Raw genomic sequence first — 57,219 nt, forward strand, 5'->3', positions numbered from 1 at the left:
CCGCGCCCCTGAAATGCATGCCCTTCGGGCGCATTTCCCCGATAGAGGCTGAGCGGCGAAGCCGCTCGCCTCTAGGGGCGCGGGGAACTGCGCGACCAGCCACGACGGACCCGCACCCGGCGACGAAAGGGGTCACGCCCCTTCGGAAGCCGCCAGGCACGGCTCCGGCAGGATCAGGCGGAGGTCAGGCGGGCTACGGCTTCCTCGACCGAGAGTTCCTCGCGCTCACCGGTGCGGCGGTCCTTGAGCTCGACGATGCCGTCGGCGCTGCGGCGGCCCGCGACCAGGATCTGCGGGACGCCGATGAGCTCGGAGTCGGTGAACTTGACGCCGGGCGAGATGCCGGGGCGGTCGTCGACCAGGACGCGGACACCGGCGGCGGCCAGCTTGTCGGAGACCTCGAGGGCCAGCTCGGTCTGGAGCGCCTTGCCGGCGGCGACGACGTGGACGTCGGCCGGGGCGATCTCGGCGGGCCAGACGAGACCCTTGTCGTCGGCGTGCTGCTCGGCGAGCGCGGCGACGGCGCGGGAGACGCCGATGCCGTAGGAGCCCATCGTGACGCGGACCGGCTTGCCGTTCTGGCCGAGGACGTCGAGCTGGAAGGCGTCGGCGTACTTGCGGCCCAGCTGGAAGATGTGGCCGATCTCGATGGCGCGGTCCAGCTTCAGGCCGGTGCCGCAGTTGGGGCAGGGGTCGCCTTCCTGGACGACCACGACGTCGACGTAGGCGTCGACCTCGAAGTCACGGCCCGCGACGACGTTCTTCGCGTGCACGCCGTCCTTGTTGGCACCGGTGATCCAGGAGGTGCCGGGGGCGACGCGGGGGTCGGCGAGGTACTGGACCTTCTCCAGGCCCTGCGGGCCGACGTAGCCGCGCACGAGGTCGGGGCGGTCGGTGAAGTCCTCGGCGGTGACGAGCTCGACGGCGGCCGGGGCGAAGTGGGCCTCGACCTTGTCCATGTCGACCTCGCGGTCGCCGGGGACGCCGACGGCGACGATCTCGCCGTCGACCTTCACTAGCAGGTTCTTGAGGGTGGCGGAGGCCTCGACACCGAGGTGCGCGGCGAGCGTCTCGATGGTGGGGGTGTCCGGGGTGGGGATCTCCTCGAGGGCGGGCACGCCGGCCGCGTCCACGGCCTTCAGCTCGAAGGAGACGGCCTCGGTGTTCGCCGCGTACTCACAGTTCGGGCAGTCGGCGAAGGTGTCCTCGCCGGCCGCGGCCGGGGCGAGGAACTCCTCGGACTTGGAGCCGCCCATGGCGCCGGCGGTGGCGGCGCAGATGCGGTAGTCGAGGCCGAGGCGCTCGAAGATGCGCTGGTAGGCGGCGCGGTGCAGCGCGTAGGACTGGGCGAGGCCCTCGTCCTCCAGGTCGAAGGAGTAGGAGTCCTTCATCTGGAACTCGCGACCGCGCAGGATACCGGCGCGGGGGCGGGCCTCGTCGCGGTACTTGGTCTGGATCTGGTAGAGGATCACGGGCAGGTCCTTGTAGGACGTGCACTGGTCCTTGACCAGCTGGGTGAAGATCTCCTCGTGGGTCGGGCCGAGGAGGTAGTCGCCGCCCTTGCGGTCGTTGAGGCGGAACAGCTCGGCGCCGTACTCCTCCCAGCGGCCGGTCGCCTCGTAGGGCTCCTTGGGCAGCAGGGCGGGGAGCAGGACCTCCTGGGCGCCGATGGCGTCCATCTCCTCGCGGACGACGCGCTCGACGTTGGCGTAGACCTTGCGGCCGAGCGGCAGCCAGGACCAGACGCCGGCGGCGGTGCGGCGCACGTAACCGGCGCGGACGAGGAGCTTGTGGCTCAGCACCTCGGCGTCCGCCGGGTCGTCGCGCAGGGTCTTCACCATCAACCGGGACATGCGCTGGACCTGGACCTTGGCCATGATTTGTGACTCCTGCTGCGAAAGGGTGGTCCCTGGAGGTTAGCCGGGCGCCCGCCGCCGCCGGAAATCGGTTATGCGTTCCGCCGCAGCGGCAGGGGGGCGCCCATCACCGCGTACGGCTTCGGAGCGCTCGGGAAGACGACCTGGCGGGCCAGGTCCTCGTAGCCGAGGGAGCGGTACAGGCCGCGGGCCGGGCTCTCGTGGTCGATCGCGGAGAGGATCGAGCGGGGCTGCAGGGCGGTGTCGGTGATCGTGGTGATGAGGGTGCGGCCGATGCCGCGGTTCTGGTAGCCGGGGTGGACGTGCAGCTCGGTGATGACGAAGGAGTCGTCGAGCCAGTCCTCGGTGCCGCGGGCGCGCAGATACGGCTCGACGACCGTGGACCACCAGTGCAGGCGGTCGTTGGGCATGCCGTAGACGAAGCCGACGAGACGGCCGCTCTCGGTGGTCGCGCCGAGCGCGCGGGCGCCCGGGTACGTCATGTGCCGCAGCACGATCTGCCGGCGTACGGCGATCTCGTCGTCGCTGAGCCCGAAGGCGTGGGCCTGGACGGCGAGGGCCTCGTCGACGCGGCTGCTCAGGTCGAGGTGGCCGATGGTGACGGTGTCGTCCGTGCGGTTCCGGTGCGGCATGCCCGGAGCGTACCCGGGGGGCCGTGCTCCTAGAACAGGACGCTCATGAACGCTCCGACCTCCTGGAATCCCACGCGGCGGTACGCGGCGCGGGCCGGGGTGTTGAAGTCGTTCACGTAGAGGCTGACGACGGGGGCGACGTCGGCCAGCGCGTAGCGCAGGACGGCTGCCATGCCGGGGGCGGCGAGGCCGCGACCGCGGTACTCGGGGGCGACCCAGACGCCCTGGATCTGGCAGGCGTCGGCGGTCGCGGCGCCGATCTCGGCCTTGAAGACGACGTTGCCGTGCTCGTCGAGGCGGGCGAAGGAGCGGCCGGAGCCGACCAGTTCGGCGACCCGGGCCTGGTAGAGCAGCCCGCCGTCGCCGGCCAGCGGGGAGACGCCGACCTCCTCGGTGAACATCGCCACGCACGCCGGCATGATCGTGTCCATCTCGTCCTTGCGGATGCGGCGGACGTACGGGTCCGGGGCGAGGTCGGCGGGCATCCGGTCGGTGACCATGAGCGGCTGGTGGGCGCGGACGTCGCGGGCCGGGCCCCAGCTGGGTTCGAGCAGCTGCCACAGGCGGGCGGTGGGTTCCGCGGGGCCCACGATGGAGGAGCAGCGGCGGCCGGCCCGGCGGGCGCGGTCGGCGAAGCCCCGTACGGCGCGGTCGGTGGCGCAGATCGGGACGAGGTTGGCGCCCGCGTAGCACAGGGACTGGAGCATGCCGTCCTCGTACCAGCCCCACATCTCGCCGCCGAGCCGCCAGGGGTCGAGGCCGGCGATGCGGACGCGGGCCGTCACGAAGGCGTTCGCGACGGGGTCGCGGTCGAGCACGGCGAGGGCGGCGTCCAGGTCACTCGGTTCGAGGACCCGGGTGGTGGTCTGGGTCAGCACGGGGCCTCATCTTGCTGGGGGCGCGGAGCGTCTCCGACTGTACCTCTGCGTTCGGCTCGGCGGGATCCGCCTGCTCGTCTGCCGGGTGCCCTTGTGTGGCGGGTGCGGGCGGGTGGGGGCTGGTCGCGCAGTTCCCCGCGCCCCTTAAATGCAGACGCTTCGCGTCGCATTTCCCCGATGGGAAGCGCCCCTGAGATGGCGCACGGAGTGCGCATCTCAGGGGCGCGGGGAACTGCGCGAGCCGGGTCAGCCCGCGATGGCCACCGTCGGCTCGCCGGAGGCCACGCCGTCCTTCTCCATCTGCTCCGCGATCTTGAGGGCTTCCTCGATGAGGGTCTCCACGATCTTGGACTCGGGGACGGTCTTGATGACCTCGCCCTTGACGAAGATCTGGCCCTTGCCGTTGCCGGAGGCGACGCCGAGGTCGGCCTCGCGGGCCTCGCCCGGGCCGTTCACGACGCAGCCCATGACGGCGACGCGGAGCGGGACCTCCATGCCGTCGAGGCCGGCCGTGACCTCCTCGGCGAGCTTGTAGACGTCGACCTGGGCGCGGCCGCAGGACGGGCAGGAGACGATCTCCAGGCGGCGGGGCTTCAGGTTCAGCGACTCCAGGATCTGGTTGCCCACCTTGATCTCCTCGACCGGCGGGGCCGACAGGGAGACGCGGATGGTGTCGCCGATGCCCTCGGAGAGCAGCGCGCCGAACGCGACGGCGGACTTGATCGTGCCCTGGAAGGCGGGACCGGCCTCGGTGACGCCCAGGTGGAGGGGGTAGTCGCACTTCTCGGCGAGCAGCCGGTACGCGTTGACCATGACCACCGGGTCGTTGTGCTTGACCGAGATCTTGATGTCGCGGAAGCCGTGCTCCTCGAAGAGGGACGCCTCCCAGAGGGCGGACTCGACGAGCGCCTCGGGGGTGGCCTTGCCGTACTTCTGGAGCAGGCGGCGGTCGAGGGAGCCCGCGTTCACGCCGATGCGGATCGGGGTGCCGTGGTCGTTCGCCGCCTGGGCGATCTCCTTGACCTTGTCGTCGAACTGCTTGATGTTGCCCGGGTTGACCCGGACCGCGGCGCAGCCGGCCTCGATGGCCGCGAAGACGTACTTCGGCTGGAAGTGGATGTCGGCGATCACGGGGATCTGCGACTTCTGGGCGATGATCGGCAGCGCGTCGGCGTCGTCCTGCGTGGGGCAGGCCACGCGGACGATCTGGCAGCCGGACGCGGTGAGCTCGGCGATCTGCTGGAGGGTCGCGCCGATGTCCGACGTACGCGTCGTCGTCATCGACTGGACGGAGACCGGGGCGTCGCCGCCGACGGCCACGGTGCCGACCTGGATCTGCCGGCTCTTGCGCCGCTCGGCGAGCTTGGTCGGTACGTCCGGCATGCCGAGTGAAATCGCAGTCATCTGCTGTGCAACCCCAAGGTGTGGATCGAGTCCCAGGATTCCGAGATTACGTCACCGGCCGGGCCCCCAGCACATCGCGCCCCTTCACACCACCCAAAGGGGGACGCCCGGGCCCACAGGGGACCCGGGCGTCATGAAGCGTGCGTGATCAGGAGATTTTCACGGGATTAACGACGTCGGCGATGAGCACCAGGATGGTGAAGCAGACGAAGATCCCGGCCACCACGTAGGCCACGGGCATGAGCTTCGCTACATCGAACGGGCCCGGGTCGGGTCGCCGGAAGACCCGCGCCACATTCCGCCGCAGGGCCTCCCACAGGGCTCCCGCGATGTGCCCGCCGTCGAGCGGGAGCAGCGGCAGCATGTTGAAGAGGAACAGCGACAGGTTGAAGCCCGCGACCAGCATCAGCGACATGGCCAGCTTCTGGGTGGCGGGGATGTCGAGGGCGGCGATGTCGCCTCCGACGCGGGCCGCGCCGACCACGCCCATCGGGGAGTCCTGCTCGCGCGGGCCGTCGCCGAACGCGGCGTCCCACAGGGCCGGGATCTTCGCCGGGAGGGCGACGATGGAGTCGGCGGCGTCGCCGACCCGGTCGCCCATCCAGCTCACGGAGTCGCCGAAGTCCTGGTGGACGACGCCGGTGGCGGCGGTGAAGCCGAGGAAGCCGGCCTTCACGTAGCCGTCGACGATCTGGCCGCTGGAGTCCTTCTTCGCCACCAGGTTCGTGGCGATCTTCGCGGTGAGCGTCTTCTGCTGTCCGTCGCGCTCGACGACGATCGGGACGGTCTTGCCGGCGCTCTTGCGGATCTCGTCGGACAGGGTGTTCCACTTGTCCGTCGTGACCCCGTTGAAGGACACGATCTTGTCCTTCGCCTGGAGACCCGCGGCCTTGGCCGGGGAGGCCGCGTCGGACTTCTTGCAGGTGTCGCGCTCGGCGCTGGCCTTGATGACGCAGGGCGAGACGGACTCGACCACGTTCGTCTGCTGGGTGATGCCGAAGCCCATCAGCACGACGAAGAACAGGGCGACCGCGAGGATCAGGTTCATGAACGGTCCGGCGAACATGACGATCACGCGCTTCCACGGCTTGCGCGTGTAGAAGAGCCGGGTCTCGTCGCCGGGCTGGACCTCCTCGAAGGCCGCCGCGCGGGCGTCCTCGACCATCGAGCGGAACGGGGAGGTCGAGCGGGCCTCGATCCGGCCGTCCTCGCCGGGCGGGAACATGCCGATCATGCGGATGTAGCCGCCGAGCGGGATGGCCTTGATGCCGTACTCGGTCTCGCCCTTCTTGCGCGACCAGATGGTGGGGCCGAAGCCGACCATGTACTGGGGCACACGGATGCCGAAGAGCTTGGCCGTCGACAGGTGGCCCAGCTCGTGCCAGGCGATGGAGATGAGCAGGCCCACCACGAAGACGACAATGCCGAGGATCATCATCAAGGTCGTCATGCACGAGCCTCCGCGGCTGCCTGGTCCTGCTTCGTCAGTTCACGGGCCCGGGCGCGTGCCCAGGTCTCCGCTTCGAGGACGTCCGCGACGGTCAGGGAAGTTCCCGTTCCGGGTGTGCCGTGTTCGTGCACGACCTCGGTGACGGTCTCCATGATCCCGTTGAACGGCAGGGCGCCCTTCAGGAAGGCGTCCACGCACTCCTCGTTGGCGGCATTGAACACTGCCGGGGCCGTGCCCGCGAGCTCCCCCACGTGCCGGGCGAGCCCGACGGAGGGGAAGGCGTCGGTGTCGAGCGGGTAGAACTCCCAGCTCGACGCCTTGGTCCAGTCGAACGCGGGGGCCGCGTCGGGGATGCGCTCGGGCCAGCCGAGGCCGATGGCGATGGGGCCGCGCATGTCGGGCGGGGTGGCCTGGAGGAGCGAGGAGCCGTCGACGAACTCGACCATGGAGTGGACGTAGGACTGGGGGTGGACGACGACCTCGATGCGGTCGAAGGGGATGTCGTAGAGGAGGTGCGCCTCGATGACCTCCAGTCCCTTGTTGACCAGCGTCGCCGAGTTGATCGTGATGACCGGGCCCATCGCCCAGGTGGGGTGCGCGAGGGCGTCCTCGACCGTGACGTGCGCGAGGTCGGCCTTGGTGCGGCCTCGGAAGGGGCCGCCGGAGGCGGTGACGACGAGCTTGCGGACGTCGGCGCGGGTGCCGGCGGCGAGGGCCTGGAAGAGGGCGGCGTGCTCGGAGTCGACCGGGATGATCTGGCCGGGCTTGGCGATCCGCTTGACGATCGGGCCGCCGACGATCAGCGACTCCTTGTTGGCGAGGGCGAGGGTGCGGCCCGCCTCCAGGGCGGCGAGGGTCGGCGCGAGGCCGATGGAGCCGGTGATGCCGTTGAGGACGGTGTGGCAGTCGCCGCGGCCCGCGATCTCGGTGGCGGCGTCCGGCCCGGCCAGGATCTCCGGCAGCGGCTCCCCGGGCCCGTACTGCGCGGCGAGCGCCTCGCGCAGCGCGGGCACGACGTCCTCGCGGGCCACGGCGACCGTGCGGACGCGCAGCCGGTGGGCCTGCTCGGCGAGCAGGGCGACGCGGCCGCCCGCGGCGCTGAGCGCGGTGACCCGGAACCGGTCCGGGTTGCGCAGCACGAGGTCGATCGCCTGCGTGCCGATCGACCCCGTCGAACCCAGGACGACGATGTCGCGGGGTCCTTCGGCGGGTGCGGGGTCGAAGACGAGGTGAGGGTCCGCGAGGGGCGAGGGGCTTTCGGTCATTCCCCCATTCTTGCGCGCGCCGCCGGTGAGTCCGACAGGGCGCCCCGTCTTGTCGGACGGTCGGCTAGGTGATGCGCCGGTGGACGTTCTCCCGCTTGCTCGGTCCGGGTGTGGCGTCGGCGATCCAGGGTCCGTCGCCGCTCGGGTCGATGACGCCCTCCTCCAGCCAGGTGTAGGCGCCGTCCAGCGTGGCCCTGACGACCTTTCGGTCGTGGTCGTCGGTGTTGGTCCACAGGCGGGCGAAGAGTTCGTCGACGCGGATACGGGCCTGGCGGCAGAAGGCGTCGGCGAGCTGGTGGGCCTCGCGGCCGTGCGGGCCCGTGGTGCGCAGGTGTTCGGCGCGGACGCAGGCGGCGCTCATGGCGAAGAGTTCGGCGCCGATGTCGACGATCCGGCCGAGGAAGCCCTGTTTGGTCTCCATGCGGCCCTGCCAGCGGGACATGGCGTAGAAGGTGGAGCGGGCGAGCTTGCGCGCGGACCGTTCCACGTAGCGCAGATGGGTCGCGAGCTCGCCGAACTCGGTGTAGGAGCTGGGGAGTTGTCCTGGTCCGGCGACGAGTTTGGGCAGCCAGCGGGCGTAGAAGCCGCCGGCCCTGGCGCCCGCCTTCGCCTTGTCGGTGAGGGAGGTGTCGGGGTCGATGAGGTCGCCGGCGACGGTGAGGTGGGCGTCGACGGCCTCGCGGGCGATGAGCAGGTGCATGATCTCGGTGGAGCCCTCGAAGATGCGGTTGATGCGCAGGTCGCGCAGGAGCTGCTCGGCGGGGACGGCGCGTTCGCCGCGGGCGGCGAGGGACTCGGCGGTCTCGAAGCCGCGGCCACCGCGGATCTGGACGAGTTCGTCGGCCATCCGCCAGGCGGCCTCGGAGCCGTAGAGCTTGGCGAGGGCGGCCTCGATGCGGATGTCGTTGCGGTTCTCGTCGGCCATCTGGGAGGAGAGGTCGAGGACGGCTTCGAGGGCGAAGGTCGTGGCGGCGATGTAGCTGATCTTCGCGCCGACGGCCTCGTGGAGCGCGACGGGCCGGCCCCACTGCTCGCGGACCGCGGACCATTCGCGGGCGATCTTCAGGCACCACTTGCCGGCGCCGACGCACATGGCGGGCAGGGAGAGGCGGCCCGTGTTGAGCGTGGTGAGGGCGATCTTGAGGCCGGCGCCCTCGGGGCCGATGCGCTGGTCGGCGGGGACGCGGACCTGATGGAAGCGGGTGACGCCGTTCTCGATGCCGCGCAGGCCCATGAAGGCGTTGCGGTTCTCGACGGTGATGCCCTCGGAGCCGGCCTCGACGACGAACGCGGTGATGCCGCCCTTGTGGCCCTCGGAGGCGGGGACGCGGGCCATGACGACGAGGAGGTCGGCGACGACGCCGTTCGTGGTCCACAGCTTCACGCCGTCGAGGACGTAGTCGTCGCCGTCGGGCACGGCGCTGGTGGCGAGCCGGGCCGGGTCCGAGCCGACGTCGGGCTCGGTGAGCAGGAAGGCGCTGATGTCGGTGCGGGCGCAGCGCGGCAGGTAGCGCTCCTTCTGCTCCTGGGTGCCGAAGGTCTTCACCGGCTGGGGTACGCCGATGGACTGGTGCGCGGAGAGCAGGGCGCCGATCGCGGGGGACACGGAGCCGACGAGGGCGAGTGCCTTGTTGTAGTGGACCTGGGTGAGGCCGAGGCCGCCGTACTCGGGGTCGATCTTCATGCCGAGCGCGCCGAGCCGCTTGAGCCCCTCGATGGTCTCGTCGGGGATGCGGGCCTCGCGTTCGATGCGCGCCGAGTCGACCTCGGTCTCGCAGAAGGCGCGCAGTTCGGCGAGGAACGCCTCGCCGCGCCGCACGTCCTCGTCGGCGGGCACCGGGTGCGGGTGGATGAGGTCGAGGCGGAACCGGCCGAGGAACAGCTCCTTGGCGAAGCTGGGTTTGCGCCAGCCCTGCTCGCGGGCGGCCTCGGCGACCTGCCGGGCCTCGCGCTCGGAGACCTTGGGCCGGTCGGTGGATGCGGTCATGCGGAGCTCACCTCGCCGCTCGTCGGGGGCTTGTGGCTACTCGACCGTAGTACCCGATTTCCGGTGGTTCGGAAAGACGGCGGGACGGGTGCGGGCCCCCGTCGGCGGGGTGGGCGCGGCTCCTCAGGACGCCTCGGTACGCCCTACTTCCACTCGTAGAGCTTGGCGGTGGCCTTGCCGTCGGCCTCCACACGGAACTCGAAGACGCCGGCGACGGTGTTGAGCCGTTCGAACTTCGCGGCGGCGGTCTCGAAGAAGATCGCACCACGCCATTCGACCGCGCCACCGTCGACGAAGCGGCCCACACCGGAGCCGTGCCAGGTGACCGTCTCGCCGTCCTTGGTCAGGTTGAAGCCCTGTCCTTCGCCCCAGAGGGTGCCGTCGGGGCGCAGGACCGACTCGTACGTGCCGGTGTCCTGGATCTCGACCCCGAGCAGGGTGCCGCTCGCCTGGAAGGACGCCTCGGTGACGGGGTGGCCGCCGTCCGTGGACAGCACCCGCATCCCTGTCGTCATCCCCTGTTCCTCGCCTATCGTCTCGCCGAGCATGACGGGACTCCTCTCCGACTCCGCGGATGGTTCCCCCTGTTCCCGGCCTACGCCGGACGGGGGACGCCGTCAAACGGAGCGGTCGGCGGCCCGGGGAACCTTCCGCGGCACGCCCGCGTTCTCTTCGGCGTCCACGCTCCGTACCGCAGGTCAGGGGAACACCGTGCCCGAAACCGAAGCCGAAGCCGAAGCCGCAGACACCGCCACGACCGCGACCGCTCTCCCGCCGCTCACCGTCCAGGCCGAGCGTCTGATCGCACTCGGCGTGCACGAGCTCGCGGGGATCCCCGCGGAGGAACTGCGCGCCTTCGCCGGGCGTGCGCCCGCGGACCCCGGGGGCGACGCGCTGCTCGCCGTCCATCCGGACCGCGTGCCCGCCTCGGCCCTCGCCCCGCTGCTGCGCCGCGAGGGCAGGCCGGGCTTCGTCGTCGTCGACATGGCGGACGTCGACGACTTCGCGCCGGGCGAGGCCGCCGGTCTGCCCGACGCCCCGCTGTACGTGGTCGGCGGCGTCGACCGCGGCGACCGGATGGCCAACTGGAGCCCGGAGGCACTTCCCGCCCTCGCGGCGCAGGACCGTACGCCGCTGGTGCTCAGCGAGGGCATCCACTGGGTGCTCCAGCAGCCGGAGATCCTGGAGCGCAACCACTGCTTCATGACCATCGGCTCCCGGCTGCGCAAGCCGAACGGCGCCCTGGACGCCCGTACGCCGGCGATCTGGATCAGCAACGGCACGGGCCGGGACGGGCGGGAGCGGCGCGGCGCTCCGAAGGTCGGCTGGTGCTGGTGGGGCAACCGGCACACGTGGCTCGGCTTCGGCTCGGCCACGGGCCGGCGGTAGCCGCGCGGGTCCCCCGGGAACGCGAGGACGGCCGAAGCCCCCGCACAGTGGGTGCGCATTACCGGCTCTGACCTGCGATCTTTCATTGACCAGCAGAGACGCGGAACGCATCTCCACGCATCAACCCGCATCCCCCCGTTTCACAGCGGTTCTCCCCCCGCTGCTGTTCCCATGGGAACACGCTGAGAACACGGGCGGACACGTCGAGTCCGACAGCCTGGCTGGTGGGCCTGGTGGCACCAGGCCCACCAGCCGTCGACTGGGCCCTCCCCCGGGCGGCGCAAGCGCGGGTCCTGGAAACTGGCCGAATCTGGAACAGCCGCAGCAATGCGATCCAGCACTCCCCGCGCCCTGGCCGTCAGATGTCGTACCTGGTCACCACACCGAGCGCGGTGACTCCCTCCGTCGCACAGATCCGGTTGGCCGCCCTGTCGACCTCCGTCTGAAGCAGCTGGTAGTCGGCGCCGGCTTGATGCCCCCAGTGCATCGCGTGCCGCCACAAGGCCCTGCCGAGTCCTCGGTCCTGAGCGTCGGGCACGACGGCGAGGTACTGCGGGAGCAGGCGCGACCGACCCGCCACGTCAGTCATCGTCTCCATCGGACCGATCGCGCCGACGACCTCGCTCCCCTGCCAGGCCGTGAAGACGGTGCCCGCGTTGCCGGTGCGCATCCGCTCGTGCAGGAACCCGAAGCCGTGCTCACGCGTCCGGCGGGCGAACGCCCGGAACCCCGCGTCATCCTCACCGTGGACGTACTGACGTACCGGCACCAGCGGCGGCGCGCCGGGACCATCGCCGAATGTCTTGAGGTACACGCGTACGGCCTTCGCACGCCACGGTGGCCGCTCGCCGGGGCGGAGGAACGAGATGACCCGCGCGTGGGCGCCGTGCCGGGACGCGAGGGAGCGCGCGAGGTCGACGCCCGCGTTGAGCGCTTCCCGGCCGCCGTAGACGTGGACCTTCACCATGAACCGGCCGCGCTCGAGAAGGGTGGGGACGAGTAACTGGTCCTGGTCGTGCTCAATGTCCTCGACGAGGACGTGCTCGTCCTTCTCCTCGCCCCAACGGCTGTCTTTGTCGTACGGCAGGCAGCGGCCGCTGCTCGCGTTGCAGAGGACGGCTTCGAAGAGGTCGGCGATCGGGTCCTCGGGGTGGACGGGGCCGAGCGTCGGCACGTACGGGACCGGCATGACGCGGTCAAGCCAGCCGGCCTGGAAGGTGTGGCGGATCAAGGTGTGTCCTTACGTTGTGGCTGGTGACGGCAGCGGCCCTGCACGCCAGAAGGCGCGCCGGGCCGCGGTCGGTGTGTGGCGAACTGGGTCAGCGGGCAGCCGAAGGATCGACGCCGGGGCGCACCAGCCGGTCCGCCAGGAGGAGAGCGAGGGGCCCCGCGGGCAGGAGGAAGCGCCCCTGCTCGGCCGCGGTGATGGCCTCGCGAAGCGGCCACCAGGACAGCTTGAAATCCTCTTCTGTGTCGTTGAGTTCCTGTGGGCCGAGGGTGAGACCTTCAGCGAGGTACAGGGAGACACGGGCATCGCTGCCGAGGGTGATGGCGTAGGTGCCGAGGTGGCGCCACGTACGGGCGCGCACGCCGGCCTCCTCCTTGAGTTCGCGTCGGGCGCACTGCTCGGCGTCCTCGCCCGGGTCTCGCCGTCCGCCGGGAAGGAACATCTCCCCGTGTTCGGCGCTGCGGGAGCTGAGGACAGCTACGCGTCCCTCGTCGTCCAGAGCGACGACGACGGATGCGTCCTGAAGGTTCGGAGTGCCGGTCATGTGCTCGATTCCATGAGGTGATCGGTGATGGTGTCGGCGAGTTCGCCGGGGCTGAGGTCGTCGGTGTCGAGGACGACGGCGGTCGGGTCGTCGGCGGCGACCTTGTCGAAGTTCTCGCGGAGCCTGGCCAGCCGTCCCGGAACATTCATCATGTCGCTGTCGTCCTGGTTGAAGTCCCTTTTGCGGGACATCCGGTGTCGGAGTGTCTGGTCCGTGCACCGGAGGTAGAACGTGCGGTCGGGGGCCAGTAAGTAGGGACGGAACGGGGTGAGGAGTTCGGCGACCTGACCCATGTCAAGTTCGTGCACGGCGGAGTGGTAGGCGAGCACGGAGGAGATGTAGCGGTCGGAGACGACCGGGCCGGTGGCCAGTTCGTGCCGGATGATGTCTGAGGCGTGCAGGACGCCAGAGAGATAGAACGCGAACTGTGGGAGCGCCCGCGTGCGGGCGTTCATGACGGGAGCCCACGGCATGTAGAAGTCGGGCACGGTGTGGAGCGTGCCGGCGTTGAGGCGCGCGGTGAGCTCGCGCGCGAGGGTGGACTTCCCGATGCCGGAGATGCCTTCGAGGATGATGAACGGCCCGTTCCTGGTGGGGGCTCCCGGCGTGTAGGAGCCGTACAGGGGGCTCACAGGGTGCCCTCGGTGAACGCGGACAGGTGGCGGGCGATGGCGGGCGCGACCTGGTCCGAGCCGGCGAGGTGCGGGCGGATATCCAGGCGCAGGTCTTCGCGGAGGAGGCAGGGCTGGATGCCTCCTGCGTGGTCCATGCGCAAGGACCAGAGCCCTTCAACGCACCGGGGCTTGAGGGGGCAGCCTCCGCACTGGCCAACGTGGTGGCGGCCCAGCGTGCGCTGGATGATGTCGACCTCCACGCCGTCGATACGAAAGACGCGGCGCCCTTGCCCGACCCCCGCGATCTCGGTCCGCTCGTCGCTGGTGAGGGTCCGCAGGTGCTCGATGAGCGGTTCCGACGGCACGGCCGAGTCCCTGTGCGCCTCGTTGTGCTCGGTGTCCACCAGCTCGATGAACTGGACCGGCAGGCGGTGCTCAAGGGCGTAGTCGAGGATCGGCAGAATCTCGTGCTCGTTCTCGCGTTGCAGAAGCGTGTTCAGCTCGACGCGTTCGAACATGTCCCGAGCCGCGTCGATGCCGTCGAGAATTTTCCCGATCCCGAACCGGACGCCCGCGATCTCGAAGAGGCTCTCGTCGGAGAAGTAGTGCAGGCTCACTTTCACCTTGTCGAGCGGCGTAGTCGCCAGCCATGGGGCGTTACGTCGGATGAGGCTGCCGTTCGTGATGAGCGTGTACGAGCCGTCCGCCCCGACATCGGGCAGGTTGGTCAGGACGGGGCGGGCGAGCGCGGACAGGAGCGGTTCCCCGCCGGTGAAGTACACGCGCTTGAGCCCGGCGTCGATCACCTCCCGCAGCACACGCGTGTAGTCGTCGGCGGTCAGCTCACCGGGCCGGGGGCGCACCTGCCGGTTCGCGCGGGTAAGCGGTGGGGGGACGTCTCCCTCGTTGTGGCAGAACCAGCAGGTCTCGTTGCACAACGGGGTGAGCGAGACGCGGAACTGCCCGCGCAGCGCGGCGAAGTTCCGCAGGGCAGTCCAGTCGGTCTCGGTCGGGGACACGGACGACAACACGGGGATGGTCACGGCGACCTCCGGTCGATCGAGTCGGGTGAGACCCGCCCCGCCCTGCGACGGGGGTGCACACGGGCGGGGCGGGGGTCAGCGGGAGACGGGAGCCGGTCGGCCCTTGTCCAGGAAGTGGTCTCGGGCCTTCGCGGTGAGGCGTCGGATACACGGCTCGCAGGCGTGGAGCGGTGCGGCGGGCCCGTCCCAGTGCACGGGCCCGATCCACATGACCGGCACGCTGGTCCGCTCGCAGTAGAGCCAGCAATCGCCGGTGATCCATTCGGCCTTCACGCCGAGGGCTCCTTCCGTCTCGTCGTGTCGGCTCCGGCCGCCACCGTGGCTGGGCACACGGGGATGGCGGCGGCCAGAGCCATCCCCAGGAACAAGGCGCGGAGCCCCGGGGAGACTTGGGGGTGGTCAGGCACTGGCATGGTTCGGGGCGTCGCCGAGCGGACACAGGTGGTGACTCTCACGGCACGGGCCGCAGGCGAGGAGGCCGCGTCCCCCGCCGCTGCTGGACTGGATGACCCGCACAAGGCGGGCGTCCTCGGTGAAGGTCCGGCACCAGGCGCACGGCTTGCGCCCGTCGCGGATGTCGACGAGCAGATTGCACAGCAGTCGGCAGCAGGTGGTCAGGTTCTCCAGATGCCAGGTGGCCGCGTGAAGGCTTTCACCGCACCCCTTCGTCACGGTTCGGACGGTCCAGTCGACGATCCGCTGGATCGCCGTGTACCTCCCCGCCTCGACCGTCGTGAGGAGCTGGCGGACCTCGGGCAGGAGCCGGTCGGCGTATGCCTCCAAGCGGGCGGTCTCCGTCCTCGCCTGGTCGACGGTGGCGACGACCGGCGGCTCCTGGACGTGTCCGAGGATCTCCAGGACGTCGGCCTCCGCGTCGCTCGTCATCCCGTGGCCTCGCCGCGGTTGTACAGGCCCACCTGGATGAGGTGCCCGACCGCGTCCACGTCGCACAGGACGCCCGCGCTCTTCATCGGCACGACCCAGCAACAGCGCTGCACCTCAGGGTCGTTGTGGGCCGGGTTCGGGACGCCGAGGAACGACGCCGGCCCCAGGCACTCGGCATCAGGCGCGACCTTCGCCCAGCCCGGAAGCCGGTAGGCGCTCCGGGGCACGAGCGCGTAGTAGAGCCGGGACGACTGGTCCACGAACACCGGTCCGTCGACGACGTCCTTGAGGAACGTCTGCACGCTGTCCCAGTCGTCGGTGCCGGCCGCTGCGTGCACGAGGCCAGCGTCGATGCGTACAGCGCTGAAGGTGAGGCCACAGCGCAGGACCGTGATGCCCTGCTCCCGCCACTCCTCGGCCGCCACTGTCGAGTCGGGCGCCGTCGACAGGAGCCAGTGCGCGGCGGCGAGCAGCCGTGCCGCTCGTGCCGGAATGGCTGCCCCCGCGGGCGCTCTCGCAACGGTCACCGGAACAACCTCCGCACTGGAGCGGGAGCACCGGCCTGCCTGGGTCGCCAGGACGGGAAGGTGAAGAACAGCGCCCATCGGATGCGGCCTCCCTCTACGCTCGAATCGGACGCATACGACGTTAGAAAGCCGCGACCACCTGCTGAAGTGACTGGCAGTACGGGTGCGTTGCCGCATGAAGCGGGGAATGGAGCCCCCTATGGGGACGACCGCAAGTAGAACCCTGACCGGTGGTCAGGGAAGGGGCTCACGCCCACGTTCGGGCATCATCTCGGGGTACGTCTTCCGGGTCATACGGGAGCAGCTGGGGCACACGCAGGACGGTGCGGCTGACCTCCTGAAGGTGTCGGCCGACACGATCGCCGGATGGGAGAGCGGACGCCGCCCGCTCACCGCGGTGCCGGTCGGGCAGATGCTCGGCTACCGTCACCGGCTGATGCAGATGGGCACCGCGCCCGCGCTTCTCCAGGCCCTGGAGCGGGCCCTCGAGGCGGACGTTCTCCTGGCGAGCGCGCTCGACGAGGACACACCAGTGGAGGAGAGTCCACTGGGCACGATGGTGATGCAGCGCGATCTCGGCGAGGTCCTCGCCTGGCCGCTCAGCGGCATCGCCCCACAATCGGTGCGCACGCTGCCGCCCCCGCCCCGCCCACGCCGTGGCCCTTCGCCGGCCGGGCCTGAACTCGCCGCCCCCGACCGGGACCGCTTCTTCGCGACCATGCGTCGCACGGCGGAGATGGCGCGCGGCGAGGACCAGTTCCTGCTGCGCCGCCAGGCCCTGTACCTCGCGGGCTACGACAAGCAGCCGGACACGAGCGACTGGCTCGCGCACCAGCAGAGCACGGAACGGCCGAGCGACTGGCTCACTCTCTGGCTCAACTCCCGCAGCGTCGCGTCCGTCGCCGCCCGGCAGGGTGACCGCGACCGGATGGCCTACTTCATCGACACGGCCCTCGCCGACGATGCCGGCGAGGCCGCGAACCTCAACTACTGGGCGTACTGGCTCGGCGAGATGCCGCACGTCGAGTTGTCCGACGACTTCATCGCCTCGCCGAACCCCGGCGCCTGGCCCGGCGACCAACTCCTAGGACACCTCGCACGCGGTCTTGACACCCGCCACGGATACATCGATCTCAACATCCACAGCGTGTGGGCGCTGTTGCGGATCCGGCCGAACCTGATCCGAAGCGGTGCGGCCGCCCGCGCCCTACGCGAGCGGCTGACCGTGATGTTGGATAGCGGGGAGCTGTCGTCGCGCGGGCGGCGGGAGCTGGAGAGCATCGAGTACGCGATCCGCCTCGCTGAGGCGTGAAAGGGGAGCCCGACCGTGGCCGAAGACCTCACCGCAGTAGCGCGGTTCGTGTTCGAGGCGGGGACGCTCAAGCAGACGAAGCGCTCCGGATGGTGGATGGCCGGCGTGCGCGACCCCGAGTCTGTCGCCGAGCACTCCTGGCGCACATCCCTGCTCGCATCGGTCATCGCCAAGCTCGAAGGCGCCGACCCTGCCCAGGCCGCCTTCCTTGCCGTCTGGCACGACACCGGCGAGACCCGCACCGGCGACGTCAACCACCTCGGGAAGAAGTACGCGAGCGGCGAGGCTGACCCGCGCGACATCGCCGCTGACCAAGTTGCCGGTATGCCCGAGATCCTCGCCGACACCGTGCGCGCCCTCATTGGCGAGTACGAGGCTAAGGAGTCCGCGGAGGCCATCTGCGCCCGCGACGCCGACAAACTGGAGTGCATGATCCAGGGCATCGAGTACAAGGCCCAGGGCTACGCGAACGCGCAGCGGTGGATCGACAACAGCCGCAGCCGTCTCACCACCAAGTCGGCCAATGAACTCGCCGACGCGATCCTCGCCACTGACACCCTCGACTGGCTGCGTGCCGCGCTAGGCGAGGAGAAGCGGGCCTGACGGGCGAAGGTGAGCGGCCTGCCTGGGTTCCACGCGAGGCAGCACCGCTACACCCCTGCAAGCGCCGCAACATGGGCTATCAGGACGAGCCCCACAGTATCGGCCGGCACTGACACCGCCCGGGCAGAGGAGAGCCCCGCCGACAGGGGGTATCGGCGGGGCGGGGTGGGTCGCTCCAGTGTGGCAGCGGGAATCCGCTGTGTGCGGCTTTCGGCGAAATGTGACCTGCGCTACGTGCAGGGAGGAGGCCCGCCGCCAGCCGCTGCAGCGGGCCTCCGGTCAGGGGGCGGCCGGCTCGTCCGGGTCTTCGGGCGGGCAGAGCCGAGCGAGACGCTGGTTGGCCAGGTCGACCGCGTCTCGCAGTGAACCGCCCGAGTTGGGGTACAGCTCGTGCTCGAAGCGGCCCAAGCGCTCCTCGATCGATCCGACGCGCTCCATGATCCCTGGGCGGCCTGGCACTCCTGGGCGTTCCTCCTCGCCCGCCCAGTCGTCCATGAACTGGTCGATCCTGGCGTGGAGGCGCAGCGCCCCGCGTAGTGCCCTCCACAGGAGTCCAACGACGGCCGCGAGGACGGTTATCGCTCCGCCCCAGACGATCGCCGTGTCGAGGGCGGGGACGCCAGTCGCCTCCACGGTTCAGCCTCCGGCCTGCGAGTTGTCGGTGGCGCGCGGGGTGTGCTTCGCCCTCCAGCCAGACACTGCGGTGATCGCCGTGGGCACGAGCGCCAGCACGAACGGGGTGAGGCCGTCGGGCAGCCACTCGACGAGCCGCGCGTTGTCCTGGAGCGCGGCCAGCGAGCCGAGCAGTCCCGCTGATCCCACGTACGCCGCGGCGGTAGCGGCGGTCACCTTCTTTTCGATCGGTGCATTCGACATGGTCGTTGGTCCTTTCAGGCGGTGACGTCGAAGCCGTGCTTCGCGCCGAGACGGGTCACGCTGTCGAGTCCGGGGATGCCGTCGGCGGGCTGGCCGGGCCTTCGGCCGCGGTAGCCGAGCCGCTCCTGCCACTCGCTCGTGGCGGTGATCGTGGTCGTGCCGAAGTGGCCGTCCGCGTACGTCTTGGACAGCAGGCCCTCGTCGACGAGCGCGGCCTCGTACGTCTTCACCCCGGCGTACGTGACCGGCTGGCCGGCCATCCTCGGGTTGGTGCGAGCCGCCTCGACCAGCCGCGACAGGGACACCTTCGGCCGGGTCGGCGTCGGCAGCGGACCCGGCTTGGCCTGCCCGAGTCGGGCCGCGATCCGGTCGCGCATCGACGCCATGGTGAAGCCGACCGGGTCCGATTTTCCGGGCTGCCACTCCAGGTGGCCGATGACGGAGCGGGCGCCCCAGCCGTGGACGCGGCAGAGCGCCGCACCGGCGCGCTCGATCGCGTCGACCTGGACGGCGGGCCACGGGTCCAGGCCGTCGCCGAGGTTCTCGCACTCGAAGCCGTAGAAGTGCCGGTTGCCGTCCGTGGTGGCCTCGTTGTCGGCGGGCAGGGGCCGCTCGTCGATGACCGCGCGGAGGACGTCGTCATCGCCCAGGCCGGCGTGGTTCGCGCGGCCGTAGCCGATGAGGTGGACGCGGCCGTCCTTGGCGATCATGCCGTGGCAGAGCGGGCCCGGCAGGCCCGCGTATCCGTCTCGGACGATCCGCACCGTGGATGCGGTGCCGGAGGTGACGGTGTGATGGATCATCACCCCGCGCATAGGCCCCCATGGCCCCATGTGGTTGCGGTTGCGGGTACGCCAGTTGCCCTCCTCGACAACGGTCAGGCCCTCGTCGCGGAGGGCTCGAAGAAGCCGGTCGGCGGTCATCGGGATACTCATGTCTCACTCCGCGGGGTGGATGGCGAGCTTGAACTCGGCGAGGGTGAGCAGCCGCGGGTTCGCGTCGTTGTGTGTGATGCGCAGCGCGAGCGGAACGCTCGGCGACACGTAGATGCCGTGGCCCTTGCAGAAGTACTGGCCGCCCGGGCTCGGGGCCCGGTGCTCGGTCGCGGTGGTGTCGTTCGGGGTCGGCGTCAGGCCGAGCGGGTCACGGACGTACTGGTCGCGCAGCTCGGTGTAGCCGCCGGTCGCGCTGGGGCCCTCCCACTGGATCATCGCGTAGAGGTGGCCCCATCCAGAGCGGGAGGGCCAGATGAGCCCGGAGCGGTCGTCGGTGGCCCAGTCGCTCACCACGTACCCGTCCGGCTGCACCGCCTGGTGCATCTCGAAGCGGTCCGTCGGCTCTGCGGCGCCGAACGGGAACCGGACGACCTTGTACGTGTTGCCGGGGGCGATGAGCTGCGGGGTGTCGACCTTGAGCGAACACACCTGCACGCCCGGTGTGACGCTGCCGGCCGTGCCCGTCACTTCGCCCGCCCGGTGGTCGTGAGGGCGGGGCCGTCGTACCCCGCCATGCGGCGCGCGGTGGCATCGCCGACGCCCGCGCCGACGAGCTCGGCGTAGTCGGTCCGCTGCCGGTCGGCGTCCGCCGCGACGAGCCCGGCCACGTAGGCGGCGTTCTGCTCGCGCAGCTCGTCGAGCCGCGCCTCGTACGTCTCCCGCGACACGATCTCTCCAGGGCGGCTGAGGGTCGCCCGGATGCCTGCGGGGACGACGAGTTGGCTCGCCGTCCCGTCCTCGTAGATCGCGTAGACCGTGACCTGCTCGGCGCTCGCGGTGGCGCCCTCGACGTTCATGCTGTCCATGCCGCTCCTCAGAGGCTGATCAGGATGGCCCGGATGAAGACCTGGATGCGGTTGTAGGTGGCGCCGGACGACCCGCGATCCAGACTGATCGGGAAGTTGATCACCGCGTTGGCGCCCGGTGCGAGGGCGGTGAGCGCCTGGTAGACCTTCGTGGTCTGCGTGTGGGCGTCGGTGATCGTCGAGGTGCCCGTGTTGCGGGTGTAGAACATCGAGTCGGTGTCGTGCCCGTACGCGGCTCCGGCGCCCGCGGGGAGGACGAAGTCGACGTCGGCCTCGCGCTCGACCAGGACGACGGCCGACCGGCACGGGTCCGGGTTCGTGATGGGCAGCGTGAACGTGTCGACCGTCGTGAGGGTGTTGGGGACCGCGAGGTCCGCGTAGTCCCTCGTCTCCTGCACCTGCGCGTAGTTGATCTGCCCTCGGGGCTCGCCGCGCAGCTTCCCGGTCGAGTCGCAGACGATGACACCGCCGGCCGTGTCCGCGCTGCACGCGTACGGCCAGGTGCCGGTGTTCACGCGTACCGGGGCGCTGCCCGAGCCGTTGCCGGTGAGGCCGCACCCAGTGGTGACGGTGGCCGCGCCGGTCGGCACGAACAGCCCGCCGTCCGGGGCGGTCGTCAGGTTGTTCCCGGCCTGGCCGGAGATGTCGGCGGAGAACTGCCCTGTCGCCGGGTCGTAGTCGAGTCCGGTCCCCGCCGACAGGCAGCCGCGGACGTCGTCGCATTCGACGACGCTACTGATCACGTACGGGTTTGCTGCCGAGCCGCTGCCGCTGACCGACGTGTTCGTCCCGGCCTGGATCGAGCAGTTGCACAAGCCGCCACCACAGCCGCACCTGGCCACAGGTCCACCGTCCTCACGGGGGTTGTTCTGCGGCCCGGCCCACAACCAGCGGCGCACTACGAGTGTATAGACGCCCGCACCCGCGTCCGGGGCGTCCGGACAGGTCGGGCGGAGTGTCCGGACAAGGAGGGGCGCGTGTCCGGGCGTTGATGACGCGGGCCCGCCTACCTGCGCGGACACCGTGTCCGCCACCGAGCGGACGTGTCCGGACAGCGTGTCCGCCCCAGGGTCAGGCGTACATTTCCACGATCACGATGCCGTCGTTGCCGTCGGTGCCGTTCGTGCTGTCGCCGTCCCTCGCGAAGCCGCCGGCCGCGCCGCCGCCGCTGCCGCGCGCCGCGCCGCCACCGCCCGTGGACGCGCGCTGGAATCCGCCGTGGCCGAGGTGGGACTCTCCGCCCGGCCCGGACTGCCCTTGGTCGCCGCTCAGTCGGATCGGGCCGCCGCCCGCGCCGCCGCCCTGGACGAAGTCGCCGATGCCCGCGAGCGGGCCTGGGGTGCCGGAGTAGCAGATGACGCCCGCGCCGGACGACATGACGGCCTGTCCGCCGTTGCCGCCGTTCGCGGTGCACAGTCCGCCGAAGCTGCTGTTTCCGCCGTTGCCGCCGTCGACCGTCGGGGTGCCCGCGCTGCCGCCCGCGCCGACGACGATCGTCTCGGTCGCGCCGAGCGCGGACACATCGATCAGCGCCTCCGAGTAGCCGCCTCCGGCGCCGCCCGGCTGCGCGACGAGCTGGCCGGCGCTCGCCTTCGCGCCGGCCGATCCGCCGCCGGCGGCCTGGACCCGCACGCGGACGCGAGCGAGCCAGGGGTACGAGGCCTTCTTGAACTCGTGGGTGCCCGGCGTCTTGAAGTAGCGGATCTGTCGGAGCCCGAGACTGCCGGGGACCATGGTCAGGCGACCGTCGTCTCCGACGTCGAAGTAGTCGTTGTCCACGCACACAGCGGCCACGGCTGCACTCCCAGGGTGAGGAGAACGGCGGCCCGGCCCACAACCAGCGGCGCGAGCAGCAGGTTAACCGGCCGCAGGCGGGGCCGGGGTGGCGAGCAGGTGGACGCGGACCCCTGCACCGGCCGGGGCCGCGACTCCTGTGCCTCGGCGCGGGCGGGTCTGCCAGACGCGGGCGGTCACGTACCAGCTGGTGACTTCCTCCAGGACGGCCCACACTGTCCGCTCGTCGTCGCCTGGCTCGGGGTCGACGGCGGTGGCCGTGACAGCTGGTGCCGAGCCGTACCGGACGGTGAACTCCCAGCGGACCCGCCCGTCCTCACCGGTCGTCAGGACGGCTGCGAGCGGGGCGCTGGGCGTGGCGGCGGGCGGGGGCGGCGGCGTCTGGTCGTCGTCGGGGTTCGTCGTGCGGCGGCGGCCGCCGATCCGGGCACGCTGGTCCAGGTGGACCAGGACCCCGGCGAGCGGATTGCCGACCACCCGGCGCGCGGGCCCTCCTCGAACTGCCACTAGGCCGCCTCCGCTCCGCTCGCCGCCACCTGGACCTGAACGCTCTCCGTGCCGGGCGAATTGTCGTCGCCCGCGGTCTCGGCCACCTTCACGCCCGTGATCTTCAGCCGCTGGGACACCTTGCGGCACGTCTCGGCCGACGTCACGTCCAGGCACCAGCCGGGCACCAGCGCGGGCACGTCGATCGCGGCGAGGGGGCTGATGGTGACCTGCTGCGTGTCGACGAACACCGGGACGACGCGACTCACCCGCTGGCGCGCCTGCGCGGCCTCGACCGCCGAATCGTTGTCGGTGATCTCGTTCATCTCGATGTACCGCTCGTGGAGCCCGTAGTAGCGGTCCACGCCGCCGTACGAGCCGACGGCGCCGCTCTGCTCGGATCCGGCGACGACCCACCGGGTGACGAGGCTCGTCCCCTCCTCGGCGACCTGGAGGCCGTCGGGGAGGTCCGCGTCGGACAGGCGGCCGACGCTCGCCATGTGGGTTTCCGGCAGGAGCAGGATCTTCGAGCCGATCGCGGTGAGGTCGATCCCGGCCTCCGCGAGCTGGCGCAGGTGGTCGCCGGTCTGCCCGATCCCCCGCGTGTACGACCGGGACCCGGAGATGCCGGCCCGGTCGATGATCTCGATCGAGTGTCCGGGGTCGTCCGGCTCGTAGCCGTCCTCGATGAGCCACTCCGCGATGGCGGACAGGTCGACGTTCTTGAAGTCCCGGGTCTCGTGCGGGACCCGGTTGTCGAGCCAGGCCAGCACGTCGGAAGCGACCAGCTCGACCTGGCCGAGGTTCCAGTTGATCCCGGTGAGGGGCCCGTCCCACACGTACTGGCCGTCGCGGAACACGACGAGCCTGTTGCGCCACGTGCCGATGTTGCTGAGCCGCCCGCAGCAGTCGCCGTCCGGCTGGATCACCGCGCGCGCCGTGCTGACGTTGTCCAGCGACCGCGTCCACTCGATCTCGGTGAGTACTTCCGCGACTGCGATCGTCGCGCCGTTCCGGTCCAGCACGGCGGCCTGGTGGGTGCCGCACCCCGCTACCGCCATTACAGGCCCCTCCCGGAGACGTTGACCGTGACCACCGCGTCGAGCGCCGGAGGGTTCTGCAAGTCCGTCGATAGGCAGACGCAGTAGGTGGCGCACTCCAGGAGCGGATACTTGGGCGGCATGCCGTCGAGGCCGTAGACGTCCGGGCTCGACTCGCACGTCCCGCCGCACTCGACGGTGGCCCGGCCGGTCTGCCCGTCCAGGGTCACGGCCCCGCCCGCGGGGACGTAGGCGACGTGGAAGAACGCGTGCGGCGCGCACCGTTCCAGGTCGGCGGTCTCCTCGCAGGTGAGTGTCTCGTCGCCGTGCTCGTAGATCTCGATCGTCAGGTTCCGCAGCTCGTCGGACCCGGACCGCACCGTGATCACGGGCACGTCCGACGACCAGTTCGGCCGGCCGGTGAGGTCCATGTCGTAGCAGGCCCGCTCCGAGGCGAGCGGCAGGCAGTAGCAGGTGTTCAGCGGGGCGCCCGGCAGCGGCGGCAGTTCGGTCGCGCACCGGGTGTCGGCGCACGCCGCTGTGGGGTCGGGGCAGGCCGCGAACCGGCAGCCGCCCGGGCAGCCGGCGTCACCGGCCGGATGGACGCACCACTCGACGCAGTCCCCAGCGAGGTCCATGGGCGGGGTGACCTCGATCATCGGCATCGGGTCGGTCCACAGCCACGGCACGGCGGCGGTGAGGACGACCTCCACGGTGAGAATGTCCGCGCCGCTCTGGCAGCGGCCGGTGCCGCAGCCGTCACCCGCACGCCCGACGATCCGGGGCCCGTCGATGAGAGCGACCCGGCGCAGCGTCCGCCGGTGGCGCTGCTGGAACTCGGCCGGCTCCAGGTCCTCGCCCGGGCAGCAGTTGAACACCTGGAGGCAGTCACCGTCGCACTCCCCCGACGTGCAGCCCTGGAGGACCTGGCCGAGCCAATGGAGACCGTAGTCGACGCCGCAGCAGGTGGAGCCGAGGACGAGGGCTGTGACGGTGATCGTGCGGGGCAACGCGCGGGCCGGGCCGATGGCGCCGCCGCCGGTGATGCCGCCGGTCACCGACCGCTGGACGGGGTAGTCGTCCATGCCGTCGACGTTGAGGACCATGATCCCGGCGAACTCGGTGCTCTGCGGCACGTCGGGGTCGTACCAGGGCGCCGGATTGTCCTCGCTGTCCGGCGTCGTGTACGGCAGCTCCTCGAGGACGTCCGCGCCGAACGTGGGGCAGCCGCAGCCGCTGAAGTCCGTCAACGGGGAGCCGACCGTCGACAGATACGTCGACAGCCGGGCGTGGTTGACCACCTCGACCCCGCCGTAGTTCATGTACCACTCGGCCGCCATCAGCCCATCACTCCTGCCGCGAGTACGAGCCGGTTGACGACGCGTTGCGCCGTGGCGTGGCCGTCGCCGACCTCCCGGATCTCGAAGTTGTTGATGATCGTCGCCCCGTTGCCGCCGGCCCCGCCGCGGCGGCCGGGCACCGCCTCGGCGGCGGCCTGGCGGGCCCGCTGAGCGCGCGTCAGCGGGATGACGGCGCTCGAGTCCGGGAGGCTGCCGCCGAGCCCGGACAGCTGAGCCCGGACCCCGTCGGCGAGGACGCGCGCCGCGTCCCGGCTCTCGTCCTGAAGCGCGCCCATCCGCTTGAGGAGCCCCAGGTGCAGGCCGAGCCCGGTCATGTCGCCGATGTGCATGAACACCCGCGACGGCGACTTGATACGCAGCGCGGAGCGGATCGCCGACTGCATGCCCTTCGCGATGTCCAGCATCAACTTTTCGATGTTCTTCCGCTGGCCCTGCAAGCCGGCCAGGAAGCCCTTCCCGGCGTTCTTCCCTGCGTCGAACAACACGTCAGCGCTCGTACGGCCCAGGGTGGTCGACGCCTTCGACAGCTGGGACTGGAGCGAGTTCAGCCGCTTGAGGGAGTCCTTCGTCGACCCGGCCAGAGCCGTCGCGATCTCCGCTCCGGCGACCGGGCCCAGGCCGATGATCTGGGCCAACAAGTCCTTCGAAAGTCCGCGCTTGGCGAGGTTGTTGAGCTGCGCCTGGAACGTCTTCACCCGCTGGACGGCGTCCTCCAGGCCGACCGCCAAGGACTTCGCCGTCACCGCGCCCTGGCCCTGCGTGAGGTTCTGCAGCGAGAACGCGTCGAGCGCCTTCTTCGTGGTGTCCGCCGCGAACTTCTGGGCGTCGGCGATCTTCTTGATGAGGGAGTCGCGCTGCTTGGCGAGGCCCTGGAGCCTCTTGTTCCCGGCGTCGACCATGCGGACGAGGCGGTCGTCGAGGTTCGTCTTCTTGCCCGAGAACGCGCTGATGATGTCCTTCGCCAGCTTGTCGGTCGTCGCCTTGATCTGCGCCGAGGTGCCGGTCAGCCCTGCGATGAAGCCGCGCCCGACGTCCCGGCCGATCTTCGCGAACACCTTGGACGGGGACGCGATCCCCAACGTGTCCTTCGCGGCGACGACGGCAGAGTCCGCGAGATCGCTGGCGGCGGCGGCCAGGTCCCCGGAGTTGTCGCGGATCCCGGCGACGATGCCGGCGACGACCTGCGAGCCGATCCCGTCGAGGAGCGTCGCGATCCCCACCAGCGCCTTGCGCAGACTCTTCACGCCCGCGCCGACGGCCGCCGTGCTGCCCTCGTCCGCCGCGGCGAACGCCTGCGCCTGCTGCACCCCGAGAATCCCGAGAAGCCCAGAGCGCGCCGCGAGGTCCATCGCCCGCTTCGGCTTCGTGAGCGGGATGACGACCTCGGGGCCCGCCTCGCCGATCAGCGCGTGCGTGGGCCCGTAGACGATGCCGCCCTTCGCGAACGGCAGGTACTTGCGGATCCCGGAAGGGACCCCGTTCTTGATCTTGGAGACGATCTGGGAGCCGACGTTCCCCATCGCCGAGGCGATCCGCCCGCCGATGCCGGAGAAGAGGCCCACGACGCCGGAGATCAGGTTCGACGCTGCTGCCCGGGCGGACCCGGCCGCGCTGGAGATCGCTCCGCTGATCCGGGAGCCGAGCGCGGACAGCGCGGACCCGATCCGGCCGGGCAGGGACGAGAAGAACCCGACGACCGAGCCGCCGAACGAGCGGGCCGCAGCGAGCGCGCTGGATCCGGCCGACCGGAACCACTGCGCGACGATGCCGGGCAGCGCGGCGATCGCCGACCCGATCCGGCCGGGCAGCGCGGCGAACCAGGAGGCGACGCTCCCGAGGAACGACGTGGTGGCGGACCGCGCCGAGTTGAACGCGCTGGTGAAGAACGAGCCGATCGTCGAGCCCAGCGACGCCAGCGCGGACACGATCCGGCCGGGCAGCTCGGTGAACGCGAAGATGATCGCGCCGAGCGCCGTGAGCAGGGCGATGCCCACGGCGGCGACGGCGCTGGTGAACAGGTCGACCAGGAGGCCGGGCAGCGCGGCGAGCGCCCCCATGATCCAGCCTGGCAGCGAGGTGAAGAACCCGACGACCGCATCGAAGGCGGTCACCGCCCACGTCGACAGGGTCGTGACGAGGGAGGAGAAGAACGAGCCGATCGACGAACCGAGTGACGTCAGCGCGCCGCCGATCATGCCGGGCAGGCCGATGATGAACTGGATGGCCGACCCGAGCCCGCTGACCAGCCCGGACAGGACCGTGATCACCGCCTGGATGACCGGGACGACGGCGTTGATCGCCAGCCAGGACAGGAACCCGGCCGCGACCTGGAGGATCGGGCCCGCGAGCTGGATGACGGTGACGAGGAGCGGCGCGCAGGCCTCGACGAGCTGCGCGAGGAGCGGCAGCAGCGGCACCAGCGCCTGGAGGACCGCGTCGAACCCGGCGATCAGCGGCGGCAAGATCGGGATGAGCGCGTCGCCCAGCGCGGTGGCAACCGGCACCAGGGCGACCGCGATCCGGACGAGGACGTCGGCCAGCGTCGACAGGACCGGTGACAGGCTCCCGACCAGCGCGACGAGTTGGGGCGCGATCTGGGCGACGAGCGGCGTCATCGCGGTCGACAGCGTCGTGAACGCCTCACCGATCCGCGGCAGGACCGGCATCAGCGCGTCGACCAGGGCCGAGATGACCGGCGCCAGGAGGGTGACCAGATTCTGTAGCGCGGGCGCGAGGATCTGGGCGAGGACAGCGGCGAGCTGCCCGACGAGCGGCAGGATCGGGGCCAGGGCCGCGAGCGCGGACCCGAGGACCTGGCCGAGCGGGGCGAGGGCGGGGCCGAGGATGCCGAGCCCTTCGGCGAGGGCCTGACCGATCGTCGCGAGGGCGGGAGCGATCGAGGCGAGCGCCGGTCCGAGCGCGTCGATCAGGCCGACGAGCGCGGGCCCCAGGGCAGTGAAGACCGGGGCGAGCGCGGGGGCGATCGCCCCGATCTGCGTAACGAGGGCGGACAGGATCGGGCCTAGCTGCGCCGCGATCGTCGCGACGGTGCTGAAGATGTTCCCGATCGCGGACTGGCCGCTGGCGCTGTTGACGAACTCCCGGAGGGAGCCGGTGATCTCCTTGAGGTTGCCGAGGAGACCGCCGCCCGCCCCTTGAGCAGCGCGGAAGACGCCGGTGATGATGCCGCCGACGTTGGCGACGACGCCGCCGAGCTGCTGGAAGACCTGGAGCGCGCCCTCCACCCATTCGACGGCCTTGCCGCTGCTGGCCGCCTCCTGGAGGAAGGTGCCGAACCGCTGGCCGATGCTGGAGATCGCGCCGCCGAGTCGGGCGCCGAAGGCGTCCGAGACCGCGGCCGCCATCTGGAGTACGCCGGCCGTGACCTTGTTCGTGGTCTGGCCGAGCCCGTCGACCGCCGCGCCGGTCGCCCCGAGGATCGAGGTGACGTTCGCGACGCCCTGTGCGCCCTGGATGTAGCCGAGCGCGTTCTTCAGTGCGACGCCCCACCCGGCGGCGATGTCCGACAGGCCCGTCTTCAGCGGCCCCTTGAGGGCGTCCGCCGTGGCGGTGATGTCGCCCTGGAACTGCTGGAAGAAGCTGTCCTGGACGCTGTTGCGCAGCGACTCGAACGCCGGCCGGAGCGCCCGTACTTCGAGCGCTGCGGCGCGCGCTGCCGGTGACAGGTTCTCCAGCGACTTCTCGAACTCGTCCGCGCTGCCGGTCAGTGCGGCGCCGAACGCGTCCGAGACGCCGGCGAGGGCGAGCTTCAGGGTGCCGAGCGCGACCTGGAAGCCGATGACGGCGGCGGGGAGCGCGGCGATGATGCCGGCGGCGGGGGCGAGCGCGGCGACGAGGCTGCCGATGCCCTGCGCGGCACCGGCGGCGGCGATACCGATCGCGCCGAACCGCAGGAGTCCGCCAAGGGCGCCCCCGACCCGCCCAGCGATGCCGGCGAGCCCGGACAGCGCGCGGCCGAGCCGATCGGTGTCCGCGCCGTCGACGTCGACGCGGACGTTGACTGGCGGCGCCCTGTGGGCTCGGACACGAGAGTCGAAGTCGTCGAAGTCCGGGACGACGCGGACGGAGACCTCAACGCCGGCCAGGTGCGCGCGGATCCGCTCGACGAACCCGGCCATGTCCGGCGCGACCGGGATGTTGATGCTCTCCAGCGACCGGAGCTGGGCCAGGAGAGCAGCGTCGAACCGGCGAAGGTCCGGCTCGACCCTCACCTTGACCGCGCCAGCAGCGGTCAGCCCGCGCTGAATGTTGCGGTGGATCTGAGCGCCGACGTTCCTCGTCGACCGGTCCAGAGCCCGCGAGATCCGGATCCCGAGATCGCGGGCGTCCGCGACCGCTTCCGCGTCGTCCAGGACGATCCGGATTGTTGCGCTGCCGTAGTCCTCGTCCTCGCCGGCCAACGGGCAACCCCACTCGTGTGCGTGGTGTTGCCCGGCCCAGAACCAGCGGCATACGGGCGGACTCGCAGGTCCGGCCGCGTTCTCAGATTAGCCGGTGCGTCTCCCGGCGAGCTTGGCGTCCTCTGCCGCGAGCCGTGCGGCGAGGTCGCGCGCCTGCTGCATCCCCATTCCGCCGCCAGGGGCGCCCGGCCGGGTCTTGTCCGGCTTCACGCCCTGCGGCGGGGCGTACAGCTTGGCCCGGTTGCGGGCCCTCTCCGCGTCGTCGGCGGCACCCATGTCCATGGCCGCCTCGGCGGCGTTCAGCATCCGGCTCAGGACCCACTGGCGGGGGTCGACACCCTTGAGGGCGAGACTCCCATCCCACGCCTCCCAGCCTTCTGCGATCGAGACGCAGAGCCGGAAGACGACGTAGTAGGGCGCGAGCCGCCGCCGTACAGCTCCACCGCCCACTCCAGCAGCTCGACCAGGACCCGGTCGGGAAGACGGATGTCGTAGACGGCGCGCGCCCCACCGCCGTCCACTCCGGCCGCGAACTCCACGGCGGTCGGCCAGTCGGCGAACGTTTCGAGGACCTTGCCGTCCTTCTTCACATGGGTCCGCAGGAAGTCCTCGGCGGACTCGTCCTCCATCAGCGAGGCGAGGAACCGGCGCAGCGTCGCCGTGACCTCCCGCACGCGATCGATATCGGCGCCCTGCAAGTTGTCGAGGTCGACGCCCTTCGTCGCCTGCGATTCCCGCAGCTCGGCGTACGAGTCCATGAAGTCGTCGCCCATGACTTCCGCCTTGAACAGGAGGCGGATGTCGTCGCCGATCTCGGCGACGTGAGGTTCAGTGTGCAGAGCGAACGTTTTCCGCATGGCGGCTGCCCCTTGGTGTCCCGCAGTGTTGCCCGGCCCAAAACCAGCGGCGGGCACAGGGTAGAGCACCGGCAGCCGTGGGCGTCGTCGCCTGCCGCCGGGGGCGGGTGGCGTGCTACTTGCCGAGGCGGAGTGCCTTCGCCAGGAAGTTGTTCGGCTTCGTGCCGGGGTGGTGCACGACCTTCGCGAAGACGACCTCTCCGCCGATCTCGAACCTGAGGGCCTTGCGGCGGCGCGGGCGGATGATGTGCGGCCTCGTTCCGTTGAGGACGTAGTGCACGGCGTGGTGGTCGCACTGGATGACGCCTTCCAGGCCCTTGGGGCCGGGGCGGACCTTCCACGTGATGTACCTGCCCATGGTGCCTGGGGCGAGCTGCTCCGCGAGCCGGGCGACCTTCGCGGTCCGCTTACGGAGGCCGCGTTCGGCCAGGCCGCCGCGCAGCCGCAGCATGCGACTGATTCGGCCGGGCTCGACCCGCACTTCGACACTCACGGCGACTCCTCCCCTGGGCACCGGCCACAGCCCGGCAGGGCCACCGTGACGCGCTGCTCGATGCCGACGCAGCCGCCTTCCGGGCCGATGACGCGCTGCGCACCGATGACGAACTTCGGGCCTCGCCGGCCGGTCCCCGTCTGCGGCAGGCAGCACAGGAGGGCGCTGTAGACCGTGGTCGCGTCGACGTGCAGGATCCGCGACGACTCCGACAGTTCCTCGCACGACGGCGGGCACCCGTTGTCCGACGGCATGGGCGCGCACCGCAGGAGTGTGATGACGAGCTCGGCCGCCGTCAGCGCGGGAGGCGCGCAGCCGCGAACCCCACGGACTTCCCGGTCGGTGAGGAGACCGGCGGTCGACGGGTACAGCTGCGCCACGCTCACGGTGAGCTGCCCGGGCGCCCCGTCCCCGTCGCACGGTGCGTCGCACGTGTCCCAGGCCGGCGCGCCGGGGACGACGCAGGCGCGTGCGGGGCAGCCGGGCTGCCCGTCGACCTCGGCGGCGACGGCCTCCAACTGGGCGCACACGCAGCCGAGAACGGCCTCCGCCAGGTCGTGCAGCGCGTACGGGGTCAGGGCCACGTCGTCACCCGGTTCCTCCGGAAGTCCGGGCTGTAGACCCGCGACGGGCTGTCGAGGTGATGCGGGTTGACCGTCATCAGCCATGCGTCGACCACGGGGAGGCCCGTGCGTCCTTCGCTGTAGACGATGCTCGGGTCGGCTTCGATCTCGACGCCCTGGCGCTGAATGCGCGTCACGTTCCTCGGCGCGTTGCAGCCGCAGCCGGAGCCGCACCCCTTGAGCAGGTGGCACGTCAGTTCCGACACGGCGGCGATCGCGGTCTCGTCGAGCGGCAGCCCGAGCCGGTAGGTGACCGCGAAGGTGCCCTCCTCGCCGGGAGCCTTCTCCATCTGCTGGCAGGTGGGCCAGCACTCGCCGCCGAGGCGGACGAGGAGGTTGGGCGCGTCGACCCGGTACTCCAGGCCCGGCGCGAGGACCTGCCCGTCGAGGTTGACCTCCACGATGTCGTGGACCGGGCCCTCGAGTCGGACTTCGCACAGCTCCCCGCACGAGCAGGACGAGGACAAGGCGCAGCCGCAGACCGAGGCGTTGCGCCACTCTCCGTCGACGCCGATGTACGGGATCCAGGGGCCCACTGCCGCCCAGCGGACCGGGAACGCGTACGAGTCCAGGCAGGCTCTCCGGCAGGGGCGGACGGTGATCGGGCAGGATGGCCCCCACCGCATCCCGGACAGGCGCCACAGGGTCGTGGTGGCGACCTTCTGCCAGAACCCGACGTCTTCCTCGTCGTACTGGCTGACGTCGCAGCACGGGCGGATCGGCCACGGTTCGCACGGGGCAGTCGTGATCACCGACGGCGTCCCTTCTCGTACGGGCCCGGCGTCGGGAAGGCCGCCCGGATGTGGGCGCCAACCCGCCCGTTGTCGAACGCGTCGGGCATGGTCGACAGGAACGGGCCGGCCGGGATCTGCGGGCCGCGCCACATGACCTTCACGTCCTCGATCTGCTCGCCGCCCAGCCCGGCCAGGACCCCGTACGCGGTGCGCTTGTGGAGCACGTTCAGGCGGCGGCCGACGTCGAGGGCGTGCAGCATCGGCTCCTTGTGGACGACGAGGGGGACGTGCAGCTCGTACGACATGGGGTCGTCGTAGCCGAGGGAGACGAGGAGGTCCCGCGTCTCCCTCAGCCCCCGCAGGTACTGCCCGTTGCCTCGCGTCGCGTAGTACGCCTCGACGTCCCGGACCGGGCCGCGGTGCAGGATGGGCACCCCGTCCGGCAGCGGCTCCATCACGAAAAAATCGTCGTTGAGCAGGGCGAACGGGTCGCTGATGCCCGGGTTGCGGCAGGCCGCGGCGACAGCCCTGGTCGTGTTGACGTACTTGGTACCGGTCTGCGGCGTGGCGAGGTGCCGGGCACCCTCCACCCACGGGGGACGGTGCCCGACGATCCACACGTCCCGGTGCGGGAGGTGCGCGGCCCAGCTCCGCAGCGCGTAGCGGAGCTGGTTGTTCACCGCGCCGACCCTCACCGGGACGACGATGTCCATGAGCGACATGGCGTCAGGAGGCCAGGCACAGGCCGCCGGTGACCGGGGTGTACTCGCAGACCGGCTCCGGCGGGGCGACCGTGGTGACGAACGTCCGGCGGTGGCAGTTCGCGCCGAGCGGGGTGAGGAGCCCGCCCGGAGTGCCGGCCGCGTCGTGCGCCATGACGTCGTACGGGCCGGTGCCCCAGCCGCCGCCTGCACGGGTGGCGCCGGTGAGCTGGAGCGTGACGGCCTCGGCGCCGACCTCCAGGTCGCCGAGGATGCCGTTCGTCACCCACGGCAGGAGGAAGTAGATCCACGCGCCGTCGCCGGTGCCCTGGGCGTCGCATACGTCCTCGCCGAGGACCTCGGCCCACAGCTCCAGGGCGAAGCCGCTGTTGCACTGGAGTGAGCAGTCGTCGTAGCCGATGGGCTTGCCGGAGTAGTCGTAGACGACTGGGTTGCCTGTCGTGATCTCCAGGAACTCGGGCGAGACGCTGAAGAAATTCACTTCGACGTCGTAGCCGTTGAACGTGGGGCAGCCGCGCTTGAAGCCGCACTGGCGACCGTTGGCCGCCTTGTAGTTGACGTCCTCGCCGTCCTCGGTGTTCGGGTTCATGGCAACGGAGGCCAGGCAGTCGAAGACGAAGCCGTTGTCCTCGCCGCAGACCGGCCGGCCGCAGGCGTCAACTCGCGTGACACGGACGGTGTCGAGGTTTGCGATCAGGGGGCAGGTCACTGGGGTCCTCCAACACGAGAGGTGTTGGCCCGGCCCACAACCAGCAGCGTCAATGCGATGCGTACCCCGGCCCAGAACCAGCGGCTACCCACCAGGAAGTCTATCTGCGCCCGACGTTCGACGCCGGGCGCAGATACGTCGGCCGGTCAGGCGTCACCGCTCGGGCCGGTGTAGCCGGACAGGCGCCGCGCGGTCGCCTCGGGAAGCCCGGAGGCGAGCAGCGCCTCGTAGTCCTCGCGGGTGCGCCGCTCGTCCTCGGCCTGGAGCGCCGCGACGTGCTCCTCGCGCTCCGTCTGAAGCGCGTCGCGGCGCGCCTCGTACTCGGCCTGGTCGACGAGCCGGCCCGGCTTGGGCAGCGGCGGCTCCTCGCCCGTGGTGGACGTCATGACGCCCGCCGACCCGTCGTCGAACAGTGCGTAGTAGGTCGTTTCGACAGCAGTGGACATGGCCGCTCCTAGAGGGTGTGCATCATCGCGCGCAGGAAAACTTGGATGCGGTTGTAGGTCGCGCCACCGGACCCGCGGCCGATCGTGACGGGGAAGGTGACGGTCGCGGTCGCCCCGGGGGCGAGGGACACCTGATGCCGGTAGACCTTCGTGTTGTGGACGTGCTGGTCGATGATCGCGGTCGTGCCCGAGTTCCGGAAGTACGACATCTCGTCGGTGTCCTGTCCGGCAGCGGCGCCAGCGCCCGCGGGCAGGTCGAAGTCGACGTCCGACTCTCGCTCCAGGAAGACCGTCACGGACCTGCACGGGTCGGGGTTCGTGTACGTCCAGGTGAAGGTGTCGGCGACCACATCGAACCCGGCGGGGACGGGCAGGTTCGCGTAGTCCCTCATCTCGGTGAACTGCTCGAAGTACGCCTTCGATTCGGGCGCGCCGCGCAGCTGACCGTTCGTGTCACAGGTGACGACCGTGCCGGCCGCCTCGGGCTGGCAGGGGTACGGCCAGGCCGCCGTGGCCAGGGTGAGGGGGGATCCCGCACTGCCGTCGCCGGTGAGGCCGCAGCCGACGTCCAAGGGCGCCGGAGGGGGCACATACAGGCCGCCGTCAGGGCCGAACACGAGCGTGTTCCCGGCCTGGGGCGACAGGCGTGCCTCGACCTCCCCCGTGCCCGCGTCGTACGCGGCGCCGTCCCCGGCGGAGAAGCACGTCCGGACGTCGGCGCATTCGACGAACAGCCCGTCAGGCCCCTCGTGCAGCAGGTTCGTTCCGCCGCCCGGTGGGGCCGGGTCCAGGATCACCGTGGCCGAGACGTCGTACGGATCAGCGGCGGTGCCGGTGCCCGTAAGGGTCATGTCGACGGTCGTCGAGTCGGAGACGCCGAGGACCGTGGGGGTCGACGAGCCGGAGCTGATGACGTAGGGGTTGGAGGACGAGCCGTTCCCCTCGACCGTGACGCCGGGCCCGGCGATCACGGTGCAAGAGCAGGAGCGGGCGCCGCAGCACTTCGCCATGGGTGGGGCTCCTCAAACGAGTTGGGAGGAGGCGCCCGGCCCAGAACCAGCGGCTTCAGTGTGAAGTCTAAGCGGCGACCATCTGGTTGACGGCGTCCACCCACAAGGTCAGCTCGCGGCCGGTCTGCGTGTGGAGGTGGGCGCTGCGGGCCCGTGCCAGGGCCGACATCTTCGCGCGGTGCCGACCGTTGGTGTGGAGGCGCCGGATGGCGTCCGCCCAGGCGCGCGAGTCTGCCCGGTCGACGAACGTCGCCGCGTCGCCGAGCGCTTCACGCAGGCCCGGCGTGGGGTGGGCGATGACAGGGATGCCAGAGGCGAGGGCTTCTACGGCGGCCATGCCGTACGACTCGTACACGCTCGGCGCGAGGAGGACTCGCGTGCGGGCCCACACGTCGCGGCGCATGTCCGTCGTCTGAGGGATGACCTTCATGTTCGGGCGCAGCGGCCGCGGGTGCTGCCTGCCGTGAGCCCCGGTGACGCCGAGGAACGGCAGCCCCGGCAGAAGGCGCGCGGCGGCACGCCAGGTGTCGACGCCCTTGTCCCGGTTGAGGTTGACGAGGGTGACGTGCCGTCCGGCGGCCGGGGCCCGGTGCTCGCCAGGGATCACCGGCGGGTGTACGACGAGGTCCGGAATCGTCCCGAGGTGCGGATACCTGGGAGCGAGGGACTCGGCGATCCACTGCGTGTTGTAGACGCACAGGTCCGGGCTGGCACTGATGGCCGGCTGGTCGTGGTCGTTGTGGAGTAGGAGGACTGACCGGGCGCCGATCTCTCGGGCGAGCGTGACGGCACGGTGCCCGAAGTGGTGGTGCGTGACCAGGACGCGCGGGCTCATCGCCCGGAGTTGCGCCTCGGCCGCGTCCGCTTCCACCTGGACGTACGGGACACGGTCGACCTGCCAGGAAGGCGGCGCATCGGGCATCTCCGAGCACACCACCAGCACGCTGCGCCCAACGTCCTGCAAGGCCCGCATCATCGTGTGGAGCATCGTCTCCGACCCGGCCTGCCGGTAGGGCACGCCGAAGTGGATCCACGCGACGACCTCCGGGGTACGTGGGACGACGACCGCGGGCCCCGCCGTTGGGCGGGCTGCTCGTGCCGTCTGGGGCACGCGCCGTCGGGTTCCTGGGGTGCGGGGCACGAGCGAGCGGCACGCCTCCTCGAACGCCCGGAGATTTCCCGGGAAGTCGAGGCCGTCAGCGTGAGCGCGGGCGCGCTCGGAGGCCGCCGCGTATGCCACCGGATCGGCCAGGTGCTCGATCGCCGCCCTCCAGCCGGGAAGGTCGTCCCGGTCGACGTAGGCCGCGGCGTCGCCCAGGGCCTCGCGGATCCCGGGCAGAGGAGCAGCGATCACGGGAATGCCAGACAGGCCGGCCTCGACGCCGACCCGCCCGTACGACTCCACGGCGGACGGCATGAGCAGAACCCGGGTACGGCCGTAGACGCTCTTCGGGTCGGCCCGCTCGATGACTTCCACGTTCGGCAGCCCAGGGCCCGGAGCGTCGTTCGCGGCGCGGACCATGAGGAACCGCTCGCCGGGCAGCCGTGCGGCGAGGGAGGTGAGGACGTCGGCGCCCTTCGCGTCCGTCGCTCCGCTGAGGGTGATGAGCCGGCCGCGGCCGGTCCGGTAGCGGCCGGGGTCGATCGGGGGCGGCAGGACGAGCGACGGGCCCTCGTAGGGGTAGTGGTCGCAGCATGCCTGTGACGGGAACCAGACCAGATCAGCCGGTGGCAACTGCCGGTTGTCGGCCATGCCGTGGGCCATGAGCAGGTGCGGCACGTCGGCCGCCACGCTGGTGATCCGAGCAGCCTTGCGGTCCCCGTGGTGGGAGACCAGCAGCTCGGGCCGGACGGCCGCCAGGGCACGCCGCCAGGTCGCCAGCGGCCACACCCGCACCCCGTCCAGCGTGCGCGGCGTACCGGGCTCACGCACGGTCGTGATCACATCAACGTGATGGCCAGCAGCGGCAAGCCCGCGCACGTACTCCGCCGAGGTGACCGCCGCCCCGTTCGGCAGGACGCGGCGGCCGTAGACGGGCAGGACGAACAGGATGCGCATGGGGCTGCTCACGGGGCGATGGCGTGGACGTGGACGGTGATCCCGGCGGCCGGGGTGCCCACGGCCAGGACGCCGATCCCGAGGAGGGTGACGCCCGCCGACGCGAGGACATTGACCGTGGTGGCCGTGGCCGTGTTGGCGGTGATGGAGTACGAGCGGAACGCACTCGTCCCCTGGAGTCCGATGGTGACGACCGGGGGCGCGGCGAACGCCCCGGCCGGCCAGGTGAACGTCGCGTTGCCGGAGTTGTCCGTGACGGCGGCCGCCCGCTTCAGGCGCCGTGGCGGCGCCTCGTAGTCGCCCGCCGTGCTCACGGGGTTAGATCTCCCTCGTCGTACTGACGAGGAAGTCGGACCCGGCGACCCCGGTGAACACGAACGCGTCCTGCAACGTCTCCCCCGCGTGCCCGCCCTGGTCCACGCCCCACGTCAGGGAGGTCCCGGACGCCAGCGTGACGGCGGTACCGCCGCCGATCGCTACGGTGGGCGTACCGGCGTAGACGACGAGCGTCACGGACCGGGCTCCGGCCGCGATGGTCACGGTGCCCGCGCCGGTCTGCCGCTGGAGCGTGGAATCGATCTGCGGGTTCGCCGCCGCCGTCACGGTGTCGCACCGCCGCACAGTGCCCGTGGGCGTATAGGCGGTCGTGCCGTCGAGCCGCGTGTCCTTGACGACGGTCGCGCCGTCCTTGGTCTCGTAGCGCCGCAGGAACGAGCCGGCGTCGTCGCACAGGATCTCGTACTCGTCATCGGGGGTGGCCGCTGCCACGCTGCCGCTGGTACCGGACATGAGGGCTCCTTAGTCAGAGATCTTGTGGAAGAAGACGTGCGTCTCGCCGGGCTGGATCGTGGCGCTCTGCCACGTGCCCTCCGGGCCGAACGCGCCAGCCTGGAGCCGCAGCGTCAGAGGGGCCGTGGTCACGGTGACTTGGTGGCTGATGGTGGCGTTGCCGGTCACACACGCCTGCAACGTCTGTCCGGCCACGGTGGCGAACTGGTGCTGACAGGTCGTCCGAGCACCGGACAGGACCGTGCCGGTTGCGCTGTCGATCACCCGGACCTGTAGCCACCGGTTAGAGCTGTGGCTAGCCTGCGCACAGATCTGCCCCTGAGCGTTCCAGTGCACCGCGTAGCGGCCCACCTCGGGGAGAGTGATCGTGAGCGCTGTCGGTACCCAGTTCCCCGGGTTGGCGAGCAGGTTGGTCTGTGCCCCGAGGTCCGCCTCGCCGGATACCGGAGACAGGCGCGCGCCGATCTGCCAGGTGTCCGGGCAGTCCCGGCCGCCCGTGTCGGTGACGTCGATGTCCACCGATCGGGAGGCCCCGACAGCCCCGCCCGGTGCGAGGCCGGACAAGGCCGTACGGGGCACCAGCAGCCCGGCCGGCCCGGATGTCAGGGCGTTGCACGCCTGCGGGTCTACCGCAGGCGTGCCGCCTCGAAGCGCTGAGTCTGTACCCGCCATCAGCCTGCCGCTCCCGCCTTGTAGGTCCACGCAAGGAAGTAGTCCGCGGCGGTCGTGACGCCAGCGAATGCGGCGGCTGCGAGCGCGGAGTCATCGGTGTCCGCTACGGACCAGGTGGCGGAGGCGCCCGCCGGGAGGGGCTGGCTGTTGCCGCTCGACATGGCGACGTTCACGGCCCCGGCCAGGACGGACAGGCTGACCGACTGGAGGCCCGGGAACTCCGTCTTGAGGTTCTGGAGCGTGGTCGAGCCAGTGACGCGCCGTACGCCCGTCAGGACCGGCGCGTCCGGCTGCTGGCCGCACACGGTGACGGTGCCGGTCGGCGTGTAGGCCGTGGTCCCGTTCAGGGCGGTGTCCTGGAGCGCGGTGAGGGTGCCGGACGAGTTGTCCACGGCCCAGTGCCGCAGGAACGGGATAGGGCCGGTCGCGGTGACGTCGCACAGCGGTTGGACGATGTGGTCCACTTCGGGGACGGCGCCGCAGCCGGGGCCGGGCACGAGGGTGATGAACCCGAATGCGGGGGCGACGCAGCCCAGGCCGCCGCCGTCGTTGCGGTTGCCGACGCGCACGATGGCGGGCGGGCCGTCGAAGTAGAAGTGGCCGGTGTTGTTGTCGGCGGCGCTGTGCCAGCGGCCGGCGCTGATCTGGCTGTGGCCGAGGTCGGACTCCACACGGTCGGGCAGCGTCGATCCGGTCGGGATCGTCTTGTCCTCCCAGCTGTCCCAGTCGAGCGCGTCGACCCGCAGGACGCTCGCCTTGGCGAGCACATCGGCGTCGGGCTCGAACGCGAAGGTGACGGGCCCGTTCCAGACCGGCGCAGCGGGGTTCGTACCGCAGCCGTTCGGGAAGGCCGCGCTGGCGGTCACCTTGACGGTGCCTGTCTGCGTCGGGTCCTCGCTGTTCGCAACGGTGTAGGTGAACACCCGCGCGTCGGCCGGGTCCGCAACGATGCTGATTGTGTTCCACACCTGCTCGCGCAGGCTCGGCGGGTTCTCACCACATTCCACGACCTGGACCGGGGTGTACGCGGTGACGCCGTCCATCTCGGTGTCATGGAACGTGGCCGTGCCGTCGCAGCCGTAGACGAAGTGCCGCAGGAACGCAGTGGCGCAACGCTGGCCGACCTCGTCCGGCTCAACGGCAGGGTTGAGGTCGCACAGCCGGAACGTCTGGACGGCAGCGGCCTCGCACTCGGCCGGTGGGGTCGCGCACACGCCGACCGTCCCCGCCGGGGTGTACGTCGTGGCGCCGTCGAGGAGGGTGTCCGCCACGCCCGTGATCTCGCCGCCCTCGGCGTGGGTGAGGTGGCGGAGGAACTGCGTCACCGTGCCGTCCGCAGCGACGTCGCACAGGGTCAGGGTCTCGGTGTTCTGCTGCGGGCAGCACTCGGTGATGCCGCGACACTGCCCGACCTCGCCGGTGACGGTGTACGGCTCGCCATCCAGGGTGGTGTCTGTCTGGGAGACGACGGCGCCCGTCTCGCAGTCCGTGACCTGCTTGCGTAGGAACTGGACGGTGCGGGTCATGACGATGTCGAGGCGGCCGGTCACCCAGTTGAAGCCCCAGTCGTCCCGGACCTCGATCTCGATGACGTTCGGGCCGGCGGTGACTGGGGCCTGGCCACCGCCGCCGACGCCGGGCTGCCCCCACTGGGAGTACAGGCCCATGTCGACGCCGTTGACCCGAACCCGTCCACCGCCGTCAGCTCGGAAGCCGACGGCGGTCAGGGTCGCAGTGCCGTCCTCGGGGGCCTGGAACGTCTTGCGGATGATCCAGCGGACCGGGGCGTTGTCGTAGCCGGGCCACGGGATGCTGTTCGGCCCGGCGTTGAGGTCCGGGCGCGCCCCGTAGGAGACCTGACCGGCGTTGTTCGTGCCCTGATAGACGCTGTACGGCATGGCGCCGGTCGGCCCGTAGCCGGGCTGGTTGCCGGTGAAGGCGACGACCTGCCAGCCGTCCGGGCCGGTGACGCCTGCCGGGTCGAAGACGGTGACCGCCTCGGTCGTCGTGGTGTCGCACAGGAGGGTGCTGGAGGTGTCCCGGCACGGCTCGACAGAGCAGGACCCGACCGTGCCGGTCGGGGTGTACGGGGTGCCGTCGAGGCCGTAGTCGCTGTGGCCGACGATGGCGCCGTTCTCGTCACGGGCGTAGTCCCGCACGAACGGGGTGATGGTGCCGTCTGCGGCGGTGTCGCAGAGCTGGAGCAGGTCCCGCTCGGGCTGCTCGACGCCGGCCGGGCAGATGGTGACGGTCCCGGTCGGGGTGTAGTCGGCGCCGGTGATGGCGTCGACGAGACGCACGGCCGCGATCGCGCCGGTGTCGTCGTAGGTGTACTCGACGAGGACCAGGCCGACGACTTCACCGGCGGCGTCCACGTCGCAGAACGTGCCGGACACCTGAATGCTGCGGGAATCGCCGCACGCGACCGTCCCGACGGGGACGGCGCCGGCCGACCATGCCCCGGTGGTGAGGTTGATCCAGCCCTCGGAGGTGACGGCGCCGGTGCAGTCCCGCACGACGGTGACCGCGATCGGGGTTCCGTCCGCGAGGCAGAGACCGACCGACGTTACGGGCGTGGTCGGCGACTCGCAGTCCGGGGAGACGGGGCAGGCGCCTACGGTGCCGGTGACGCTGTACGGGGCGCCGTCCAGCGTGCGGTCCAAGGTGGCGAGGAGCGCGCCCTCGCAGTCGTACGTCGTGGACCGGACGAATTGCGTGACGGTGCCGTCCGTGGCGGTGTCGCACAGCACCAGGGAGGTCGTGGTGGCGGTGCAGCCGTCCGGCTGGCACTGCTGAAGCGTGCCCGTGGGCGTGTATGCGGCGCCCGTCACGGGGTTGACGGTGCGGGTGCCGACACGGTCCCCGCTGATCGTGTCGTAGACCGGCTCGACGAGGGCGAGACCGGCGACCGTGCCGTCCGCCAGAACGTCACACAGGAGCAGCGTCTCGACGTCCACCCGGGGCGGCGCGGCGGCGCCGCTCACGATCACGGGCCCCTGCCCGCAGCATCCACTCACAGCGTTACTCCTCGGGTCCATGTGACGGTGACAGTGCCGGTGTTGGCGGTGATGGTGAGCGGGCCGGTGAGCGCGGCGTCCGCGTCGCGGCCCACGGACCACGTCGCGGCTTCGCCGGAGTGCAGGGTGCTCGGCCCGTCGGCCGTGGTGACGGTTCCGGTGCCGCTGTGGGCGACGGCCGTGACCGACTGGAGGGTGGGCCAGGCCGCGGCGTTCCAGGAGGCTCCGGCGGCGAGCTCCACGCGGTGCGCCTGGACGCCGAGCGCCGGGTCGGCGCCCTCCTCGTCGCCGAGCGCGCAGTCGACCGGGGAGACGGGCGTGTAGGGCGCGCCCAGGTCCGGCGTGTACGTGCCGAGGCTGGTGAGCTGGCCCTCGCAGTCGACGGCGAGCAGCTCGACGTAGCTGACGTCCGGGAGGCCATCGCCGTCGGTGTCGTCGCAGCGGCACGCCTCGAGGACGTTCTGCGCGTCGCACGGCACGACCATCCCGGCTGTCGGGCCCTCGCCGGTGCACTGGTCTACCTCGCCCTGCACGACGTACGGGGTGACTCCGTCCAGGCCGACGTCCTCGGTGGACGTGAGGCTTCCGTTGCAGTCGAAGGTGAGGCGGCGCAGGAACGGCGTCCGGTTGACGGTGAGCACGGCGGTGCGCACCTCGAACGGCATGAGGAAGAGGTCCCGGTCGTTGACCGGGCCGCCAGTCGTCTGGTCCGTGAAGCGGATCGTGACCGCCCCGGTGGCGGGGGCGATGAACGCCAGCGGCGGCAGGTCCTCGGTCAGCACGCCGCCTGGGAAGACGTTCGACCCGTTGGACGTGTTCCGTGTCCTCGTGGCCAGGACCGTTGCGCCGTCCAGGATCTCCAACAGGTAGATGGCGTTGTTGTTGGCCGGATCGGGGGCTCCCGCGCCGATCCATGCGGACGCGAACCGGAACTCGTACAGGACTGCCGGGAGGAGCCCGCTCACGGTCAGCTCCGCGACGCCGTCGGCGGGCTGGTTGGCCTGGGCGAACCACAGGGTGGTGCCGTCGTTGGCCGCGACCACGTTTCCGGTCAGCGTGAAGTCACCGGCCGGGGTCGGAATCGGGGCCTGCGGGTCGTACGTCACGTCACAGAGCTGCGCGACTTCGGTGTTCCCGCACGGCGGCTCGACCGTGCCATCGCCGCTGCACACGCCGGCCGTGCCGGTGAGGGTGTACGGCGTGACGGCGTCCAGGTCGGTGTCCACGACGGTCGGGGTGGTCGCCCCGGCCGTGTAGATGAGGTGCCGCAGGAACGGCACCGGGTCCTGCCCGTCGACGAGGTCACAGAGCTGCACGACCTCTACGTCAGGCTCCGGCTGTCCCTCCGGGCAGACCCCTAGACGCGTGCCGCCGGGCAGGGCGACCGGAGAGCCGTCGACGCGGTCGACGAACCGGGCCGCGACCCGGGCGCCGGTCTCGTCGTAGACGATCTCCGCCAGGATCTCCTGAATGGACCTGCCGGTTGCGTTGTCGAGGACGCACAGCGGTACCAGCTCGACGTCGTGGCCCGGTTCCTGGCACAGCGCCAGCTCGGCGCCGGCCGGGAGCGTGTACGGGGCGCCTGCGAGGTCGGTGAGGCGCTGCTCCGCCAGGTCGCCGCTCTGGTCGTCGTAGACGCGCTCGACGAGTACCTGGCCGAGCACGTCCCCGGAGGCCGTGTCGCGGACGCACAGGAGGGACGTCTCGACGTCGACGCGGGCTTCCGGCGGCGGCTGCTCGCAGCACTCGGAGACCGGAGCGCACTGCCCGACCTCGCCGGTGACGGTGTACGGCTGCCCGTCGAGGGTGGTGTCGTACGTGGCGACAACGTCGCCGGTGACGCAGTCCGTGACCTGACGGCGCATGAACTGCACGGTGCGCGGCAGAGCGATGTCGAGGCGGCCGAACACGTTGTTGATGCCGTTGCTGTCCCGCACCTCGATCTCGACCGTGTTCGCACCGGCCGTGACGGGGATCTCCGCGGTGCCGGACGTCGCGGGCAGGTTCCACTGCCCGTACATGCCGGCGTCGATGCCGTTGATCCGCACGCGGGCGCCGCCGTCGCCGCGGAAGCCGACGGACTTGGCGACCGCCACACCGTCCTCGGGCGCGGTGAACGTCTTGCGGAGCACCCACCTCACGGTCGCGAGGTCGTAGCCAGGCCAGCCGCCCGGGCCGGAGCCCGCGTTCTGGTCGGCGCGGGCTCCGAGCGCCGCGTAGCCCATGAGCGTCCCGTGCCGGGCGGGGTACGGCATCGGCGCTTCGGGCCCGAAGCCGGGGTTGGCGCCTGTGAAGGACACGACTTCCCACCCGTCCGGCCCGGCCACGTGCGCGGGGTCGAACACGGTGATGATGTCGCTCGCGGACGTGTCGCACAGGAGTGTGCTGGAGGTGTCCCGGCAGTCCTCCGACTCCTCGAACGAGGGGCCGCAGACGCCGACCTCGCCGAGCACCGTGTAGGCGGTGACCGCGTCGAGTTCCGTGTCGGTCACCGTGGTGACCGTGCCGGCGCAGTCCCGGCATGTGGTCCGCAGGAACGGTGTGGTCTCGGCCTCGGTGGCGGCCTGGAATTCGCTGAACTCGGCGAGGGCTGCCCCTGAGGCCAGAGCGAAGGCGAACGAGGTTCGCGCGTCGGTGACGAACGTCGAGTAGATCGAAGCGCTGGGCGCCGTGAAGCACAGGGTGCGCGTGGCGGCGTCCCATGTCGCGTTGGAGCCGAGGGACAGCGGCCGGGTACCGACGGGCAGCGTGTAGCAGGCCGTTCCGGTGGGGAGCCGCACACGGAACCGGATCCAGATGGGGGCCGATGCGGTCCACGTCATCGGGCTGGCGGCCGGTACGAGGTAGCGGTGCGGCGCAACGAGCGTGCCGTTTCCGCCGGTCCGCGTCAGTGTCACGGAGCTGCCGGGGATGGTCAGGGTGGACGGCGAAGCCGGCACCAGACCGATCGTGGTCATGATCGGCCGGAGGTCGCACAGGACGCGCTCCTCGCAGTCCCCGCACGTCGACGGCTCGCACCGCCCGACGGTCCCGGCCGGGGTGTACGGGGCGCCGTCGAGGCCGTAGTCCGTGTGGCCGGTGATGGCGCCGTTCTCGTCACGGGCGTAGTCCCGCACGAACTCGGTCACGGTGCCGTCCGCGGCGGTGTCGCAGAGCTGCACGAGGTCGCGCTCGGGCTGCTCGACGCCGGCCGGGCAGGTCGTCACCTCCCCCAGCGGCGTGTAGGTCTGGCCGGTGGTGGCGTCGACCAGGCGCACCGCGTCGACGGAGCCGTCTGCGCCGTAGGTGTACTCGATGAGGACCAGGCCGAGGACGGCCCCCATGGGGTCCACGTCGCAGAACGTGCCCGTGGTGCTGATGCTGCGCGGGTTGCCGCACGCCATCGTCCCGACGGGCGGGTCCCCCGCGGAGTAGGTGCCGGTGGTGAGGTTCAGCCAGCCGTCCTGGGTGACTGTGCCGTCGCAGTCCCGGGTGACGAGGACGGCGATCGGGGTGCCGTCCGCGAGACACAGGCCGAGCGTCGCGGCCGGGGTGGTCTGCGCCTCGCACTCCTGGCTGCTGTCGCAGACGCCGACCGTGCCGGTGACGATGTGCGGGGTCTGCCCGTCAAGGGCGACGTCCTCGTACGACGCCGACCCGGCGAGGAACGAGTACCGGCGCAGAAACGGCCCGCTGTCGTCGCACAGGGTCACCGTCTCCGAGTCGGGGCAGGCGTGGATGCACTCGACCGGCGAGACGGGCGCGTACGGCGTCGACGGGTCGTCCTGGTAGGTGAGGACGAGTTCCGCCGAGCCGTCAGCCCGGATGCACCACAGCTCGGAGTACGTGTCGTCGGCGTATCCGTCGCCGTCGGTGTCGTCGCACAGTTGACGGCAGATCGTGTCGACGCAGCCGGTCTCGCACGGCCCGGCGTCCGCTGGGAGCGGCCCGGCGGTGAAGGTGCCGGCGACGTCGAGCCAGCCCACGACGGCCGGGTCCTCGGCGGCCTGTCCGCACTCGACGCAGCCTGAGCGGATGACGGCGAGGACGGTCGTGCCGTCGGCGCGGCACAGGGGCGTCGAGGCGATGGACGGGGAGCAGCAGGTGGTGATCTCCACGGGTGTGGAGCCGCCACCGTCGGCGCAGGGAAGGGGCTCGACCGGCATTCCTCAGTCCTCCGGGTGCGCCTGACGGCGGTGAGTGGCCAGGCCGCGCTCGCCCTTGAACGGGCGCTCGCAGTCCGGGCAGGTGAAGTCGTCGCCCGAGTCGCTTCCGTCGCTGGCGGGCTGCGGGGCTGCGGCTTCGGTCGCCTCGGCGGGGTCGCCGGCCGGGGGCAGCTCCTCGTCGGCGGGCGGGATCGGCTGCGAGTCGGGGCCGTACGCCTCGTCCGGTACGGGCGGCAGCGGCTGGCCGGGGATCCCCACCCTCTCCGGCTGGTCCACGCCGAGGAGGTCCGGCCCCAGCGCCGACGGCTCGTGCTGCTCCTGGTCGTCGCCGTCGGGCGCGATGTACGGCTGGCCGTCGACGAGGGCCCCGGCGAGCAGCTCCTCCGGCACAGCCGTGAACTGGGCTCGCGGCACGGCGAATTCGGTGATGCTGACGGTGCGGACCTTCGGCTGCTGGGCGACGGCCCAGCGGGCGAACGGTACGCGCAGCGCACGGGTCGGCTGGACGCGAATGAAGATGCTCACGGGCAGGTCACCACCTGGATCGCGCACACGGTGCACGTGGTGGCGACGACGTAGGTCCGCTCGACCAGGACGCGCAGGTCGTTGTTGCGGATGTTGACGGACTGGCTGGGGCGGTCGGGCACGGTCACGGTCGGTCCGCGGCGCACGACGAGGGGGCCGGTGATGTAGAGCCACGCGGTGCCCGGTTCGGCGGGCACGTTGCCGGGGCCGGTGTTCATGGCCGAGTACCCGGCGCCGATGACGACGCAGTTCCCGGCGAGCGTGGACAGGGAGCCGTCGTCGCCGCGGTGGACGAGGTTGCAGCAGCCGAGGAGCGCGGCGGCACCGGCCGGGACGTGGAGGGTGCCGACGCCGCCGTACTGCTCGGCGAGGCAGCCCTCGAGAGCCGCGACGCCCTGCGCGATGTTCACCGGCCCGTCGGCCGGGGTGAGGTCGGTCGCCGTCATGGCGAGCTTCTGCGTCCAGAACCCGGCCTCGACGGCTTCCTGCTCGCCGAGTTCCAAGGACGCCTCGGCGTGGGCGCGGGCCTCGCCGTAGGTCCAGCCCATCGTGGAGCATTCGGCGCCCGCGTACACGGTGATCGGGTCGGCGTGCTCGGCGACCGGCCTGCAGAACGCCTTCCGGGGCGGCGCCCCCGGGGATTCGTCGCCGGGCGATTCATCGTCCGCGCACGGGTCGCGCCACACGTTGACGGGGCAGCAGCCCAGGCCGAGCCACTCGGTGCCCAGCAGCTCGTGCTCGTCGGTGACTTCGCGGACGTCGGTGCAGGGGTTGAGGAGGATGCCGTTAGGCAGTGGGCGCCCGTTGATGGGCTCCACGTACTTCCGCAGGCCGGCCATGCTCGCCTCCAGGTCTCCAAATCGGGGCGTGCCGGGCCCGTGGGTGGTTCACGGGCCCGGCACGTGGGGCGGGCGGTCGGTCAGGACTCGGAGCAGGTCAGCAGCGTCTGCGCGCCGGTCTCGCCGGACGGGCAGACCGGGACGGTGACGACACGGGTGTCGACGGAGCGGTCGATGAGGCCGACGCACTCCTCCGAGAACAGGGCCGTGTAGTCGTTCGTGGAGAACTTCGCCGAGTCGTGGACGACGCCGAGGTTGACCTCTTCGCCACGGCCGATCTGGAGCTGACCGGACGGGTAGATCAGGAACTTGATCTCCTCGGGCCAGGCGGTGGCGGGGGTGGCCTGGCCGATGTCGGCGCCGGTGACGTTCGGGTCGATGAGGTTGCGGGCCCACTGGATGCGGACGCCGAGCGGCGTGAACACGTCCTGGACGTCGGCCGTGGACACCTCTTCGATGCCGACGCCGTTGCGGCGGGCCAGGTCGGCGAGGAACAGGTTCCGCGACCACCACGGGAAGACGACTTCGAGGCTGATCGTGTCGCAGAACGAGTGCCGCTCGATCATGTCGGCGGCGGTGAGGGCGACCGCGTTGAACACGGCGGACAGGGCGGCGAACGAGGCCGGCATGGCGACCGGCGTCGCCGACGCCAGGGCCTGCTGGAACAGGACGGAGCGCAGGCGGATCTCGTGCGCCACCATCGCGTTCCTGAGGTACCAGTTGACGAGCTCAGGGAAGTGGCGCTGCGTCAGGATGCCCGCCTCCAGGCAGACACCGACCGCGTCACAGCGCATCTCCACCGGGTCCGGGCACGGGATCTTGAAGCACGGCTTGGTGGCGCCGGAGATGTCGTCGGCCTCGGTGTGCACGAACGTCATCGCGGCGACGTCGAGCGACGGCGTCTTGTAGTAGCGCAGGCCGCCGCGCGCGAGCTGGATCTCCGGGGCGTCCCACAGCATGTCGGGGCAGGCCACGTCGGTCAGTTCGTAGACCGTCTCCGACGGCGCGCACCAGCCGCCGGACGCGACGAGGTTCCGCTCCGGGAGGCGGGCCTGGTCGGCGGCGCGCAGCGCGACCTCGGTGCCCTCCGGCGCCGACGACGAGTCGGTGACGATGAGTTCCTGCGGGTACGGGTGGTGGTAGCTGATGACCTGGCCCGTGCCGCCGCCCGCGGTCTTGAGGGCGTTGGCGCGGCTGATGATGCCTGCGGTGACCTGCTTGAAGTCGAGGGCCGCGCCGGGGGTGTAGCCGGGGACGTCGACGGCCGCGGTGATGACAGTGCCGGGGGCGGGCGGCTCCGGGAGGACACGCGGCTGGCGCTGCCGCACGAGCGACAGGTCCAGGGCCGGGCGGCGGACAGCGGACGCGGTCGTCGTCTGCGGCTCGGGCTCGGCGGGGGTCTCCTGCTCGGCGGCGGGCTCGGCCGGCTCGGTGGCGGCCGCGGTCGACTCGGCCGAGGCGTCCTCGGTGGGCTCGGTCGCCTCGTCGCCGCGCACCTGGGCGGCAAGCGACTCGATCTCGGCGGCGGCGGCCTCGGCCGCAGCGACACGGTCGGCCTGCTCCTGGCGGATGGACTGCACGCACGTCGACAGGGCACGCAGGTCGCTCATGGTGTTGTCGGTGACGCGGGACTGGCCCGACAGGGCCTGGAAGGCGGCGGTGGCGCCGGCGAGCGCTTCAGCGAGCTGCTCGTCGTCGAGGCTCGTGACGTCCTCAGGGATCTGGAACTCTTCCACGGCGGGGTCTCCAGCGATCGATCACTAGAGCCCGGCCCACAACCAGCGGCGTACGAAGCACAGCATAGCCATGCCGAGGGCAGGCGGGCGGGCGACCGATCTCCCAGCGCTCGACCGTCCGTCATCCCGACCAGCCGAAACCGTTTAAACATCAGACCCGTCAAGCTTTGAAATTTTAAATGACACCTCTTGCGTCTTACTTACCGAGCGTCCTACCATCTAGTTCCTGGCGTGTGGTGGAGGAAAGGGCGGTACTGGTGTGACGGTGGAAATCGAGGGCGGCGATGCAACCGAGAGCGAAAGCTTCAACTCCTGGCAGGCGCTGGACGAAGCGGTCAGGGCCGCCGGCTCAGTCCTGCGTGTCCCCATGCTCTACCTGCGAGAGCTGACGGGTTACGGGCGCCTGAAGGTGCGTGTCCTGTCCCAGATCTCGCAGGAGCTGGCCGAGGTGGGCATCGGCCACCTCCCCCCGGAACTCCCTGGTGATCAGTGGGCACACGTCGTGCTCTACAAGATCGGCAGCGAGGCCGGCGCCGTCATCGACGCGGTGCGCAACGGGAGCAGCAGCGAGCGGGCCGAGCGGGCTCTGCGAGGCCTCAACACCGCCGACAGCACCGCTGCGAGGAAGCAGTACGAGCTGAAGACGAAGGAGCTCGCAGAGCAGCTGGATGAACTCCAGGAAACCCTGGACAACATGCGGGCGACCGTCGAATCGGACGGCTGACAGCCAGCACCGAAGGCCCGGTGAGCATGCGCTCACCGGGCCTCTCGCTGTCCGCGCCACCTACCGGGCGGCGGGTTCCTGCTTCTGCTCGGCAGTGCTGGTGTGGATGGTCTCGCCGGTGGCCTTGTCGCGGACGATGCTGCCGGGGTAGCGGCCGGACACCGTGGTGGCAGTCGGCTTGCTGCTCGACGAGAAGACGACCTTGCCGTTCTGGGTGACGACCTCGAAGGTCTGGCGGTTCTTGGACCCGCAGTTACATGCCATGTCAGTTCGCTCCGTTCTAGGCGGTGGGGTTGGTGACGAGGGCGGCCATCGCCTCGATCTCGTCGCGTCGTTCGGTCTCGCGGCGCTGAAGCGCGTCGGCGATCAGGTCGACGAACGCGCCGTCGGTGAGGGCGGCGGCGAGCTGTTCGACGTCGAGCCCGGAGCCGTGTCCGGACGTGCTGTCCGGGCGCTGTCCGGGCAGGTCAGGGGTCGTGTCCGTCGTGCTCGTGGACGCTGTCCGGACGAGGTCCGGGGCGTGTCCGGACGTGGTGTCCGGGGCGGTGAGGAGGCCTGCGGCGGACGCGGCGAGGGCGAGGTTCGCGCGCTCGGCGACCGCGGTGACGGTCGCGGCGAGGAGCGGCGACGAGTGCCCGGGCACGGGCACGGAGAGGACGGCGCGGAGCTGCCACCGGCCGCCTGCTCCCTGCCGCATGTGGTAGCTGGGCTGGCACGCCTGGAAGACCGTGCGGTCCCACTCGGACAGCCACGGTGCGGCAGCGCCGGAGAACCACATGCCGCGCTCGTTCATGCCGACGGTGACGATCCCGGCGACGGTGCGGGTGTCGTCGAACTGGCAGGACGCCGACTCGCATTCGGCGCCGTCCCTGTGGTGCGGAGCATTCATGGTGAACGCCCCGGCCTTGACCAGGGAGCCGTCGTCGAGGGCGAACTTGGCGCGCAGGAAGTGCGTGGTGTCGATCCGGCCAAGGGACTCGATCGTCAGGTTCTTGCCGGGGTATCCGGCGTGGGGCTCGCCGGCCTGCGCGACCCACCCGTACACGCGGCCGTCGCGGTAGTGGACGCCGCCGGAGCCGGGCGGCAGTTCCTCCGGGGTGGGCTCGGCGAACCAGGCGGCAGGCATGGCGGGCAGGTCCTGCATGGCCGTCCACGCGGACGCCATCAGGTCCTCGGCGCCGAACGGGGCCTCGCCGGATGCCGTGGCTTCACCTTCGGGGAGGGAAGAGGCGCCGACGTACAGGCCGGGGGCGAGGCGGACGATCCGTCCGGCCTTCGCGGCCCGGTTCAGGTGGCCGCGCGCCGACTGCATGCTGATGCCGAGGGCCGTGGCCACCTCGCGGGCGCCGACGGCGACCGGGGAGCTGGCCACATAGGTGACGACCCGCTGGTGAGTCTCCCCCGCGGCGGCGACGATCGGCGCGGCCGACGCCTGCTCTTCGTCGACGGGGTCAAGGGTGATCCGGGCGCCCTTGAAGGCGGGCATCGCCACGAGGGTGGCGCCGCGCATCCGCGCCCGGGTGATCCGCATGACGAACTCTCCGGCCCGGCTCTCGTGGACGACGAGGCCCTGCTCCGGGTCGTCGGCGTCCCCCGCGGCGGCGGTGAGCACGCCCGTGCCGGCGAAGGCGTCCGCGATGTTGCCCGCGCGCAGCGAGCCGGACGGGTCGGTGATGAGCTGGAGGTCGTAGCGAGAGCGGGTGAACGCCCCGTCTGCGGCCGTCCATTCGGCTGCGGTGGCGCCGGACAGCATCAGCGAGCCGTCTTCCATGCGGAGCACGCTCGCCTGGTGCAGGCGGGCCGACGCGAACAGCCAGTCGGCGTCCTCCGGCGACAGGGTCTTGTCGACGAACTCCACGTCGACGTCGTCCAGGTCGACGGACACCCCGAGCGGCGCACCCTCCTCGAGGAGGAGGATCGCGTCCTCACCGGCCCGCAGGCTCGGGTAGAGGACTCCGGCGGAGGCGATGCGGTTGCCGTCGCGGAGCACCGTCTGGATGGCGCCGCACAGCTGGGCGCCCTCGTGCCCCATGAGCATCTCTTCGGCGTACTGGAGCGGCATCGGGTCGCGGTCCCACTGGAGCGCGCCCGGCGCAAACACGCGGCCGTCGCCGGTCTCTTCGTTCTCGAAGGCGAGGCCGGTGGTGCCGGGTGTGGACCACGGCCGGGCCGTCAGGGTGGGTGCGGGCATGAGAGTTTCCTCCTGCTGAGGGCCGAGGGGAATGTCCGTGAAGTCGCCGGCGAAGGTGACGCGCACGCGGTCGAACGTGATCGGGCCGAGGCGCTGGGTCAGGGCCTCCAGGTGGCTGTGGTCGGAGCTGTAGACCGCGCAGACGTGGGGCACCCACGGCGAGTGCTGGACGGGCAGCTCCGGGAGGCCTGCGGCCCGTTCCAGGGCCGTGTGGGCGGCCCGGTGGGCGTCGGGGAGGGTGGGTGCGCCGTCCGGGCGGTCGCGGTCGTCTCCGACGGCCCACACCCATGACGGGCTGTCGCTGTGCGGGTTCCAGTGGTTCGCGCCGAACGCCACCCCGGTGATAGGGCCCGACAGGTCCTGCACAGCCTCTTCGGCGCGGGCGGTCAGCTCGGCCCGCTGGTCGGGGCTCCAGGCGGTGCCGTCGCCGCCGAGGAACGCGAGCGTCAGGTGCAGCTCGCCGACGTCCTCGCCGCCCTCGATGGCCAGGCGCTCGGCGTCTGCCGCTGTCGGCATCAGCGCGATCATGCCGCCCATGAGGTGACTCCCATCTGCCGCCGCTGTACGCCTTGCATCCGAAACCTGCGCCGACGGCGGCTCTTGAGATTCGTAGGCAGATGCCCGGGTTTCGGGATGCACGGCCAAGATGCACCGGCAGTTGACGACCTGCGAGGCCGGAGCATCCGGGTCGTGGGGGCCGTCCATGTCGACGCCGCCGACGGTGAACTGCTCGTCGAGGAGCCGGATCGTGCCGTTGACGCGGGCGTGGTCCTCACGGACCCGGTCGTCACGGCGGCTAAGCCACTGCTTCACGACCGGCTTGTCCGGGCCGTCGACGTCGCGGGCCGCGCCCAGCACGGCGGTGTTCCAGGCCCGGCCGGCTTCGGTGCGGGCGATGCGTTCCTCTCGGGCCTCGCCGAGCTGCGCGCCCTCGCGAGCGAACGCGGCACGGAGCCGTGCCCGCAGCTGCTCGATGTCCTCGCCCGCGTCGACTCCGGCCGCGAGCTCGTCCCTGGCGACGGTCGCGAGCCGGTCCCCTACCGCGTTCAGCAGGTGCTCGGTGACGTCGACGTACTCGGACATGGCGGGCGGCAGGGTGCGCCCGTCGTCGTACCGGCCGGGCAGGTCGTCCCATTCGGGGCCGAGGGTGCTGCCGGTGTCGTCGGCGGCTTGCTGGGCGGCCTGTTCGGAGACGCGGAGCAGGCGCCGCACGATGCGCGGCATCCGGTTCGTGAACATGCGGGCGATGCGGGACACGGAGAAGCGGGCGGCGACGAGTTCGGTGGCGTCGGCCAGCTCGGCGGCGAACTCGTCGGCGACTTCGGCCAGGACGCGGCTGACCTCGGCGGCGACGTCCTCCTCGGCCTGCTCCAGCAGGGCCTGGTAGTCAGCCACGGGCCGTCTCCTCCCATGCGGGGTGCGGGGTGGCCTGGCAGGACGGGTTGAGGCACAGGGCCCACCCGCCGGCCACGCGGGGCCCTCTGTCGGTGGTGGCGCGGACGGTGACGAGGGTGAGGGTGGCCTGCCCGCAGGCGGGGCAGGGGTGTTCGTGGGTGATGTCGGCGGCGAACGGGGACTCGGTGCCGAGCTGGGCGAGTTCGTGGCGGGCGCGTTCGTGGGTGCGCCAGGCGATGACCTCGGTCTCCGCGTTGTGGTCGTCGCAGTGCGCGCACCAGCCGTGGATGCGGTGCGAGGCCACGGAGTGCCCGAGCGGCGCCGTGTACTGGGGGTCAGACACGGTCTGTCCTCCTAGCTGGGTGCGGTGGTCAGCGTCCTCTGCCGTGTGGCGGTCCTGGGCGTCGAGCTGCCAGGCCATGACCTCTTCGGCGCGGGACCGGTCGGGGCAGTGCGAGCACCAGCCGAGGGCACGGTGAGCCGGGATGCTGTGCCCCAGCGGGGCCGTGCGCGGGTCGACGGTGTGGCTAGCCACGGTCGATCCTCCTTGCGGGGAGCGGGTGGTCAGGGTCCTGGCAGACCTCGCACCAGGCCAGTTCACCGGCTGTAGACACGCCTTCCGGGGTGATCAGGAACAGATCGGTGGCGATGCCGGTCCACGCCTTGCACGGCGCGCACCACGTTTCCCGCACCGTGCCGGGGCAGAGCGTCGCCGTGGCCGGCTGCGGGTCTTGGACGGGCTGCCCGGGGCGGCCGCCATGTGTGGTCATGCCGCCTCGCCAACGCACGACGACAGGACCGGGCCGACGAGCTGGTAGTCGTGCTCGACGCCGGCCGCGATCAGCTCCCGCGCGTACTCGTCGAGGGACGCGGTGAGGCATTCCGCCTGGATGCCGTACCGGTTGGCGATCTCGGGGACGCGGGCCCAAGCCCCGTCGAGGAGGCGCCACTGCTCGACCTGCTCGGGCAGCACGGGGAGCAGGGTGTGCAGGCGCGCGGATTCGACGTCGCGGGCGCGGGCGCGTTCGGAGCGGGGGCAGGCGGGGGTGCGGCGCAGCTTCTCGCCAGCGGAGGCGAGCGCCGCCCAGATCAGGCCGTCCGCAGCGGCGAGAAGACCCGGTCCTGGTGTGGTGGCGGCCGAGGCGGGCAGGGTGTCGGGCTCGGCCTGCGACTCGTCGACCGGCACGTCCGGCTTCGTCGGCGCGGGCTCGTCCTGCTGCTCCTGGCCGTCTCCCTGCTCCTGGTCCTCGTCGTCGTTGCCGCTGTCAGCCGGCCGGTTACGGGCGGCCAGTTCCTCATCGGTCGGGGCGTCGGACTCGTCGAAGCCGGTCTCCCGGCGCAACGCCGCATCCGAGATGACGCCGCGGTCGTGGGCCTGCAACGCGGTTTCGCTGCGGTTGGTGCGCACCCGCAGCGGTGCCGTGTCGTACCAGATGAGCCACCGGTGCCAGTCGTCGATGCCCTCGGCCTGGAGGAGGGGACGCAGCCACTGCTGCGTGAGCGCGTACGAGACGGTCGCCAGCTTCGGCTCGATGCCCATCCGGATGGCCTCCGAGGTGAGCATCCACGCACCCCAGTGGTTCGTGTCGCCCAGGCCCAACAGGAGTTCGGCGGGGATCTCCAGGCCGGTCGCGAACCTCTTGATGGCCTCTTCGCGGAGCTTCAGCGCGAGCTCGTCGAAGTCGGACTCGAACGTGAGGAGCTTGAAGTCGGAGATCGTGTCGGCGGGGACCTCGAGGACGATCGGCACGGTCGCGGCGGCCGACTCCGGTTCACGGATCGCGGTCTCGGCGACCTGCAGCAGAATCTCGACGAGGTCGTCCTCGGCGCTGTCCTGTCCAGGCTGCGTCGGGAACCTCGTGCCTTTGGGGACGAGGAGGATGCCGCGGCCGGTGAGGCGGGAGCGCGCGATGGCCTTCACGGCCGCGTTCAGGAGGAGCAGTTCCTCCAGCAGGTCGAGGCTGGAGCGGACCGGCGAGTCGGACTCGATGGCCCGCTCGGGGTCCGGCTCCCACACACGGAGCGCCACGGGGGCGTTCGGGTCGAGGTGTCCCTCGTCGCCGGCGGGGACGACGATCTCCTCTCCGTCGATCTCGGCGGTGAGCTTCCCGGACTGGGGGCGGACCTCCCGCGTGGACAGGACCCGCCAGTCGTGCCCGTCCTCGGGGGCGTCCGGGGACAGGACTTCGCTGTTGGGGCGGATGACGATCCAGCCCTCGCCGGGCACGGTCAGGTGGCGGCCGAACGCGCCGAGGAGCTTGGCCTGCCCGTCGGGGCCCCCGGCGATCTGCTGGACGATCTCGGACGCGCGGTGGCCGTTCGGTGCGGGCTCGATACGGCCGTCGTCGGCACGCCGGCCCGCGTACAGGACGGCGCCGGACATGGCGTTCGCGATGTACGTGGCCGCGAACCGGACTTCGGGCACGGCGTGGTACAGCTCCCAGGCCCGTGTCTGCCAGCCCTGGTCTGTGCCGTCGCTGCCCTTCGTGCGGACTTTCCGGTCGACGTAGCGGGACGCCGCCGCGGTGATGGTCTTGCGGGCCATCAGCTGGCGGCCTTGCGGGTGTCGTCCCAGCGGTTGAGGAGCACGGCCGCACCGGCGACGGCGAACCACTCGACGCCGTGGACGAGGAGCGGCGCCTGCTCGAACTCGCCGGTGACGAGGAGCCACACGGCGAGCGTGATGCCGGCGACCCACCAGCCGGTGCAGTAGACGCAGGAGATCAGCGTCAGCACGGCGGTACGCGGCGCCGATTCGGGCTTGGCCTGGTGCCAGGCGGCGATGCGGTCGCGCACCGGGTCGAGGATCGTGTCGTGCACGAGGAGCTGCGTTCCTCGGTAGCCCGCGAGGGCTAGGAGGGCGAGTTCGGGGAGTTGGAGCACTGCCGCCCCCTATGTGGAGATCATCCGGCCAACGTCAGCGGGGGATGATAGACCACGCGGAAAGGGTCGCTCCGGCACGATTCCTGCAGCTCAGACGGCTTTTAGATCAAACCTTGTGGGAGTTCAGAACAGGGCCGAGGCCTGCTCCGGCCCCGTGTCCTCGATCAGCGGGTCGACGTCGAGTTCGAGCTGACGGTCCGGCATCGGCATGTCGACGAGGGCGAGCGAGCCCTGGCACGACGTCAGCGGCTGCGACGGGATGCGGGGCACGTTCGGGTCGTCGTGGCGGCACAGCCGGCCCTTACTGATGCGTCCGGCAACCGGCCCGACGGCAATGGGCCGCTGGCAGTTGGGGCACTCCACGCGGGGCATCTTCATGTGCCCCAGTCTGGCTTGCGAATCCTGCGGTCCGCATTGTTGTCCCGGGGACGGTTCGATACGGTCGATGAGCGCGCGCCGGGGAGGGAGACACCATCATGGCCTGGATCAAGTCATTGTCATCGGCTCTCAGGCCCCTTAAGACCCCCACGAAGCGCCAGCTCAAGGCTGCCAGGCGCGAGCACATCAGCTTGAGCGAAGCACTGGCAGATGACCCGGAGATCGCCCGCGAGTTCCGGCTAGCCGCGCTATCCTCGCCACCGCCTGACCGACGGGACGAATTCGACTCTTGGGCCAAGGAAGCACTGAGGTCCCTGCCGCCCGACAGGCGGAAGAGACTGACCGAGCGCATGGCGGAGATCGTCGCCGATCGGGCCTTCGAGGCTGCTGCAGACACAGAATTCGACTTGACCAGCACAGTGGAGCGGGAGCTTCCGTCCGACTGGGTCGAATCACTGGACGCACTTCCACCCAGCGAGCGGGCGGCGGCGGCGGCTCGACGAATGTCGCTGGACTCAGAACCGGCCAGGGAGTTGCCCAGTCCGCAATGGCGCTGGCCTGAGAGCGGCTCGGAGTTCGCCACCCCCTCCTCGGCGACGGAGTCCGAGGACGATCTCTCCAGCGTCTTGGAGGAGCTCGCCGGGTATTTCACTGCGGCCGTACACGCTCTCGGCGCCAAATCAGCACTGCATGCGTCCCTTCGACTCACGGACGACATGACCAACCGAGGTCCGGGCTATTTCCGGCGGCTCTGGCCCGGCCAGGCGGACGGCTACTCGATGAACTTTCTCAGCAGTAGTCAAAGCCAGTCCCGAGCCGACGAGCTGCTCAGTCAGCTCGAACGGAAGCATCGGC

56 protein-coding genes (1 of these 56 only partly in view) are annotated in these 57,219 nt (G+C 71.1%); 5 read left to right on the forward strand and 51 right to left on the reverse strand.

The window, feature by feature from the left end:
• Positions 1–173: 173 nt before the first annotated feature.
• From ACZ4E1_RS17475 to ACZ4E1_RS17510, 8 genes are all read right to left on the reverse strand, one after another.
• Positions 174–1,877: a proline--tRNA ligase gene (locus tag ACZ4E1_RS17475; protein ID WP_467539986.1), complete on the reverse strand. Its 1,704-nt coding sequence runs from the start codon at positions 1,875–1,877 to the stop codon at positions 174–176.
• Between the two features lie 71 nt (positions 1,878–1,948).
• Positions 1,949–2,509, reverse strand: coding sequence for a GNAT family N-acetyltransferase (locus ACZ4E1_RS17480; RefSeq protein WP_399129555.1), 561 nt, complete (start codon positions 2,507–2,509; stop codon positions 1,949–1,951).
• 29 nt (positions 2,510–2,538) lie between these two features.
• Positions 2,539–3,387, reverse strand: a complete 849-nt coding sequence (locus ACZ4E1_RS17485; protein WP_467539987.1) for a GNAT family N-acetyltransferase — start codon at positions 3,385–3,387, stop codon at positions 2,539–2,541.
• Between the two features lie 246 nt (positions 3,388–3,633).
• Positions 3,634–4,791, reverse strand: a complete 1,158-nt coding sequence (gene ispG / locus ACZ4E1_RS17490; protein ID WP_188336555.1) for a flavodoxin-dependent (E)-4-hydroxy-3-methylbut-2-enyl-diphosphate synthase — start codon at positions 4,789–4,791, stop codon at positions 3,634–3,636.
• Between the two features lie 148 nt (positions 4,792–4,939).
• Positions 4,940–6,241, reverse strand: coding sequence for a M50 family metallopeptidase (locus ACZ4E1_RS17495; protein WP_467539988.1), 1,302 nt, complete (start codon positions 6,239–6,241; stop codon positions 4,940–4,942).
• Complete coding sequence (gene dxr, locus ACZ4E1_RS17500; RefSeq protein WP_467539989.1) at positions 6,238–7,506, reverse strand: 1-deoxy-D-xylulose-5-phosphate reductoisomerase; 1,269 nt, start codon at positions 7,504–7,506, stop codon at positions 6,238–6,240. The genes ACZ4E1_RS17495 and dxr overlap by 4 nt, the downstream gene beginning before the upstream one ends.
• Positions 7,507–7,570: 64 nt before the next feature.
• A complete protein-coding gene (locus ACZ4E1_RS17505) occupies positions 7,571–9,493 on the reverse strand; it encodes an acyl-CoA dehydrogenase family protein (RefSeq protein WP_467539990.1) in 1,923 nt (640 codons plus the stop codon).
• 143 nt (positions 9,494–9,636) lie between these two features.
• Positions 9,637–10,041: a hypothetical protein gene (locus ACZ4E1_RS17510; RefSeq protein ID WP_467539991.1), complete on the reverse strand. Its 405-nt coding sequence runs from the start codon at positions 10,039–10,041 to the stop codon at positions 9,637–9,639.
• 163 nt (positions 10,042–10,204) lie between these two features.
• Here ACZ4E1_RS17510 and ACZ4E1_RS17515 point away from each other — a divergent pair, with 163 nt between their 5' ends.
• A complete protein-coding gene (locus ACZ4E1_RS17515; protein ID WP_467539992.1) occupies positions 10,205–10,882 on the forward strand; it encodes a DUF5701 family protein in 678 nt (225 codons plus the stop codon).
• Positions 10,883–11,240: 358 nt separating this feature from the next.
• Here the strand turns inward: ACZ4E1_RS17515 and ACZ4E1_RS17520 are convergent, their stop codons facing one another.
• The 7 genes from ACZ4E1_RS17520 to ACZ4E1_RS17550 form a co-directional block, all read right to left on the reverse strand.
• Positions 11,241–11,552: a GNAT family N-acetyltransferase gene (locus ACZ4E1_RS17520; protein WP_467540690.1), complete on the reverse strand. Its 312-nt coding sequence runs from the start codon at positions 11,550–11,552 to the stop codon at positions 11,241–11,243.
• 649 nt (positions 11,553–12,201) lie between these two features.
• On the reverse strand, positions 12,202–12,654 hold the full coding sequence (locus ACZ4E1_RS17525) for an NUDIX hydrolase (RefSeq protein WP_467539993.1): 453 nt from the start codon (positions 12,652–12,654) through the stop codon (positions 12,202–12,204).
• Entirely contained in the window at positions 12,651–13,286 is a 636-nt protein-coding gene (locus tag ACZ4E1_RS17530; protein WP_467539994.1) for a dTMP kinase, read from the reverse strand. The genes ACZ4E1_RS17525 and ACZ4E1_RS17530 overlap by 4 nt, the downstream gene beginning before the upstream one ends.
• Entirely contained in the window at positions 13,283–14,311 is a 1,029-nt protein-coding gene (locus ACZ4E1_RS17535) for a radical SAM protein (protein WP_467539995.1), read from the reverse strand. The genes ACZ4E1_RS17530 and ACZ4E1_RS17535 overlap by 4 nt, the downstream gene beginning before the upstream one ends.
• A 75-nt stretch (positions 14,312–14,386) precedes the next feature.
• Positions 14,387–14,584 carry a hypothetical protein gene (locus ACZ4E1_RS17540; RefSeq protein WP_467539996.1) on the reverse strand — a complete coding sequence of 66 codons (198 nt, stop codon included), beginning with the start codon at positions 14,582–14,584 and terminating at the stop codon, positions 14,387–14,389.
• A gap of 126 nt (positions 14,585–14,710) precedes the next feature.
• Positions 14,711–15,196: a DUF6415 family natural product biosynthesis protein gene (locus ACZ4E1_RS17545; RefSeq protein ID WP_467539997.1), complete on the reverse strand. Its 486-nt coding sequence runs from the start codon at positions 15,194–15,196 to the stop codon at positions 14,711–14,713.
• Positions 15,193–15,723: a hypothetical protein gene (locus tag ACZ4E1_RS17550; protein ID WP_467539998.1), complete on the reverse strand. Its 531-nt coding sequence runs from the start codon at positions 15,721–15,723 to the stop codon at positions 15,193–15,195. Before ACZ4E1_RS17550 ends, ACZ4E1_RS17545 begins: the two co-directional genes overlap by 4 nt.
• Before the next feature lie 199 nt (positions 15,724–15,922).
• Here ACZ4E1_RS17550 and ACZ4E1_RS17555 point away from each other — a divergent pair, with 199 nt between their 5' ends.
• Entirely contained in the window at positions 15,923–17,035 is a 1,113-nt protein-coding gene (locus ACZ4E1_RS17555; RefSeq protein ID WP_467539999.1) for a helix-turn-helix domain-containing protein, read from the forward strand.
• Between the two features lie 15 nt (positions 17,036–17,050).
• On the forward strand, positions 17,051–17,638 hold the full coding sequence (locus ACZ4E1_RS17560; RefSeq protein WP_467540000.1) for an HD domain-containing protein: 588 nt from the start codon (positions 17,051–17,053) through the stop codon (positions 17,636–17,638).
• Positions 17,639–17,917: 279 nt separating this feature from the next.
• On the opposite strand, the gene ACZ4E1_RS17565 is transcribed toward ACZ4E1_RS17560, so the two are convergent.
• The 29 genes from ACZ4E1_RS17565 to ACZ4E1_RS17705 form a co-directional block, all read right to left on the reverse strand.
• Positions 17,918–18,271 carry a hypothetical protein gene (locus tag ACZ4E1_RS17565; protein WP_467540001.1) on the reverse strand — a complete coding sequence of 118 codons (354 nt, stop codon included), beginning with the start codon at positions 18,269–18,271 and terminating at the stop codon, positions 17,918–17,920.
• Positions 18,272–18,274: 3 nt separating this feature from the next.
• Positions 18,275–18,514 (reverse strand): holin, encoded by a 240-nt coding sequence (locus ACZ4E1_RS17570; RefSeq protein WP_467540002.1) that lies wholly within the window; start codon positions 18,512–18,514, stop codon positions 18,275–18,277.
• Between the two features lie 14 nt (positions 18,515–18,528).
• Positions 18,529–19,449, reverse strand: a complete 921-nt coding sequence (locus ACZ4E1_RS17575) for an N-acetylmuramoyl-L-alanine amidase (protein ID WP_467540003.1) — start codon at positions 19,447–19,449, stop codon at positions 18,529–18,531.
• A gap of 3 nt (positions 19,450–19,452) precedes the next feature.
• Complete coding sequence (locus ACZ4E1_RS17580) at positions 19,453–19,977, reverse strand: hypothetical protein (protein WP_467540004.1); 525 nt, start codon at positions 19,975–19,977, stop codon at positions 19,453–19,455.
• Complete coding sequence (locus tag ACZ4E1_RS17585) at positions 19,974–20,315, reverse strand: hypothetical protein (protein WP_467540005.1); 342 nt, start codon at positions 20,313–20,315, stop codon at positions 19,974–19,976. The genes ACZ4E1_RS17580 and ACZ4E1_RS17585 overlap by 4 nt, the downstream gene beginning before the upstream one ends.
• A gap of 8 nt (positions 20,316–20,323) precedes the next feature.
• The gene (locus ACZ4E1_RS17590; protein ID WP_467540006.1) at positions 20,324–21,130 is read right to left on the reverse strand and encodes a hypothetical protein; all 807 of its coding nucleotides are present in this window, start codon (positions 21,128–21,130) and stop codon (positions 20,324–20,326) included.
• A 256-nt stretch (positions 21,131–21,386) separates the two neighbouring features.
• Positions 21,387–22,109 carry a glycine-rich domain-containing protein gene (locus ACZ4E1_RS17595; protein WP_467540007.1) on the reverse strand — a complete coding sequence of 241 codons (723 nt, stop codon included), beginning with the start codon at positions 22,107–22,109 and terminating at the stop codon, positions 21,387–21,389.
• 63 nt (positions 22,110–22,172) lie between these two features.
• Positions 22,173–22,616, reverse strand: a complete 444-nt coding sequence (locus ACZ4E1_RS17600) for a hypothetical protein (protein ID WP_467540008.1) — start codon at positions 22,614–22,616, stop codon at positions 22,173–22,175.
• On the reverse strand, positions 22,616–23,656 hold the full coding sequence (locus ACZ4E1_RS17605; RefSeq protein WP_467540009.1) for a hypothetical protein: 1,041 nt from the start codon (positions 23,654–23,656) through the stop codon (positions 22,616–22,618). The genes ACZ4E1_RS17600 and ACZ4E1_RS17605 overlap by 1 nt, the downstream gene beginning before the upstream one ends.
• Positions 23,656–24,975, reverse strand: a complete 1,320-nt coding sequence (locus tag ACZ4E1_RS17610) for a hypothetical protein (protein ID WP_467540010.1) — start codon at positions 24,973–24,975, stop codon at positions 23,656–23,658. Before ACZ4E1_RS17610 ends, ACZ4E1_RS17605 begins: the two co-directional genes overlap by 1 nt.
• A complete protein-coding gene (locus ACZ4E1_RS17615) occupies positions 24,975–29,417 on the reverse strand; it encodes a phage tail family protein (RefSeq protein WP_467540011.1) in 4,443 nt (1,480 codons plus the stop codon). The genes ACZ4E1_RS17610 and ACZ4E1_RS17615 overlap by 1 nt, the downstream gene beginning before the upstream one ends.
• Positions 29,418–29,504: 87 nt before the next feature.
• Positions 29,505–29,723: a hypothetical protein gene (locus ACZ4E1_RS17620; protein WP_467540012.1), complete on the reverse strand. Its 219-nt coding sequence runs from the start codon at positions 29,721–29,723 to the stop codon at positions 29,505–29,507.
• A 5-nt stretch (positions 29,724–29,728) separates the two neighbouring features.
• The gene (locus ACZ4E1_RS17625) at positions 29,729–30,274 is read right to left on the reverse strand and encodes a hypothetical protein (RefSeq protein WP_467540013.1); all 546 of its coding nucleotides are present in this window, start codon (positions 30,272–30,274) and stop codon (positions 29,729–29,731) included.
• A gap of 115 nt (positions 30,275–30,389) precedes the next feature.
• Positions 30,390–30,767: a hypothetical protein gene (locus tag ACZ4E1_RS17630; protein ID WP_467540014.1), complete on the reverse strand. Its 378-nt coding sequence runs from the start codon at positions 30,765–30,767 to the stop codon at positions 30,390–30,392.
• On the reverse strand, positions 30,764–31,351 hold the full coding sequence (locus tag ACZ4E1_RS17635) for a hypothetical protein (protein ID WP_467540015.1): 588 nt from the start codon (positions 31,349–31,351) through the stop codon (positions 30,764–30,766). The genes ACZ4E1_RS17630 and ACZ4E1_RS17635 overlap by 4 nt, the downstream gene beginning before the upstream one ends.
• Entirely contained in the window at positions 31,342–32,142 is an 801-nt protein-coding gene (locus tag ACZ4E1_RS17640; RefSeq protein WP_467540017.1) for a hypothetical protein, read from the reverse strand. The genes ACZ4E1_RS17635 and ACZ4E1_RS17640 overlap by 10 nt, the downstream gene beginning before the upstream one ends.
• Entirely contained in the window at positions 32,139–32,846 is a 708-nt protein-coding gene (locus ACZ4E1_RS17645; RefSeq protein WP_467540020.1) for a hypothetical protein, read from the reverse strand. The genes ACZ4E1_RS17640 and ACZ4E1_RS17645 overlap by 4 nt, the downstream gene beginning before the upstream one ends.
• Before the next feature lie 4 nt (positions 32,847–32,850).
• A complete protein-coding gene (locus ACZ4E1_RS17650) occupies positions 32,851–33,555 on the reverse strand; it encodes a hypothetical protein (RefSeq protein WP_467540023.1) in 705 nt (234 codons plus the stop codon).
• 146 nt (positions 33,556–33,701) lie between these two features.
• Positions 33,702–34,001 (reverse strand): hypothetical protein, encoded by a 300-nt coding sequence (locus ACZ4E1_RS17655; protein WP_467540025.1) that lies wholly within the window; start codon positions 33,999–34,001, stop codon positions 33,702–33,704.
• 8 nt (positions 34,002–34,009) lie between these two features.
• Positions 34,010–35,011 carry a hypothetical protein gene (locus ACZ4E1_RS17660; RefSeq protein ID WP_467540027.1) on the reverse strand — a complete coding sequence of 334 codons (1,002 nt, stop codon included), beginning with the start codon at positions 35,009–35,011 and terminating at the stop codon, positions 34,010–34,012.
• A gap of 67 nt (positions 35,012–35,078) precedes the next feature.
• Complete coding sequence (locus ACZ4E1_RS17665; RefSeq protein WP_467540029.1) at positions 35,079–37,082, reverse strand: glycosyltransferase family 4 protein; 2,004 nt, start codon at positions 37,080–37,082, stop codon at positions 35,079–35,081.
• On the reverse strand, positions 37,079–37,384 hold the full coding sequence (locus tag ACZ4E1_RS17670) for a hypothetical protein (protein WP_467540031.1): 306 nt from the start codon (positions 37,382–37,384) through the stop codon (positions 37,079–37,081). Before ACZ4E1_RS17670 ends, ACZ4E1_RS17665 begins: the two co-directional genes overlap by 4 nt.
• Positions 37,385–37,388: 4 nt before the next feature.
• Positions 37,389–37,859: a hypothetical protein gene (locus ACZ4E1_RS17675; protein ID WP_467540034.1), complete on the reverse strand. Its 471-nt coding sequence runs from the start codon at positions 37,857–37,859 to the stop codon at positions 37,389–37,391.
• Positions 37,860–37,868: 9 nt separating this feature from the next.
• Entirely contained in the window at positions 37,869–38,378 is a 510-nt protein-coding gene (locus ACZ4E1_RS17680; protein ID WP_467540036.1) for a hypothetical protein, read from the reverse strand.
• A 152-nt stretch (positions 38,379–38,530) separates the two neighbouring features.
• Complete coding sequence (locus ACZ4E1_RS17685) at positions 38,531–41,548, reverse strand: hypothetical protein (protein WP_467540038.1); 3,018 nt, start codon at positions 41,546–41,548, stop codon at positions 38,531–38,533.
• Positions 41,545–45,693, reverse strand: coding sequence for a hypothetical protein (locus ACZ4E1_RS17690; RefSeq protein ID WP_467540040.1), 4,149 nt, complete (start codon positions 45,691–45,693; stop codon positions 41,545–41,547). Before ACZ4E1_RS17690 ends, ACZ4E1_RS17685 begins: the two co-directional genes overlap by 4 nt.
• A gap of 3 nt (positions 45,694–45,696) precedes the next feature.
• Positions 45,697–46,218: a hypothetical protein gene (locus tag ACZ4E1_RS17695; protein ID WP_467540042.1), complete on the reverse strand. Its 522-nt coding sequence runs from the start codon at positions 46,216–46,218 to the stop codon at positions 45,697–45,699.
• Positions 46,215–47,057: a cupin gene (locus ACZ4E1_RS17700; RefSeq protein ID WP_467540045.1), complete on the reverse strand. Its 843-nt coding sequence runs from the start codon at positions 47,055–47,057 to the stop codon at positions 46,215–46,217. The genes ACZ4E1_RS17695 and ACZ4E1_RS17700 overlap by 4 nt, the downstream gene beginning before the upstream one ends.
• Before the next feature lie 80 nt (positions 47,058–47,137).
• Positions 47,138–48,793, reverse strand: coding sequence for a major capsid protein (locus ACZ4E1_RS17705; protein ID WP_467540047.1), 1,656 nt, complete (start codon positions 48,791–48,793; stop codon positions 47,138–47,140).
• Positions 48,794–49,052: 259 nt separating this feature from the next.
• Between ACZ4E1_RS17705 and ACZ4E1_RS17710 the strand changes: the two genes are divergently transcribed.
• On the forward strand, positions 49,053–49,517 hold the full coding sequence (locus ACZ4E1_RS17710; RefSeq protein WP_467540049.1) for a hypothetical protein: 465 nt from the start codon (positions 49,053–49,055) through the stop codon (positions 49,515–49,517).
• A 60-nt stretch (positions 49,518–49,577) separates the two neighbouring features.
• Here ACZ4E1_RS17710 and ACZ4E1_RS17715 read toward each other — a convergent pair whose 3' ends face one another.
• The 7 genes from ACZ4E1_RS17715 to ACZ4E1_RS17745 all read right to left on the reverse strand — a co-directional run bounded on the left by ACZ4E1_RS17715 (position 49,578) and on the right by ACZ4E1_RS17745 (position 56,364).
• The gene (locus tag ACZ4E1_RS17715; RefSeq protein ID WP_467540051.1) at positions 49,578–49,781 is read right to left on the reverse strand and encodes a hypothetical protein; all 204 of its coding nucleotides are present in this window, start codon (positions 49,779–49,781) and stop codon (positions 49,578–49,580) included.
• 16 nt (positions 49,782–49,797) lie between these two features.
• Positions 49,798–53,103: a phage minor head protein gene (locus ACZ4E1_RS17720; RefSeq protein ID WP_467540053.1), complete on the reverse strand. Its 3,306-nt coding sequence runs from the start codon at positions 53,101–53,103 to the stop codon at positions 49,798–49,800.
• Entirely contained in the window at positions 53,096–53,638 is a 543-nt protein-coding gene (locus ACZ4E1_RS17725) for a hypothetical protein (RefSeq protein ID WP_467540055.1), read from the reverse strand. Before ACZ4E1_RS17725 ends, ACZ4E1_RS17720 begins: the two co-directional genes overlap by 8 nt.
• Positions 53,631–53,873 carry a hypothetical protein gene (locus tag ACZ4E1_RS17730; protein ID WP_467540057.1) on the reverse strand — a complete coding sequence of 81 codons (243 nt, stop codon included), beginning with the start codon at positions 53,871–53,873 and terminating at the stop codon, positions 53,631–53,633. Before ACZ4E1_RS17730 ends, ACZ4E1_RS17725 begins: the two co-directional genes overlap by 8 nt.
• Positions 53,870–55,648, reverse strand: a complete 1,779-nt coding sequence (locus ACZ4E1_RS17735) for a hypothetical protein (RefSeq protein WP_467540059.1) — start codon at positions 55,646–55,648, stop codon at positions 53,870–53,872. Before ACZ4E1_RS17735 ends, ACZ4E1_RS17730 begins: the two co-directional genes overlap by 4 nt.
• Positions 55,648–55,986 (reverse strand): DUF1360 domain-containing protein, encoded by a 339-nt coding sequence (locus ACZ4E1_RS17740; RefSeq protein ID WP_467540061.1) that lies wholly within the window; start codon positions 55,984–55,986, stop codon positions 55,648–55,650. Before ACZ4E1_RS17740 ends, ACZ4E1_RS17735 begins: the two co-directional genes overlap by 1 nt.
• Before the next feature lie 123 nt (positions 55,987–56,109).
• Positions 56,110–56,364: a hypothetical protein gene (locus ACZ4E1_RS17745; protein WP_467540064.1), complete on the reverse strand. Its 255-nt coding sequence runs from the start codon at positions 56,362–56,364 to the stop codon at positions 56,110–56,112.
• 98 nt (positions 56,365–56,462) lie between these two features.
• Here ACZ4E1_RS17745 and ACZ4E1_RS17750 point away from each other — a divergent pair, with 98 nt between their 5' ends.
• Positions 56,463–57,219 carry the 5' portion of a hypothetical protein gene (locus ACZ4E1_RS17750; RefSeq protein WP_467540067.1) on the forward strand. It continues 362 nt past the right edge of the window, so only the first 757 of its 1,119 coding nucleotides appear in the window; its start codon is at positions 56,463–56,465; its stop codon lies beyond the right edge, outside the window.

Source organism: Streptomyces sp. NPDC025806 (genome assembly GCF_055558275.1).

Coding starts and splice junctions, on each gene's coding strand:
- ACZ4E1_RS17655 (WP_467540025.1), bottom strand. CDS start 34,001: ATGTCCACTGCTGTCGAAACGACCTACTACGCACTGTTCGACGACGGG.
- ACZ4E1_RS17620 (WP_467540012.1), bottom strand. CDS start 29,723: ATGCTGAACGCCGCCGAGGCGGCCATGGACATGGGTGCCGCCGACGAC.
- ACZ4E1_RS17605 (WP_467540009.1), bottom strand. CDS start 23,656: ATGGCGGTAGCGGGGTGCGGCACCCACCAGGCCGCCGTGCTGGACCGG.
- ACZ4E1_RS17690 (WP_467540040.1), bottom strand. CDS start 45,693: ATGCCGGTCGAGCCCCTTCCCTGCGCCGACGGTGGCGGCTCCACACCC.
- ACZ4E1_RS17520 (WP_467540690.1), bottom strand. CDS start 11,552: ATGCGCACCGGCAACGCGGGCACCGTCTTCACGGCCTGGCAGGGGAGC.
- ACZ4E1_RS17610 (WP_467540010.1), bottom strand. CDS start 24,975: ATGGCGGCCGAGTGGTACATGAACTACGGCGGGGTCGAGGTGGTCAAC.
- ACZ4E1_RS17555 (WP_467539999.1), top strand. CDS start 15,923: ATGGGGACGACCGCAAGTAGAACCCTGACCGGTGGTCAGGGAAGGGGC.
- ACZ4E1_RS17570 (WP_467540002.1), bottom strand. CDS start 18,514: ATGTCGAATGCACCGATCGAAAAGAAGGTGACCGCCGCTACCGCCGCG.
- ACZ4E1_RS17735 (WP_467540059.1), bottom strand. CDS start 55,648: ATGGCCCGCAAGACCATCACCGCGGCGGCGTCCCGCTACGTCGACCGG.
- ACZ4E1_RS17510 (WP_467539991.1), bottom strand. CDS start 10,041: ATGCTCGGCGAGACGATAGGCGAGGAACAGGGGATGACGACAGGGATG.
- ACZ4E1_RS17585 (WP_467540005.1), bottom strand. CDS start 20,315: ATGGACAGCATGAACGTCGAGGGCGCCACCGCGAGCGCCGAGCAGGTC.
- ACZ4E1_RS17660 (WP_467540027.1), bottom strand. CDS start 35,011: ATGGCGAAGTGCTGCGGCGCCCGCTCCTGCTCTTGCACCGTGATCGCC.
- ACZ4E1_RS17525 (WP_467539993.1), bottom strand. CDS start 12,654: ATGACCGGCACTCCGAACCTTCAGGACGCATCCGTCGTCGTCGCTCTG.
- ACZ4E1_RS17625 (WP_467540013.1), bottom strand. CDS start 30,274: ATGCGGAAAACGTTCGCTCTGCACACTGAACCTCACGTCGCCGAGATC.
- ACZ4E1_RS17730 (WP_467540057.1), bottom strand. CDS start 53,873: ATGACCACACATGGCGGCCGCCCCGGGCAGCCCGTCCAAGACCCGCAG.
- ACZ4E1_RS17745 (WP_467540064.1), bottom strand. CDS start 56,364: ATGAAGATGCCCCGCGTGGAGTGCCCCAACTGCCAGCGGCCCATTGCC.
- ACZ4E1_RS17675 (WP_467540034.1), bottom strand. CDS start 37,859: ATGTCCGGTACCAGCGGCAGCGTGGCAGCGGCCACCCCCGATGACGAG.
- dxr (WP_467539989.1), bottom strand. CDS start 7,506: ATGACCGAAAGCCCCTCGCCCCTCGCGGACCCTCACCTCGTCTTCGAC.
- ispG (WP_188336555.1), bottom strand. CDS start 4,791: ATGACTGCGATTTCACTCGGCATGCCGGACGTACCGACCAAGCTCGCC.
- ACZ4E1_RS17480 (WP_399129555.1), bottom strand. CDS start 2,509: ATGCCGCACCGGAACCGCACGGACGACACCGTCACCATCGGCCACCTC.
- ACZ4E1_RS17700 (WP_467540045.1), bottom strand. CDS start 47,057: ATGGCCGGCCTGCGGAAGTACGTGGAGCCCATCAACGGGCGCCCACTG.
- ACZ4E1_RS17575 (WP_467540003.1), bottom strand. CDS start 19,449: ATGAGTATCCCGATGACCGCCGACCGGCTTCTTCGAGCCCTCCGCGAC.
- ACZ4E1_RS17715 (WP_467540051.1), bottom strand. CDS start 49,781: ATGGCATGTAACTGCGGGTCCAAGAACCGCCAGACCTTCGAGGTCGTC.
- ACZ4E1_RS17505 (WP_467539990.1), bottom strand. CDS start 9,493: ATGACCGCATCCACCGACCGGCCCAAGGTCTCCGAGCGCGAGGCCCGG.
- ACZ4E1_RS17545 (WP_467539997.1), bottom strand. CDS start 15,196: ATGACGAGCGACGCGGAGGCCGACGTCCTGGAGATCCTCGGACACGTC.
- ACZ4E1_RS17495 (WP_467539988.1), bottom strand. CDS start 6,241: ATGACGACCTTGATGATGATCCTCGGCATTGTCGTCTTCGTGGTGGGC.
- ACZ4E1_RS17645 (WP_467540020.1), bottom strand. CDS start 32,846: ATGTCGCTCATGGACATCGTCGTCCCGGTGAGGGTCGGCGCGGTGAAC.
- ACZ4E1_RS17475 (WP_467539986.1), bottom strand. CDS start 1,877: ATGGCCAAGGTCCAGGTCCAGCGCATGTCCCGGTTGATGGTGAAGACC.